At 67.4% G+C, this 57,142-nt stretch carries 55 protein-coding genes and 3 pseudogenes (1 of these 58 cut by a window edge); 41 read left to right on the forward strand and 17 right to left on the reverse strand.

What is annotated here, in order from left to right; translation table 11 throughout:
* From BST40_RS06210 to BST40_RS06225, 4 genes and pseudogenes are all read right to left on the reverse strand, one after another.
* Positions 1–725 (reverse strand): PE family protein (locus BST40_RS06210; protein ID WP_142276711.1); only part of this gene is annotated, 725 nt, incomplete at its 3' end.
* 175 nt (positions 726–900) lie between these two features.
* Entirely contained in the window at positions 901–1,938 is a 1,038-nt protein-coding gene (locus tag BST40_RS06215) for a PAS domain-containing protein (RefSeq protein ID WP_083153812.1), read from the reverse strand.
* Between the two features lie 133 nt (positions 1,939–2,071).
* A pseudogene (locus BST40_RS32460) lies at positions 2,072–2,602 on the reverse strand (PE family protein); the annotation flags it as partial.
* A gap of 94 nt (positions 2,603–2,696) precedes the next feature.
* Positions 2,697–3,494 carry a DUF3109 family protein gene (locus tag BST40_RS06225; protein WP_075546952.1) on the reverse strand — a complete coding sequence of 266 codons (798 nt, stop codon included), beginning with the start codon at positions 3,492–3,494 and terminating at the stop codon, positions 2,697–2,699.
* Positions 3,495–3,635: 141 nt separating this feature from the next.
* Here BST40_RS06225 and BST40_RS06230 point away from each other — a divergent pair, with 141 nt between their 5' ends.
* From BST40_RS06230 to BST40_RS06270, 9 genes are all read left to right on the forward strand, one after another.
* On the forward strand, positions 3,636–4,670 hold the full coding sequence (locus BST40_RS06230) for a Ppx/GppA family phosphatase (RefSeq protein WP_075546951.1): 1,035 nt from the start codon (positions 3,636–3,638) through the stop codon (positions 4,668–4,670).
* Positions 4,667–5,704 carry a hypothetical protein gene (locus BST40_RS06235; protein ID WP_075546950.1) on the forward strand — a complete coding sequence of 346 codons (1,038 nt, stop codon included), beginning with the start codon at positions 4,667–4,669 and terminating at the stop codon, positions 5,702–5,704. The genes BST40_RS06230 and BST40_RS06235 overlap by 4 nt, the downstream gene beginning before the upstream one ends.
* Positions 5,705–5,719: 15 nt before the next feature.
* Positions 5,720–6,562, forward strand: coding sequence for a sugar phosphate isomerase/epimerase family protein (locus tag BST40_RS06240; RefSeq protein ID WP_075546949.1), 843 nt, complete (start codon positions 5,720–5,722; stop codon positions 6,560–6,562).
* A 1-nt stretch (position 6,563) separates the two neighbouring features.
* The gene (locus tag BST40_RS06245; RefSeq protein ID WP_075546948.1) at positions 6,564–7,400 is read left to right on the forward strand and encodes a thioesterase family protein; all 837 of its coding nucleotides are present in this window, start codon (positions 6,564–6,566) and stop codon (positions 7,398–7,400) included.
* 28 nt (positions 7,401–7,428) lie between these two features.
* Positions 7,429–8,301: a pyrroline-5-carboxylate reductase gene (gene proC, locus BST40_RS06250; RefSeq protein WP_176357673.1), complete on the forward strand. Its 873-nt coding sequence runs from the start codon at positions 7,429–7,431 to the stop codon at positions 8,299–8,301.
* A 140-nt stretch (positions 8,302–8,441) separates the two neighbouring features.
* Complete coding sequence (locus tag BST40_RS06255) at positions 8,442–8,699, forward strand: helix-turn-helix domain-containing protein (RefSeq protein ID WP_023370446.1); 258 nt, start codon at positions 8,442–8,444, stop codon at positions 8,697–8,699.
* A 172-nt stretch (positions 8,700–8,871) separates the two neighbouring features.
* On the forward strand, positions 8,872–8,973 hold the full coding sequence (locus BST40_RS06260; RefSeq protein WP_003402602.1) for a 30S ribosomal protein bS22: 102 nt from the start codon (positions 8,872–8,874) through the stop codon (positions 8,971–8,973).
* A 78-nt stretch (positions 8,974–9,051) separates the two neighbouring features.
* Positions 9,052–10,188 (forward strand): SDR family oxidoreductase, encoded by a 1,137-nt coding sequence (locus BST40_RS06265; protein ID WP_075546946.1) that lies wholly within the window; start codon positions 9,052–9,054, stop codon positions 10,186–10,188.
* A gap of 15 nt (positions 10,189–10,203) precedes the next feature.
* A complete protein-coding gene (locus BST40_RS06270) occupies positions 10,204–11,280 on the forward strand; it encodes a lysophospholipid acyltransferase family protein (protein ID WP_075546945.1) in 1,077 nt (358 codons plus the stop codon).
* A 108-nt stretch (positions 11,281–11,388) separates the two neighbouring features.
* Here the strand turns inward: BST40_RS06270 and cmaA2 are convergent, their stop codons facing one another.
* From cmaA2 to BST40_RS06285, 3 genes are read right to left on the reverse strand one after another with little or no spacing between them, the layout of a single operon-like run.
* Positions 11,389–12,297 (reverse strand): cyclopropane mycolic acid synthase CmaA2, encoded by a 909-nt coding sequence (cmaA2, locus tag BST40_RS06275; RefSeq protein WP_075546944.1) that lies wholly within the window; start codon positions 12,295–12,297, stop codon positions 11,389–11,391.
* Between the two features lie 33 nt (positions 12,298–12,330).
* Positions 12,331–12,831: an FAS1-like dehydratase domain-containing protein gene (locus tag BST40_RS06280; RefSeq protein WP_075546943.1), complete on the reverse strand. Its 501-nt coding sequence runs from the start codon at positions 12,829–12,831 to the stop codon at positions 12,331–12,333.
* Positions 12,832–12,876: 45 nt separating this feature from the next.
* Complete coding sequence (locus tag BST40_RS06285) at positions 12,877–13,800, reverse strand: HAD family hydrolase (RefSeq protein ID WP_075546942.1); 924 nt, start codon at positions 13,798–13,800, stop codon at positions 12,877–12,879.
* Between the two features lie 171 nt (positions 13,801–13,971).
* On the opposite strand from BST40_RS06285, the gene BST40_RS06290 reads away from it, so the two are divergent.
* The 12 genes and pseudogenes from BST40_RS06290 (at position 13,972) to BST40_RS06345 (ending at position 27,819) form a co-directional block, all read left to right on the forward strand.
* A complete protein-coding gene (locus tag BST40_RS06290; RefSeq protein ID WP_162877295.1) occupies positions 13,972–14,562 on the forward strand; it encodes a (2Fe-2S)-binding protein in 591 nt (196 codons plus the stop codon).
* Between the two features lie 3 nt (positions 14,563–14,565).
* Positions 14,566–15,543: an FAD binding domain-containing protein gene (locus tag BST40_RS06295; RefSeq protein WP_075546939.1), complete on the forward strand. Its 978-nt coding sequence runs from the start codon at positions 14,566–14,568 to the stop codon at positions 15,541–15,543.
* Positions 15,540–17,717, forward strand: coding sequence for a xanthine dehydrogenase family protein molybdopterin-binding subunit (locus BST40_RS06300; RefSeq protein ID WP_075546938.1), 2,178 nt, complete (start codon positions 15,540–15,542; stop codon positions 17,715–17,717). The genes BST40_RS06295 and BST40_RS06300 overlap by 4 nt, the downstream gene beginning before the upstream one ends.
* A gap of 255 nt (positions 17,718–17,972) precedes the next feature.
* Complete coding sequence (locus tag BST40_RS06305; protein ID WP_241780244.1) at positions 17,973–18,416, forward strand: MmpS family transport accessory protein; 444 nt, start codon at positions 17,973–17,975, stop codon at positions 18,414–18,416.
* Entirely contained in the window at positions 18,413–21,454 is a 3,042-nt protein-coding gene (locus BST40_RS06310; RefSeq protein WP_075546936.1) for an MMPL/RND family transporter, read from the forward strand. Before BST40_RS06305 ends, BST40_RS06310 begins: the two co-directional genes overlap by 4 nt.
* 93 nt (positions 21,455–21,547) lie before the next feature.
* Positions 21,548–21,885: pseudogene (locus BST40_RS06315) on the forward strand (glutaredoxin family protein).
* Between the two features lie 50 nt (positions 21,886–21,935).
* Positions 21,936–23,333: a glutamyl-tRNA reductase gene (locus BST40_RS06320; protein ID WP_075546934.1), complete on the forward strand. Its 1,398-nt coding sequence runs from the start codon at positions 21,936–21,938 to the stop codon at positions 23,331–23,333.
* Positions 23,334–23,346: 13 nt separating this feature from the next.
* Positions 23,347–24,300, forward strand: coding sequence for a hydroxymethylbilane synthase (gene hemC / locus BST40_RS06325; protein WP_075546933.1), 954 nt, complete (start codon positions 23,347–23,349; stop codon positions 24,298–24,300).
* Between the two features lie 16 nt (positions 24,301–24,316).
* The gene (locus tag BST40_RS06330; RefSeq protein WP_089025033.1) at positions 24,317–25,987 is read left to right on the forward strand and encodes a bifunctional uroporphyrinogen-III C-methyltransferase/uroporphyrinogen-III synthase; all 1,671 of its coding nucleotides are present in this window, start codon (positions 24,317–24,319) and stop codon (positions 25,985–25,987) included.
* 19 nt (positions 25,988–26,006) lie between these two features.
* A complete protein-coding gene (gene hemB / locus BST40_RS06335; RefSeq protein ID WP_082275383.1) occupies positions 26,007–26,987 on the forward strand; it encodes a porphobilinogen synthase in 981 nt (326 codons plus the stop codon).
* Between the two features lie 11 nt (positions 26,988–26,998).
* Positions 26,999–27,541: a DUF3093 domain-containing protein gene (locus tag BST40_RS06340; RefSeq protein ID WP_083153817.1), complete on the forward strand. Its 543-nt coding sequence runs from the start codon at positions 26,999–27,001 to the stop codon at positions 27,539–27,541.
* Positions 27,538–27,819, forward strand: a complete 282-nt coding sequence (locus BST40_RS06345) for a hypothetical protein (RefSeq protein WP_075546929.1) — start codon at positions 27,538–27,540, stop codon at positions 27,817–27,819. Before BST40_RS06340 ends, BST40_RS06345 begins: the two co-directional genes overlap by 4 nt.
* On the opposite strand, the gene BST40_RS06350 is transcribed toward BST40_RS06345, so the two are convergent.
* Positions 27,803–28,252 carry an STAS domain-containing protein gene (locus BST40_RS06350; protein WP_075546928.1) on the reverse strand — a complete coding sequence of 150 codons (450 nt, stop codon included), beginning with the start codon at positions 28,250–28,252 and terminating at the stop codon, positions 27,803–27,805. The genes BST40_RS06345 and BST40_RS06350 overlap by 17 nt on opposite strands.
* A 445-nt stretch (positions 28,253–28,697) precedes the next feature.
* Here BST40_RS06350 and BST40_RS06355 point away from each other — a divergent pair, with 445 nt between their 5' ends.
* Positions 28,698–29,915: an acyltransferase family protein gene (locus tag BST40_RS06355; protein ID WP_371686801.1), complete on the forward strand. Its 1,218-nt coding sequence runs from the start codon at positions 28,698–28,700 to the stop codon at positions 29,913–29,915.
* 93 nt (positions 29,916–30,008) lie between these two features.
* Complete coding sequence (locus tag BST40_RS06360) at positions 30,009–30,668, forward strand: Rv0518 family GDSL lipase (protein WP_371686803.1); 660 nt, start codon at positions 30,009–30,011, stop codon at positions 30,666–30,668.
* 263 nt (positions 30,669–30,931) lie between these two features.
* Here the strand turns inward: BST40_RS06360 and BST40_RS06365 are convergent, their stop codons facing one another.
* Both BST40_RS06365 and BST40_RS06370 read right to left on the reverse strand, forming a co-directional pair.
* On the reverse strand, positions 30,932–33,100 hold the full coding sequence (locus BST40_RS06365; protein ID WP_075546927.1) for an acyltransferase family protein: 2,169 nt from the start codon (positions 33,098–33,100) through the stop codon (positions 30,932–30,934).
* Between the two features lie 10 nt (positions 33,101–33,110).
* Positions 33,111–34,022 (reverse strand): alpha/beta hydrolase, encoded by a 912-nt coding sequence (locus tag BST40_RS06370; RefSeq protein WP_075546959.1) that lies wholly within the window; start codon positions 34,020–34,022, stop codon positions 33,111–33,113.
* A 269-nt stretch (positions 34,023–34,291) separates the two neighbouring features.
* Here BST40_RS06370 and BST40_RS06375 point away from each other — a divergent pair, with 269 nt between their 5' ends.
* From BST40_RS06375 to BST40_RS06415, 9 genes are all read left to right on the forward strand, one after another.
* Positions 34,292–35,434 carry an LLM class flavin-dependent oxidoreductase gene (locus tag BST40_RS06375; RefSeq protein ID WP_083153819.1) on the forward strand — a complete coding sequence of 381 codons (1,143 nt, stop codon included), beginning with the start codon at positions 34,292–34,294 and terminating at the stop codon, positions 35,432–35,434.
* A 196-nt stretch (positions 35,435–35,630) separates the two neighbouring features.
* A complete protein-coding gene (locus tag BST40_RS06380; protein WP_075546925.1) occupies positions 35,631–36,374 on the forward strand; it encodes a class I SAM-dependent methyltransferase in 744 nt (247 codons plus the stop codon).
* A gap of 185 nt (positions 36,375–36,559) precedes the next feature.
* Entirely contained in the window at positions 36,560–37,438 is an 879-nt protein-coding gene (locus BST40_RS06385; protein WP_075546924.1) for a universal stress protein, read from the forward strand.
* Between the two features lie 92 nt (positions 37,439–37,530).
* Positions 37,531–40,236: a cation-transporting P-type ATPase gene (locus BST40_RS06390; RefSeq protein WP_075546923.1), complete on the forward strand. Its 2,706-nt coding sequence runs from the start codon at positions 37,531–37,533 to the stop codon at positions 40,234–40,236.
* A gap of 70 nt (positions 40,237–40,306) precedes the next feature.
* On the forward strand, positions 40,307–41,734 hold the full coding sequence (locus tag BST40_RS06395; protein WP_241780243.1) for an amino acid permease: 1,428 nt from the start codon (positions 40,307–40,309) through the stop codon (positions 41,732–41,734).
* Positions 41,735–41,745: 11 nt separating this feature from the next.
* The gene (locus BST40_RS06400) at positions 41,746–42,654 is read left to right on the forward strand and encodes an Rv1678 family membrane protein (protein ID WP_075546957.1); all 909 of its coding nucleotides are present in this window, start codon (positions 41,746–41,748) and stop codon (positions 42,652–42,654) included.
* Entirely contained in the window at positions 42,654–43,775 is a 1,122-nt protein-coding gene (fadE16, locus tag BST40_RS06405; protein WP_075546922.1) for an Rv1679 family acyl-CoA dehydrogenase, read from the forward strand. Before BST40_RS06400 ends, fadE16 begins: the two co-directional genes overlap by 1 nt.
* A 9-nt stretch (positions 43,776–43,784) precedes the next feature.
* Entirely contained in the window at positions 43,785–44,609 is an 825-nt protein-coding gene (locus tag BST40_RS06410) for an Rv1680 family SBP-like protein (protein WP_075546921.1), read from the forward strand.
* Complete coding sequence (locus BST40_RS06415; protein WP_089025034.1) at positions 44,606–45,601, forward strand: Rv1681 family radical SAM protein; 996 nt, start codon at positions 44,606–44,608, stop codon at positions 45,599–45,601. Before BST40_RS06410 ends, BST40_RS06415 begins: the two co-directional genes overlap by 4 nt.
* Before the next feature lie 21 nt (positions 45,602–45,622).
* Here the strand turns inward: BST40_RS06415 and BST40_RS06420 are convergent.
* Positions 45,623–45,955, reverse strand: a pseudogene (locus tag BST40_RS06420) (ketopantoate reductase family protein); the annotation flags it as partial.
* A gap of 104 nt (positions 45,956–46,059) precedes the next feature.
* On the opposite strand from BST40_RS06420, the gene BST40_RS06425 reads away from it, so the two are divergent.
* Positions 46,060–46,353 (forward strand): DUF427 domain-containing protein, encoded by a 294-nt coding sequence (locus tag BST40_RS06425; RefSeq protein WP_075546919.1) that lies wholly within the window; start codon positions 46,060–46,062, stop codon positions 46,351–46,353.
* Here the strand turns inward: BST40_RS06425 and BST40_RS06430 are convergent.
* The 4 genes from BST40_RS06430 to BST40_RS06445 form a co-directional block, all read right to left on the reverse strand.
* Positions 46,350–46,661: a glutaredoxin family protein gene (locus tag BST40_RS06430; protein ID WP_075546918.1), complete on the reverse strand. Its 312-nt coding sequence runs from the start codon at positions 46,659–46,661 to the stop codon at positions 46,350–46,352. The two genes, BST40_RS06425 and BST40_RS06430, sit on opposite strands and share 4 nt — an antisense overlap.
* Before the next feature lie 4 nt (positions 46,662–46,665).
* A complete protein-coding gene (locus tag BST40_RS06435) occupies positions 46,666–47,235 on the reverse strand; it encodes a peroxiredoxin-like family protein (RefSeq protein ID WP_083153831.1) in 570 nt (189 codons plus the stop codon).
* A 59-nt stretch (positions 47,236–47,294) separates the two neighbouring features.
* A complete protein-coding gene (locus tag BST40_RS06440) occupies positions 47,295–47,786 on the reverse strand; it encodes a YflT domain-containing protein (RefSeq protein ID WP_075546917.1) in 492 nt (163 codons plus the stop codon).
* 184 nt (positions 47,787–47,970) lie between these two features.
* Positions 47,971–48,396 carry a copper chaperone PCu(A)C domain-containing protein gene (locus BST40_RS06445; RefSeq protein ID WP_131808288.1) on the reverse strand — a complete coding sequence of 142 codons (426 nt, stop codon included), beginning with the start codon at positions 48,394–48,396 and terminating at the stop codon, positions 47,971–47,973.
* Positions 48,397–48,545: 149 nt separating this feature from the next.
* Between BST40_RS06445 and hemL the strand changes: the two genes are divergently transcribed.
* From hemL to BST40_RS06480, 7 genes are all read left to right on the forward strand, one after another.
* Positions 48,546–49,877, forward strand: coding sequence for a glutamate-1-semialdehyde 2,1-aminomutase (gene hemL / locus BST40_RS06450; protein ID WP_075546916.1), 1,332 nt, complete (start codon positions 48,546–48,548; stop codon positions 49,875–49,877).
* Complete coding sequence (locus BST40_RS06455) at positions 49,877–50,485, forward strand: histidine phosphatase family protein (protein WP_075546915.1); 609 nt, start codon at positions 49,877–49,879, stop codon at positions 50,483–50,485. Before hemL ends, BST40_RS06455 begins: the two co-directional genes overlap by 1 nt.
* Positions 50,486–50,487: 2 nt before the next feature.
* A complete protein-coding gene (locus BST40_RS06460; protein ID WP_083153821.1) occupies positions 50,488–51,090 on the forward strand; it encodes a TlpA disulfide reductase family protein in 603 nt (200 codons plus the stop codon).
* On the forward strand, positions 51,087–51,851 hold the full coding sequence (locus BST40_RS06465) for a cytochrome c biogenesis CcdA family protein (RefSeq protein WP_083153822.1): 765 nt from the start codon (positions 51,087–51,089) through the stop codon (positions 51,849–51,851). Before BST40_RS06460 ends, BST40_RS06465 begins: the two co-directional genes overlap by 4 nt.
* Positions 51,852–51,964: 113 nt before the next feature.
* Positions 51,965–53,533, forward strand: a complete 1,569-nt coding sequence (locus BST40_RS06470; RefSeq protein ID WP_083153833.1) for a cytochrome c biogenesis protein ResB — start codon at positions 51,965–51,967, stop codon at positions 53,531–53,533.
* Positions 53,530–54,504, forward strand: coding sequence for a c-type cytochrome biogenesis protein CcsB (gene ccsB, locus BST40_RS06475; protein ID WP_083153823.1), 975 nt, complete (start codon positions 53,530–53,532; stop codon positions 54,502–54,504). The genes BST40_RS06470 and ccsB overlap by 4 nt, the downstream gene beginning before the upstream one ends.
* 48 nt (positions 54,505–54,552) lie before the next feature.
* The gene (locus BST40_RS06480; protein ID WP_082275381.1) at positions 54,553–55,842 is read left to right on the forward strand and encodes a MinD/ParA family ATP-binding protein; all 1,290 of its coding nucleotides are present in this window, start codon (positions 54,553–54,555) and stop codon (positions 55,840–55,842) included.
* 16 nt (positions 55,843–55,858) lie between these two features.
* Here the strand turns inward: BST40_RS06480 and BST40_RS28900 are convergent, their stop codons facing one another.
* Positions 55,859–56,005, reverse strand: a complete 147-nt coding sequence (locus tag BST40_RS28900; protein WP_089025030.1) for a hypothetical protein — start codon at positions 56,003–56,005, stop codon at positions 55,859–55,861.
* Positions 56,006–56,051: 46 nt separating this feature from the next.
* Here BST40_RS28900 and BST40_RS06485 point away from each other — a divergent pair, with 46 nt between their 5' ends.
* Positions 56,052–56,411: a DUF4229 domain-containing protein gene (locus tag BST40_RS06485; RefSeq protein WP_075546910.1), complete on the forward strand. Its 360-nt coding sequence runs from the start codon at positions 56,052–56,054 to the stop codon at positions 56,409–56,411.
* Positions 56,412–56,419: 8 nt separating this feature from the next.
* Here the strand turns inward: BST40_RS06485 and fabH are convergent, their stop codons facing one another.
* Positions 56,420–57,142, reverse strand: partial view of a beta-ketoacyl-ACP synthase III gene (fabH, locus tag BST40_RS06490; protein ID WP_075546909.1) — the 3' portion only. It continues 294 nt past the right edge of the window; 723 of the gene's 1,017 nt are visible here — the last part of the coding sequence; its start codon lies off the right edge, out of view; it ends in the stop codon at positions 56,420–56,422.

Genomic DNA, 57,142 nt, shown 5'->3' on the forward strand with positions numbered 1-57,142 from the left:
CCGCTACCGCCGGCACCGGCGATGTGGTGAGCGCTCACACCGCCCACGCCGCCCCTGCCACCCGAGCCGAGCAATCCGGCCGCACCTCCCGCTCCGCCGGCGCCGCCGTTGCCGTCCAATGAGCCCCCGCCGGTCCCGCCGTTGCCGCCGTTGCCGAACAACCCGCCGGCTCCGCCGGCTCCGCCCGCCCCTCCGTTGCCACCCGGCAGCCCGAAGCCGCCGACGCCACCGGCGCCGCCGACGCCGAACAGCCCGGCTGCCCCGCCGTTACCGCCGTTCTGGCCGGGCGCGCCGGAGCCACCGGAGCCGCCGTTGCCGATCAACAACCCGCCGGGCCCGCCGTCTTGGCCGGTACCGGGCGCCCCGTTGATACCGTTGCCGAACAGCGGGCGCCCCCACAGCGCCTGGGCAGGCGAGTTGACGATATTCAACAGACTCTGACCGGCATCGGCTTCCGCGCCGGCATATGATGCCGCGGCGGCCGCCAAGGTTTGGGCAAATTGGCTATGGAACTTCGCCGCTTGTGCGCTCAGCACCTGATAGGTCTCGCCGTGCGATCCGAATAATGCGGCGACGGCAACTGACACCTCGTCCTCGGCTGCGGCCAGCAACCCAGTGGTCCGGGCCGCTGCGGCGGCGTTCGCGGCGCACAGCGACGAACCGAGATGCGACATCTCGGCCGCGGCCGCCGCGAGCGTCTCCGGAGCCGCATTCACCAACGACATTCCGTGCCTTCCTTGAAGTTCCGAAACGTAGGGTATCGGGCCCGGACCGCGGCCGGATGGTTTTGACGTCCAGAACGAAAGACGTTGTCCCGTTTGTCAATAAGAAGTCGAACCTGGCTGCCGTTTCGGCGGTCCGGGGCTCGTGCAGGCCGGATCGCCAACACCTTCGTGACGGTCAGGTCGAGTTGCGCACGGCCGTCGGCGATCCGGCGTCGGCGAGTTCGGCGGCGGTGGGCAACCGCAATGAGATCAGTCCGGCGAAGGTTTCCGGCTCCAGTTCTATCCGGTTGACCGTGACGTGCACCGGCACCCAATCGGTGTCGTTGCCGGGAAGCCGCAGCACGCCGCTGGTGGCTCCGTTAGCGAATTCCATTGTCATCGCGGTGATGAGCTCCTGGTCGTCGGGATGCACGCGCGGCTTGTCGGGCTCGTTGGCCCGCCAGTCGTAGAACGGGCACGGCTCGTCGAGCCACTTCAACAGGGTCCAGGTTTTCAGGTCGACCAGCGCCCGGTGGACCCCGGCCTGCGCGAGTCCGTCGAGAATCTTCTGCGCCAGGTCGTCGACCGGCACCAGCGGGCCTTTGAGTTCGGCCCGCCAGTTGATCGCTCGTGCGACCAGGTGGTGCCGGCCGTCCGACCCCGGCTCCAGCGCGCTGCGCGCGGTGAAACCCAACCTGATCGGGTTTCCTTGCCAATCGGTGAGATCCCAAGTGCTGCACAGTGTTTGGCCAGGCTCAGGCTTGACCACCATAGCCAGCACCCGGGTTTCGTTCGGACTGAGTTCGCGCGACGGCAAGTCCTCGGCGAAAGCCCTTCCGTAGGTGACCTCGACGTCGGGATTCTTGCCGCTGTTGAGCAGCGACTCGCGGGTGTCGGTGGCCACCCCCAGGGTCAGGTCCCACTTCAGCGGGCCCGGGATAGGCCGCTCCGGTGGTTCCGCGTCGGCGGGACCGATCCACACCTGCACGCCGTGCACCCGGCCGTCCGACATCACAACGGGTTCGGTGCAGATGACACGATCGCTCTTGGGGGTAATGCTGCTGAGGCTCTGACCGGTCTGCAGCGACTCGGCGATCGCCGTGCGGACGGCCGCGAGATGGGGACTGCGGCGCAGGAACGTGGTGATCGGAACCAGGTTCTTGAGCTGACGCCCCTGGGCGACGACGGCCGGTTCGTCCCCCAGCGTTTCCACGAGCAGCCAGTCGTGGGTCATAGGCGCAGTCTACTGACCGCGCATCCAAGTATCGCGGCGGGTAGCCGCTGATCACCGGAATCTTGTTGCGGCGACGGCAGATACGTGCGCCAAAGATGGGTCGTGGCCAGGCGCCCGGCGCCGTTCAGGGCAGTCCGTTCAGTCCGTCCAGGCCGATCAGTGTTCCGCCGGTGCCGGCCTTGCCGCCGGTGCCGTTACTGCCGACCCCCACGGTGGCGCCGCCATTGCCACCATTGCCGCCGTTTCCGATCAAGATGCCGGCATCGCCACCGTTTTTGCCGCTGCCCGCGGGCGCCGCGGCGCCGTTGCCGATCAGCGGACGACCCAGCAGCGCCAGGGTGGGCGCGTTGATCAGGTCGAGTATCGATTGCAGCGGTCCGGCGTTGGCGGCTTCGGCCGCCGCATACGAGCCGGCGCCCGCGGTCAACGCCTGCACGAACTGCTGATGAAACGCCGTAGCTTGGGCGCTGAGCGCCTGATAGCTCTGCGCATGAGCCCCGAACAGTGCCGTGATGGCGGCCGAGACCTCGTCGGCGGCTGCGGGCAGCAATCCCGTCGTCGGGGCCGCCGCGGCGCTGTTGGCGGCGCGGATCGCCGACTCGATTCCGGCCAGATCGGTGGCCGCTGCCGCTACGACGTTGGGCGCCGCCATCACAAAGGACATGAGCTACTCCAGGGTCCGCATCCTCGGTAGAAGCGCGATCGTATCGCGCTGCGGACGCCGGATAGCGCCGTTGCGGCAAACTCCCGCCCGTCGGCTACCTCGGCGCCGCGCGTGTCGCAGGGTGCACGGCCACCAGCCCTAACCGGCTGCGGCGTTTACATATTTCGGCCAGTTCCGCATACGCCTTCACGCCGAGCAGTTCGGTGAGCTCGTCGGCCAGGCTCTCCCACACCTGTCTGGTTCCGATATGGGCGGCCGGATCGCCGGTGCAATACCAATGCAGGTCGGCCCCGCCGGAACCCCAGCCGCGGCGATCGTATTCGGTGACGGTGGTTTTCAGAATCTCGGTGCCGTCGGGCCGGGTCACCCATTCCTGACTGCGCCGGATCGGCAGCTGCCAGCAGACGTCGGGTTTCATCGTCAGCGGCGGCACACCCAACTTCAGTGCCTTGGTGTGCAGCGCGCAACCGGGGCCGCCCTTGAAGCCCGGCCGGTTCAAGAAGATGCAGGCGTCCTTGTGTTTCCGGGTGCGGTACTGCGGTTGGCCGTCGTGCTCGTCGAGTTCCAGATATCCCTTGCGGCCCAGGCCTTTTTCGCGGAACTGCCAGTCCTCGTCGGTCAGGCTCTCGACGGCGTTGTCGAGCCGGGCACGGTCGTCGTCATCGGATAGGAAGGCTCCGTGCGAACAACACCCGTCGTCCGGCCGGCCCGCCACCGTGCCCTGGCAGGCAGGCGTGCCGAACACACATGTCCAGTGCGACAGCAGCCAGGTGAGATCGGCCGCGATCAGGTGCTCGGGATTGTCGGGATCATAAAATTCCACCCACTCACGGGGGAAATCCAATTCGACCTCTTGCCCCGGGTGCACCGGCCTCAGGCGCGAGTTTGCCACGGTTGCAACGTTAGTCCACCGTTGCGGTGGTCCGGGCGGTCAGCGGCGGGCGCATGCTGCGCGGACTCTCCCGGCAAGCCTGACGGTGCCCCCGCATCGGGTCGCTGAGCGACCCGCGTCGCCGCCCGCTAGTTTGATTTCGTGAGATTGGGCGTGCTGGACGTGGGCAGCAACACGGTCCATCTACTGGTCGTAGATGCTCACCGTGGTGGGCATCCGACGCCGATGAGTTCGACGAAGGCCACGCTGCGGCTGGCCGAAGCCACCGACAGCTCGGGCAAGATCACCAGGCGCGGCGCCGACAAACTGGTGTCGACCATCGACGAGTTCGCCAAGATCGCGGTGAGCTCCGGCTGTGCCGAGTTGATGGCCTTCGCCACCTCCGCCGTGCGCGAAGCCGAGAACTCCGAAGATGTGTTGGCCCGGGTAAGCAAGGAAACCGGTATCGAATTGCAGGTACTGGGCGGGGTCGACGAGTCCCGGCTGACCTTCCTGGCGGTGCGACGATGGTACGGCTGGAGTGCGGGCCGCATCGTCAACCTCGACATCGGCGGCGGTTCGCTGGAGTTGTCCAGCGGCGTGGATGAGGAGCCCGAGGTAGCGCTGTCGCTGCCGCTGGGCGCCGGCCGCTTGACCCGCGAATGGCTGCCCGACGATCCACCCGGCCGGCGGCGGGTGGCGATGCTGCGTGACTGGCTCGATGCCGAGCTGTCGGACGCCAGTGTGGCCGTTCTGGAGGCAGGCAATCCCGACCTCGCGGTCGCCACATCGAAGACGTTTCGTTCGCTGGCACGGCTGACCGGAGCGGCGCCGTCGGCCGCCGGACCGCGGGTGAAACGGATGCTGACGGCCAACGGCCTCAGACAACTCATATCTTTCATCTCTAGGATGACGACCGCTGACCGTGCAGAACTGGAAGGAGTCAGCGCCGAGCGCGCGCCGCAGATCGTAGCGGGGGCTCTGGTCGCGGAGGCAAGCATGCGAGCGCTGTCGATAGATGCGGTGGATATCTGCCCGTGGGCGCTGCGGGAAGGCGTGATCTTGCGCCGACTCGACAGCGAGGCCGACGGCGCCGCCTTCATGGAAACTTCGCCGGTGGCGACATCGGTGCGCGATGCTGGAGGTCAGTTAGTAGATCGGAATGCCGCTCCCCGATCGAGAGGCAACAAACCATGACTGGACCACATTCCGACACGGAGGACACCAAGCAGATCTCGGTCGCCGAACTACTGGCCAGAAACGGCACCATCGGCGCCCCTGCCGTGACCCGGCGGCGACGCCGTCGCCGCGGCGATAGCGATTCGGTCACGGTGGCCGAGCTGACCGGCGAAATCCCGATCATTCGCGAAGACCGCCGCGACAAGGCCGAGACCCCCGCGCCTACTGTCCCGGCCGAACCGCCAAGTCAGCCGACGCCGGGCAAACCGCGCGTCGAGGTTGCCGAGCCGGTCGCGCCGTCGCCTCCCCAACCGCAGCTGGTCACCGCAGAACCGGCAACCGAGGAGCCGGCCAAGGCCAGATACTGGTCCGAGCCCGAACCACGCTGGCCCAGATCCGAGCCGATCGCCCGACGCGCGTCGGGCCCCGAGCGCAGCGAGTACCCGCGACCCCTGCGTCACACCGAAGAAAGCGACATCTCCGAGCAGCAGTCCGGCGCCGAGCACATGAGTCCCGACCCGGTCGGGCACTACGTCGACACATCGGTGGACGCGATCGACGTAGCGGTAGACGAGGCCGAACCGGTCGAAGACGAGACGGCCTATGTGCGTTCCTACCCGCACGATGTGGACGGTGCCGCGGAGCGGACCCTGTTCGGCGGGCAGTCGCTGGCCGACGAGGTGGCCCGGCGGCGGGGCGAGGCGGCCCCGGCGGTGTTCGACGCCGAGCGGCTCGACAGTGACCGTGCCGACGAAACCGGAGGGACCGGCCGCGGTCCGGGCGCGCTGGTGGCCCTGTGGCGCGGCACGGTGGTGGTGCTGCAGTCAATTCTGGCCGTCGTATTCGGCGCCGGTCTGTTCATCGCCTTCGACCAGCTGTGGCGATGGAACAGCATCGTGGCATTGGTGCTCTCGGTCTTGGTGATCCTGGGGCTGGTGGTCGCGGTGCGGGTAGTCCGTAAGACCGAGGACATCGCCAGCACGCTGATCGCGGTTGCGGTCGGCGCGCTGATTACCTGGGGACCGTTGGTGCTATCGCTGCAAACAGGCTAGGCGCGCCGATACACAGTGCGTCCAGCAATCAAAGTCGGCTTGTCGACGGCTTCGGTGTACCCGCTGCGGGCCGAAGCCGCATTCGAGTATGCGGCCCGACTCGGCTACGACGGAGTCGAGCTGATGGTGTGGGGCGAGTCGGTCAGCCAGGATGTCGACGCGGTCAGGAGGCTGTCGCGACGCTACCGCGTCCCGGTGCTGTCCGTGCACGCCCCATGCCTGCTGATCTCGCAACGGGTATGGGGTGCCAACCCGATTCCCAAGCTGGAGCGCAGTGTGCGGACCGCCGAACGACTGGGCGCGCAGACGGTCGTGGTACACCCGCCGTTCCGGTGGCAACGGCGCTACGCCGAGGGGTTCGGTGAGCAGGTCGCCGCGCTGGAAGCGGCCAGCGACGTGATGGTCGCCGTCGAAAACATGTTTCCGTTCCGGGCGGACCGGCTTTTCGGGGCCGGTCAGTCACGGGAACGGATGCGCCGGCGCGGCGGTGGTCCGGGTCCGGCGATTTCGGCGTTCGCGCCGTCCTACGACCCGCTGGACGGCAATCACGCCCATTACACGCTGGACCTCTCGCACACCTCGACCGCGGGCACCGATGCGCTGGATATGGCCCGCCGGATGGGCCGGGGTCTGGTCCATCTGCACCTGTGCGACGGCAGCGGGCTGCCCGCCGATGAACATCTGGTGCCCGGTCACGGCACCCAGCCCACCGCCGAGGTGTGCCAGATGCTCGCCGGTGGTGGCTTCACCGGCCATGTGGTGCTGGAGGTGTCCACCTCGTCGGCGCGTTCGGCCAGCGAGCGCGAAGCCATGCTGGTGGAGTCCCTGCAGTTCGCCCGGACCCATCTGCTGCGGTGACATGAGCGCGATGTTCACCACCGCCATGGCGTTGCGGCAAGTCGACACTGCCGCCGATGACGCGGTATTTCACGGTGAGCTGAACCGGCACTGGACGATCGGTCCCAAGGTGCATGGCGGCGCGATGATGGCGCTGTGCGCCAATGCCGCCCGGATGGCTTATGCAGGGGCGGCACCGCAGCCGGCATTGCAACCGGTCGTCGTATCGGCCAACTTCCTGTGGGCGCCGGATCCGGGGGCGATGCGACTGGTGACGTCGATCCGCAAGCGGGGCCGCCGGATCGGCGTCGTCGACGTCGAGCTGACCCAGAGTGAGCGCACCGCGGTGCACGCCGTTGTCACGCTGGGCGAACCCGAGCACCCGGCGGGGACCCCGCTGCTGTCGGCAAAGCCGGTCGTGGATCTGATGGCACCCGAACCTCCCGACGACGTCGCGCCGATCGGACCGGGCCACCCGCTGGCCGGACTGGTGCACCTGGGCGAGGGCTGCGACGTGCGGCCGCTGTTGTCGACGCTGCGGCCCGATACCGACGGGCGGCCACCGGTCATCCAGATGTGGGCGCGCCCGCGCGGGGTGGCTCCTGATCCGCTGTTCGCGCTCATGTGCGGGGATTTGTCGGCGCCGGTCACCTTTGCCGTAGACCGCACCGGCTGGGCGCCGACCGTCCAGCTCACCGCCTTGGTTCGGGCACTGCCCGCCGACGGCTGGCTGCGGATCATCGCCACCTGCACGGAGATCGGACACGACTGGTTCGACGAGGACCACACCATCGTCGACAGCCTGGGCCGTCTGGTGGTGCAAGCCCGTCAGCTGGCGATGGTCCCGGCCGCTGGCTAGCCGTTCGGGGTCTGCGATGCTGTGCGGCATGGCAAGAATCGCGATCATCGGTGGGGGCAGTATCGGCGAGGCGTTGCTGTCGGGTTTGCTGCGCTCCGGCCGGCAGGTCAAGGACCTGGTGGTGGCCGAACGGATCCCCGAGCGCGCCAAGTACCTGGCCAGCACCTACTCGGTACTGGTCACCTCGGTCAGCGATGCGATCGAACACGCGACCTTTGTGGTCGTCGCGGTCAAACCGGCCGACGTCGAGACGGTGATGGGGGACTTGGTGGCAGCGGCCACAACCGCCGGCAGCGACAGTGTCGAGCAGGTGTTCGTCACGGTAGCCGCGGGTGTCACGACCTCCTACTTCGAATCCAAGCTGCCGGCGGGCACGCCGGTGGTCCGGGCGATGCCCAACGCCGCCGCACTGGTGGGAGCCGGGGTCACCGCGCTGGCCAAGGGGCGGTTCGTCACACCGCAACAGCTGAACGACGTGTCCGCGCTCTTCGATGCCGTCGGCGTGGTGCTGAACGTTCCGGAGCAGCAGTTGGACGCGGTGACCGCGGTGTCGGGCTCCGGGCCGGCGTATTTCTTCCTGCTGGTCGAGGCCTTGGTCGACGCCGGCGTCGCGGTGGGCTTGAGCCGTCAGGTGGCCACCGAACTGACCGCGCAGACCCTGGCCGGGTCGACGGCGATGCTGCTGGAGCGGATGGAGCAAGAGCGTCCGGCCGCCGGCGAGCCGGCGGGGTTGCGGATCGACACCACGGCGCTGCAACTGCGGGCGTCGGTCACCTCCCCCGGGGGGACGACCGCCGCCGCGCTGCGCGAGCTGGAGAAAGGCGGGTTTCGGGGGGTCGTCGACGCAGCCGTCCAAGCCGCCAAAAGCCGCTCTGAGCAGCTAAGAATTACATCGGAATAATTCGGGAATTTTGAACTGATTTCCTCTCACCAGTACCAATAACCCCACTAGTCCCGCTATTCTCCTCTTTGTATGCACGTGTGGGTGCCAGCGGAGGGGAAGCCGCTGGCATTGCGCGTGCCTGACATGATTGGGTTGCGATGACGTCAACGAACGGGCCATCAGCACGGGATTCCGCAGGTAAATCGGTGCGGGACAGCGGCACGGGGGAAGGCCAGCAGGCCGGCACTCAATTCCTCACCGTGGCCGAGGTGGCTTCGCTGATGCGGGTCTCGAAGATGACCGTCTATCGGCTGGTGCACAACGGCGAGTTGCCCGCGGTCCGGGTCGGGCGGTCTTTCCGGGTGCATGCCAAGGCCGTCCACGACATGCTGCAGACCTCCTACTTCGCCGGTTAGCCGACGGCGCCGAGCGGGCTGCCACGGGTCTGCCTCTCCAGGCCCGGCGGCCAGCAATCGGCGCCGGTTTGGTGTTGGGTGCGGCGGGCTGGGTAAAGTGACTGGGTCCTATGTAGTCATTGGTAGTCCCGTGTAAATATTGACAAGCGGGCACGGTCAGGTAGCGGAGTCCATGGGTTCAGTAATCAAGAAGCGGCGCAAGCGCATGTCGAAGAAAAAGCACCGCAAGCTGCTGCGCCGCACCCGGGTACAGCGCAGGAAACTCGGCAAGTAAGGCCCGACCGGCCCCAGTTGACGCGTACCGTCACCGGCTTGTAACGCTGCTGTCTCTCGTCGCCGCTAGGCTGTCGGGGTGAACTCATCGAGCGGCCAGGGGGGCGGCGCCGGAGGAATCGGCGGCCGCAATGACGACACCGTGCACTACCCCAAGGTGGTGCTGGTTACCGGTGCGTGCCGGTTTCTGGGCGGCTACCTGACCGCCCGGCTGGCGCAGAACCCGTTGATCAACTCGGTGATCGCGGTGGATGCGATCGCGCCCAGCAAGGACATGCTGCGTCGCATGGGCCGAGCCGAGTTCGTCCGCGCCGACGTTCGAAATCCCTTCATTGCCAAGGTGATTCGAAACGGCGATGTCGACACCGTGGTGCACGCCGCAGCGGCCTCCTACGCGCCGCGGTCCGGCGGAAGTGCGGCGTTGAAGGAAATCAACGTGATGGGCGCTATGCAGCTGTTCGCGGCTTGCCAGAAGTCGCCTTCGGTTCGCCGCGTCGTGCTGAAGTCCACGTCCGAGGTCTACGGCTCGAGCCCACACGACCCGGTGGTGTTCACCGAGGACAGCACCAGCCGTCGACCCTTCCGCGAGGGTTTCGCCAAGGACAGTCTCGATATCGAGGGGTATGCGCGCGGCCTGGGCCGGCGTCGGCCCGATATCGCGGTGACCATCCTGCGGCTGGCCAACATGATCGGCCCCGCGATGGACACCACGCTGTCGCGCTATCTTGCCGGGCCCTTCGTGCCCACGATGTTCGGCCGCGACGCCCGACTGCAATTGCTGCACGAGCAGGATGCGCTGGGTGCCCTGGAGCGCGCTGCGATGGCCGGCAAAGCCGGCACCTTCAACATCGGTGCCGACGGCATCATCATGCTGTCGCAGGCGATTCGCCGGGCCGGCCGAATTCCATTGCCGGTACCGGGATTTGGGGTGTGGGCGCTTGATTCGCTGAGACGGGCCAACGGATACACCGAGATCAACCGCGAGCAATTCGATTATTTGAGTTACGGCAGGGTGATGGACACCACCAGAATGCGTTCCGAACTTGGCTATCAGCCCAAGTGGACGACGGCCGAGGCCTTCGATGACTACATTCGGGGCCGCGGTCTAACTCCCATTATCGATCCGCATCGGGTACGCTCCTGGGAGGGTCGCGCGATCGCGTTAGCGCAACGGTGGGGAACCCGGAAGCCAATTCCATGGGTGGGGGTCAGGTAGATTTGGGTAGCTATCGTGGCGGGTGAGACCAGAGCGAATGTCATTCCACTGCACAGTAATCGGGGTCGGGTAGCAGCGCGCCGCCGTGCCGGTCAACGCGCCGAGGCGTCCCGTGAGCACCCGTCGTTGCTGTCCGATCCGAGCGGCCGGGCATCGGCCGAACAGATCGCCGCAGTGGTCCGTGAAATCGACGAGCATCGACGTGCCGCGGGTGCGTCGGGCGTTCCCGGGTCGGGCGAAGCGCCCCTCAGCGATCTGGCGCAGCGTGTCGCCGCGGTCGCCCGATTCCTGAGGCAACGACTGACCGGTGATTACAGCGTCGACGAATTCGGATTTGACCCGCATTTCAATGACGCGATCGTTCGGCCTTTGCTGAGGTTTTTCTTCAGGTCATGGTTCCGTGTGGAAGTCAGCGGAATCGAGAACCTTCCCAGCGATGGCGCCGCGCTGTTGGTGGCAAACCATGCCGGAGTCTTGCCGTTCGACGGGTTGATGCTGTCGGTGGCGGTTCACGACGAACATCCCGCCCACCGGGATTTGCGGCTGCTTGCCGCCGACATGGTGTTCGACCTGCCCGTGGTGGGCGAGGCCGCCCGCAAGGCGGGGCACACCATGGCCTGTACCACCGACGCGCACCGACTGCTGGCCTCCGGCGAACTCACGGCGGTGTTCCCCGAAGGTTACAAGGGCCTGGGCAAGCGCTTCGAGGACCGTTACCGCCTGCAGAGATTTGGACGCGGCGGCTTCGTATCAGCGGCCCTGCGTACCCAGGCGCCGATTGTGCCGTGCTCGATCATCGGGTCGGAGGAGATCTACCCGATGCTCACCGATGTCAAATTGCTGGCGCGGCTGTTCGGTTTGCCCTATTTCCCGGTCACTCCGCTGTTCCCGTTGGCCGGCCCCGCCGGACTGGTGCCGCTGCCATCGAAATGGCGCATCGCATTCGGTGAGCCGATCCACACGGCCGACTACGCGACCACCGACGCCGAGGATCCGATGGTCACCTTCGAGTTGACCGATCAGGTGCGTGAGACCATTCAGCAGACGCTGTACCGGCTGTTGGCTGGGCGTCGCAACATTTTCCTAGGCTGACGAACCGGGCGCGGCTTGCGAGGCGCGCGCGAGCGTAACGCCAGGGCGAAAATCCGGGCGGCGGATTCGCCGTGGCGTTACGTTCGCGACTGAAGCACGATGCGGGCGTTACTTCACCAATGTGAACTGGCAAACATCGGTGTAGTGGTCGCGGAACAGGTCCGAGCAACCCCGCAGGTAGTGCATGTAGATGTCGTAAGTCTCCTGCCCCTTCAGGGCGATCGCCTCATCCTTGTGTGCCTCGAGCGCATCGGCCCAGGCGTTCAGCGTCGGAACATAGTTGGAGCCGATGCGGTGGTAGCGCTCGACCTTCCAGCCGGCGTTGGATGAGTAGTGGTCGACCTGCGAGATCCGCGGCAACCGACCGCCCGGGAAGATCTCGGTCAGGATGAACTTGATGAAGCGCAGCAAACTCATCGGCGACGTCAAGCCGAGCTCCTTGGCTTCGTCGGCATCCGGGATGATGATCGTGTGCAGCAGCATCCGGCCGTCGTCGGGCGTCAAGTTGTAGTACTTCTTGAAGAAGGTGTCGTAGCGCTCGAACCCGGCGTCGCCGGCGCCGTCGGCGAAGTGCTCGAACGCGCCGAGTGACACGATCCGATCGACCGGCTCGTCGAATTCCTCCCAGCCCTGGATCCGCACCTCTTTGCGGCGGGGGCTGTCGATCTCTTCGAACTTCGCCACGTCGTGCGCGTACTGGTTCTCACTGAGCGTCAGGCCGATCACGTTGACGTCGTACTCCTGCACGGCGTGGCGCATGGTGGCGCCCCAGCCGCAGCCGATGTCGAGCAGCGTCATGCCCGGCTCGAGGTTCAGCTTGTCCAGGGCAAGTTTGCGTTTGGCGTACTGTGCCTCTTCCAGCGTCATATTGGGGCGCTCTTCGAAGTACGCGCAGCTGTAGGTCATCGACGGGTCAAGCCAGAGCTTGAAGAATTCGTTGGATTTGTCGTAGTGGGAACGGACTGCTTCGACCGGCGGCTTGAGCTGTGTGCCACCCGTTTCACCCTGAGACGTCATTGAACGGACCCTACCTTCTTGCTTCAACCTGTTTCAAATAGCTGCAATTGCCGCCACGGTGGCATCGGCCTCGGCCTCGTGGTGCGCTGCTTCCCCCAACATGGTGACGACGCCGGTAGCGACCGGCTTGCCGTCGGCATCTGTGACTTCACTTCGAATCTCGGCGAGCACTGTGCCGTGTGACTCAATCACAGAGTCTAGGTAAGTATGAAAGAAAAGTTTGTCGCCGGCCAGGATCGGCCGGTGGAACCGGAACTTCTGGTCGCGATGGAAGACCCGGGCGATGTTAATCGGAATGCTGAACTTGGTGAAAATCTCCATCTGTACACGCCGCCCGGCGACCGCCAGGAAGGTCGGCGGCGCCACCAATGCGGGGTAGCCCGCGTCGGCCGCGGCCGCCTCGTCGTAGTGCGCCGGATGCTCGTCGTTGACCGCGGCCGCGAACTCGCGGATCTTCTCCCGGCCGACTTCGAAGTAGTCCGGGGCGCGGTAGTTCTTGCCGATGAGTCCTTCGGCTTCCTGGGGGACTGTCATGCCGCTGTGCTCTCCGCTCGAATGTGTGCTCAGCGGCGCAGCTTATCAGCGTGATTGGCGTCGGGACGCCAGAGCCGCCAACGCGCCGCCGGCCGCGCCCAGCGCCAGGGCCGACGGCACCCCGATTCGGGCGGCCTTGCGCGCGGTCCGGAAATCCCGAATTTCCCATCCCCGTTCGCGGGCCAGGCTGCGCAACCGTGAATCCGGGTTGATGGCGACGGCCGTCCCCACCAGCGACAGCATCGGCACGTCGTTGTAGCTGTCGGAATAGGCGGTGCAGCGTTTGAGGTTGAGACCTTCCCGGATGGCCAGCGAACGCACCGCGTGAGCCTTGCCGGTGCCGTGCAGGATGTCGCCGACCAGCCGGCCGGTGAACACCCCGTCGACGGACTCCGCGACCGTTCCCAGCGCGCCGGTCAGGCCGAGCCGGCGGGCGATCGTCGCCGCGAGCTCATACGGTGTGGCGGTGATCAGCCAGACCTGCTGACCGGCGTCGAGATGCATCTGGGTGAGCTCGCGGGTGCCCGGCCAGATCTTGTCGGCGATGAATTCGTCGTAAATCTCCTCGCCCAGCTTCACCAGTTCGGCCACCGAACGGCCCTCGATGAAGGCCAGCGCCTTGCGCCGCCCGGCGGCGACGTCATCGCTGTTCTCCACGCCGAGCAGCTGGAACTTGGCCTGCGCATAGACGAAGCCCAGGACATCGCGGTAGGTGAAGTAATGGCGGGCGGCCAGCCCCCGGCCGAAGTGCACCGCGGACGAGCCCTGGACCAGGGTGTTATCCACATCGAAGAACGCCGCGGCGGTCAGGTCGATCGGTGGCTGCGGACGATCCTCGGCGGCGGCAGCGGCGGTGGCGCGCAGGCCGTCAAGGGCGCGTTCGGCGCTGGCGTTTGCGGCCACCGACTCCAGGTCGGCGCCGGTGATGCGATTCGAGGTGCCCAGATCACCCAGATCGGTGGAAGCCATCAGCAACCTCTCACAATCGCGGTACCCGGCCGGTGGACGGCGACACTTCGGCCAACATAAACCCTATCCGGCAAACGTGTTGGGGAGGTTTTCCAGCCTGGCGCGAGACGAACACGGGCCGGGATCCGAGTTTAGCAACGATGTTGCGAGCTGCACTTCTACAGTGGATCCGTGGACGACCGACTTGGGTTCCGAGTCAATCGCCGGACGTTCGTAAGCGCCTCCGTCGCCGTGGGCGGTGTCGCCGCCGTCGCTACCGTTGCCGGATCTGAGCGAACCGTCCAGGATGAAATCCACACCGCTGTGGTGCGGGCCGAGATCAACGGCGAGCCTCGAGAAATCGCCGTCGACACCCGCACGTCGCTGCTGGACATGCTGCGCGAGCGGGTGGGACTGCCCGGCACCAAGAAGGCCTGCGACCACGGCGCATGCGGTGCCTGCACGGTGCTGGTCGACGGTCGGCGGATCAACTCCTGCCTGACCCTGGCGGTCATGCACGAGGGTGCACAGATCACCACTATCGAAGGCTTGGCCGGTTCGGGCGGCCGACTCCATCCTCTGCAACAAGCGTTCATCGACGAGGACGCCTTCCAGTGCGGCTACTGCACCGCCGGCCAAATCATGTCCGGCGTCGCTTGTATTGCCGAAGGGCACGCGGGTTCGCCCGAGGAGATACGAGAATGGATGAGCGGCAACATCTGTCGTTGCGGCGCCTACACCAACATCGTGAACGCGGTCGCGGCTGTGGCGCGAGACCGGTAGCACGTGTTCCCGTTCCGCTACCTCAAAGCGACCGACGAGCAGGCGGCGTTGCAGGCAGCCGCGGCCGGCGGCCGCTATATCGCCGGGGGTACCACGCTGGTCGACCTGATGAGGGAGACCGTCGAACGCCCCGATTCGCTGGTCGACATCAACGCGCTTCCGTACCGCTGGATCGAGGTCCAGCCGGAAATGATCCGCGTCGGATCTCTGGTGCGGATGTCCGACCTTGCCGCTCATCCCGTCGTCCGGCAACAAGCCCCGGTGATCAGTCAGGCTCTTGAGCTCAGCGCCTCCGCTCAGCTGCGCAACATGGCGTCTATCGGCGGCAACCTGCTGCAACGCCCGCGGTGTCTGTATTTCCGCGACGTGTCGGCCGCATGCAACCGACGCGCCCCGGGCACCGGCTGCTCGGCGATCGACGGACGTAACCGCAGCCACGCAATCCTCGGTACCAGCCGGCACTGCTGCGCTACCCACCCTTCAGATCTCGCCGTTGCACTGGTCGCGTTGGACGCCGTTGTCGTCAGTCGTGGAGCCTCCGGGCGGCGGCGATTTACGCTGGCGGAGCTCTTCTGCCAGCCGGGTGACACGCCGCACCGCGAGCACAATCTCGAACCGGGCGAGCTGATTGTCGGGATCGAGGTACCTCTCGGGCCGGAGGCCCGCCGGTCCGGATATCTCAAGGTGCGCGATCGCCAGTCATACCAATTTGCGCTGGCCTCGGCGGCCGTGGCACTCGACATCGTCGCCGGCACGATACGCAGCGCGCGGGTCGCCGTTGGCGGCGTCGCCACCGTCCCGTGGCGGTTACCGGCCGTCGAAAGGGAGCTACAGGGGCGCCCGATCGACGCGGGCCTGTTCCGCCGCGCCGCCGAACTATCGGTTGCCGATGCTCAACCGTTGCGGGAGAACGGTTTCAAGGTCGGCCTTCTCCGGCGCACTGTCGAAAGGCAATTGGCCACCGTGGCGGCAATGCCATGACCCACGCATTCACCGCCGCGAAGGTCGTCTCCGGCCAGCCGGTCAGCCGGGTGGACGGGCCGCTGAAGGTGACCGGTAAGGCCAGCTACACCGCCGACAACCAGATTCCCGGATTGCTCTACGCCGCGCTGGTCTGTAGCACCGTCGCATGCGGCGGGATCAAGCGCCTGGACGCCGGTGCCGCGTTACGCCAGCCCGACGTGCTTGCCGTACTGACCGACTTCACTGGGGTGAAACTGCCTTTCGACACCCGGCTGGTGGCCTTTTTCGGACAACCGATCGCCGTGGTGATCGCGACGACGCTCGAGTCGGCGGTCCACGGCTCAGAGCTGGTCGACGTGCGGTATTCGAGTCGGCCGCCGGTTACCGATATTGATGCGGCACATGCGGACCAGCGGCCCGGCCGATTCATCCGCGACTATTCCCGCGGGTTCGCCGATCAGGCGATTCGCCGTACCTCGGTGATGACGGACCTGCGGTTCAGCATCGCGCGCAACGACCACAACCCCATGGAGATGCCTGCGACGATTGCCACCTGGGATCGCGATCGCCTCACGATATGGGACAAAGTGCAAGACATCAGCGCGGCCCAGAAGTTCTACGCCGACGCCTTCGGTCTACCCACCGATCAGGTCCGGCTGATTTCGCCGTTCGTGGGCGGTTCGTTCGGTAGCGCCAGCCGGACCTGGCCGCATCAGGTGCTGACCGCTTTCGCGGCTCGCCGGATGCGACGACCCGTCAAGTTGGTATTGACTCGCCGGCAGATGTACAGCGCAATCGGATACCGGCCCACCAGTCGGCAGCGCATGGCGATCGGGGCAGACGAATCCGGGCGCCTCAGGGCGATGATCCACGAAGGGCATACCGAGACGGCCAGGTACGGCGACTACGAGGACGGGCTCGTCCGTAGTCCGCGGATGCTCTACCGCGTCCCCAACATGCGATCGACGTATCGCGTGGTGCCGTTGGACGTCGGCCTGCCGTGGTTCATGAGGGGCCCCGGCGCGGTCACCGGAGCGTTTGCGCTCGAGTGCGCCATGGACGATCTGGCACACCGCCTGCGCATGGATCCGATCGAATTGCGGATGCGTAACGAACCCGATGTCGACCAGACCTCGGGGATGCCGTTTTCCACCCGGCGGCTCACCGAATGCCTGACCCGGGGCGCGGCGAGGTTCGGATGGAACCGGCGCAATCCGACACCCGCCACCACCCGCGAGGGCGATCTCTTTGTCGGGCTCGGGGTGGCCGCCGCCGGCTATTACACCTATCGCAGCCAATGTTCGGCGTTCGCAAAGGTTTTCGCCGACGGCACCGCCGAAGTGCGATGCGGAACCAGCGACATGGGGCCGGGGACCTACACGTCGATGACCCAGGTCGCCGCGGATGCCCTCGGGATGCCGTTGAGCCGGGTGCGATTCGCGTTGGGTGATAGCAGTTTTCCGCCGGCACCGCCGCACTCGGCCTCCCGAACCATGGCCAGTGTGGGTTCTGCGGTGTACACCGCCGCGAACATGCTGCGCGACAAGTTCATTCGCGCGGCGGTCACCGACCCGCGATCCCCGCTGAGCGGTCTGCGTCCGGCGGACGTGGTGGTCGTCGACGGCCGCATGGTCGCCACGGCCTCCGGGGCCGGATCCGAGCCCGGCGAGTCGTATCAGGACCTGTTGCGCCGCCGCGGTTGGTCCGGTTTGGATTCACAGCAGACCTGGACGCCCGACGACGCCGACCGCCGATACTCCATCTACGGCTACGGAGCCGTATTCGCCGAGGTCGTCGTCGACCGTTTGCTGCCGACCGTGCGGATCCGCCGCATGTATGCGTGCTACGACGCCGGCCGGGTGATCAATCCCAAACTCGCGCACAGTCAGGCGATCGGGGGGATGGTCGGCGGGATCGGGATGGCGTTGCTGGAGCGGACGGAGCTGGATTACCGCGACGGCCGGATTGTCAACGCGAACATGTCGGATTACCTGGTTCCGGTCAACGCCGACGTCCCGGCGCTGGACGCGACCTTTTTGCCGGCCGAGGACACGATTGCCGATCCGATCGGCGTCAAGGGGCTCGGCGAGTTGGTGATCGTCGGGGTACCCGCAGCGATCGCCAATGCCGTGTTCAACGCCACCGGCAGACGCGTCACCGATTTGCCCATCACCCTGGAGAGGCTGCTGTGACCCGTCGGATCCGAGCGCCGCGCGGGGCACCGGTAACGAGGTTTGTCGGAAATCCGAAATGCATTCAGCAGGTCGGCGGTAGCGTCTACGCTGCGAGCGCAGACGAGACATCGGATTACCACGCACGTTGGAGATTTCGGGAGGTTCAGATTCGCGCACTGGGCGCTCTCGACCACGCTCCTTGATCGGGGCGAGCCGGGGGCGACGCACCCGATGCCGCAGTCTATGGTGTGGGCCCGGTGGCGGAGCACGAAGGTGAGGATGAGTCCGGTTACCAGCGTTGTGAAACGAATGTGGCTGCTGCTGGCCGTCTCAGCCGTGGCGATTGTGGCAGCGCTGGGTATCTATCGTCTCCACCGCGTCTTCGGCGCTCACGAGCATCCCGCCGTGATGGCCAAGGCTGATATCGGTGTCCCGCTGTTCAACCCGAAGCAAGTGGTCTACGAAGTTTTCGGCCCCGCCTCGACCGCAAGGATCGCCTACCTGGACCCCGACGCCCGCGTGCTGCAGCTGCCGGACGTGCCGCTGCCGTGGTCGCAGACGGTCACCACGACGCTGCCCGCGGTCAGTGTGAACCTGATGGCGCAGAGCAACGCCGACACCATCGGCTGCCGGATCATCGTGAACGGCGCCGTCAAGGACGAAAGGTCGGTCACCAGACCCAAAGCCTTGACCTTTTGCCAGGTGACATCGGCATGAGCGAACGGGATGGCGCGGCGGCGCCAAAGCGCCCGCTTCTGCCGCGGCTGATCCGCCGTTTTGCGGTGCTGATCCTGTTGTTATGGCTGGGGTTCACCGCGATCGTCAATCTCGCCGTTCCGCAGCTGGAAGCGGTGGGAAAGGCCCACTCGGTATCGATGAGCCCCAGCGATGCGCCGTCGATCGAGGCGATAAGACGCGTCGGCCAGGTATTCAAGGAGTTCGACTCCGATAATGCCGTGACCATTGTGCTGGAAGGCGATAAGCCACTCGGCGACGCGGCGCACCAATTTTACGGCGAGCTGATGAAAAGGCTTTCAGCTGATACCAAGCACGTCGCACACATTCAGGACTTCTGGGGTGATCCGTTGACCGCCGGCGGATCACAGAGCGCGGACGACAAAGCCGCATATGTCGTGGTGTATCTCGTCGGTGACAACGAAACCGAAGCATACGCGTCGGTGCACGCCGTCCGGCATATCGTGGACACCACACGGCCGCCGCAGGGTGTCAAGGCCTACGTCACCGGTCCGTCGGCACTGAACGCTGACCAGGCCGAGGCCGGGGACAAAAGCATCGCCAAGGTCACCGCGATCACCAGCCTGGTGATCGCGGTGATGCTGCTTTTCATTTACCGCTCCGTGGTCACCGCGTTTCTGGTCTTGATCATGGTCGGGATTGACCTCGGGGCAATCCGGGGAACCATTGCCTTTCTCGCCGACCACAACGTGTTCAGTCTCTCCACTTTCGCGACAAATCTGCTGGTCCTGTTGGCCATTGCGGCCACCACGGACTACGCGATATTCATGCTCGGTCGTTACCACGAAGCGCGCAACGCCGGCGAGGATCGCGAGACTGCCTTCTACACGATGTTCCATGGGACCGCCCACGTGATCTTGGGCTCCGGATTGACCATTGCCGGCGCCATGTATTGCCTCAGCTTCGCCCGGCTTCCGTATTTCAATACGCTCGGCCCGCCCTGCGCGATAGGCATGCTCGTCGCGGTCTTCGCAGCCCTCACGTTGGGCCCCGCGGTGCTCGCCATCGGCAGCTTCTTCAAGCTTTTCGACCCCAAGCGGAGATTGAACACCCGCCGCTGGCGGCGCGTGGGGACGGCAATCGTCCGCTGGCCGGGGCCGGTGCTGGCCGCGACGTGCGTGATCGCCTTTATCGGCCTGCTGGCGCTGCCCAGTTACAAGACGACCTACGACCTGCGCAAGTTCATGCCGGCCAGCATGCCGTCCAACGTCGGGGATGCGGCGGCGGGCCGGCATTTTTCGCGGGCCCGGTTGAACCCCGAGGTGCTGATGGTCGAGACCGACCACGATATGCGTAATCCGGTGGACATGCTGGTGTTGGACAAGATCGCCAAAAACATTTACCACAGTCGCGGTATCGAACAAGTCAAGTCGATTACCCGGCCGTTGGGAACAACTATCAAGCACACGTCGATACCGTTCATCATCAGCATGCAGGGTGTCTCGAACACCGAAAACATGCAGTTCATGAAGGCGCGTATGGACGACATGCTGATACAGGTACAGGCGATGGATGTCTCCATCGCCACGATGCACACGATGTACGAACTCATGGGCGAAGTCATTGACAATACCGTCGACATGGACCACCTCACCCACGACCTGTCGAATATCACCAACACATTGCGGGATCACATCGCGGATTTCGAGGACTTCTTCCGGCCGATTCGCAGCTACTTTTACTGGGACAAACACTGCTACGACATCCCGGTCTGCTGGTCGATCAGATCAATATTCGACATGATCGACAACGTCGATCAAATGAGCGAGAAACTCGAATATCTGGTCACGGACATGGATATTCTGGTGAAACTCCTGCCGCAGATGCGCGCCCAGATTCCACCGATGATCAACACGATGACGATCATGCGGGACATGCTGGTTGTCTGGCACGGGACATTGCAGTCGTTCTATGACCAGTCCGATACGGGCAGCAAGGATCCCGGCGCGATGGGCCGGGTCTTCGACGCCGCGCAAATCGATGATTCCTTCTATCTGCCGCAGTCGGCGTTCAAGAATCCCGACTTCCAGCGCGGCCTGAAGATGTTCTTATCGCCGGACGGCAAAGCGGCCCGCTTCATCATTGCTCTGGAGGGCGATCCCGCGACATCGGCGGGTATCGCCCGGGTCGAGCAGATCAAGGATGAGGCGCGCGAGGCCATCAAAGGCACTCCGTTGCAGGGCGCCGCCATCTATCTGGGCGGTACCGCGGCGACGTTCCGCGACATTCAGGAGGCCGCCACCTTCGACCTGCTGATCGCCGGAGTGGCCGCGATCAGTTTGATCGTCATCATCATGATGCTCATCACCCGAAGTGTCGTCGCCGCGGCCGTCATCGTCGGGACGGTGTTGGTATCCATGGGGTCGTCGTTCGGCCTGTCGGTGCTGGTATGGGAGGACATCCTCGGCATCGAGTTGTACTGGCTGGTATTGGCGATGTCGGTGATCCTGCTGCTGGCCGTGGGATCGGATTACAACCTGTTGCTGATCTCGCGGCTCAAAGAAGAAATCGGGGCGGGGCTCAATACCGGGATCATCCGCGCGATGGCTGGCACCGGCGGAGTGGTGACGGCCGCAGGCATGGTGTTCGCCGTGACCATGTCGCTCTTCGTGTTCAGCGATCTGCGGATCATCGGTCAGATCGGCACCACCATCGGGTTGGGCCTGTTGTTCGACACGTTGATCGTCCGCTCGTTCATGACACCGTCCATTGCCGCGTTGTTGGGACGCTGGTTCTGGTGGCCGCAGCGGGTCCGCCCGCGCCCGGCGAGTCGGATGCTGCGGGCCTACGGGCCTCGCCGGCTGGTCCGCGCCCTACTGCTGCCGCCCAACGGCACCTCGGCAGCCGGGGACCGGCGCGCCGGTTTCGGTCCCGGCGGAGCCCGATCAGCGATGCCCCACGAGGCGGCGTCCCGGCCTCTCGACGACGCCGACGATTCGGGCGGCGCCGGCCAACACCACTGGCAAGCCCGGGACACCGACCCCGAACCCGCGCCCTAACGAACCCCGCGCCCGGTAAGGCGCGCTTCGCCGAGCACTCGAGAACCCGACGAGCCCGCGTCCCGCGGCACCGGGAATGCCACACTGGTGCCCATGACGCCGTCAGCACCGCGGTCCGGGCGCCGCCAGGTGGAGCTGCTGACCCGCGACGGCTGCGCGATCTGCCTGCGGGTACACGCGCAGCTGGCCGAGCTGTCCCGAGAGCTGGGGTTCGAGTTGGTCAGCACCGACGTCGACGCCGCTGCCGCGGCCGGGAAGACCGGCCTGCGGGCCGAGTTCGGCGACCGGCTGCCGGTGATCTTGCTGGATGGTCGCGAACATAGTTACTGGGAAGTCGACGAAGCCCGGCTCCGCGCTGACCTGGCCGGCTGAGAAGGCGCTGGCAGGTCGCTCAATTATTTGGTAGCCCACCTGACAACCGTCTACCGTAGAAAGCAGTTCACTTCTCAAGGCGCAAGGGAGCGGGCCAGGTGGTGCTGCCGTGAGCATCCTGCTCTTCGGGGTTTCGCACCGCAGCGCGCCGGTTTCCGTCTTGGAACAACTCAGCATCGACGAGTCCGAGCAAGTCAAGATCGTCGACAAGATTTTGCAATCAGCGCTGGTCACCGAGGCCATGGTGCTGTCGACGTGCAACCGCGTCGAGGTGTATGCGGTGGTGGAGGCGTTCCACGGCGGCCTGTCGGTGATCGGCCAGGTACTGTCCGAGCACTCCGGCATGTCGATGGGTGACCTGACCAAACACGCCTACGTCCGCTACAGCGAGGCCGCGGTCGAGCACCTGTTCGCGGTGGCCAGCGGCCTGGATTCGGCCGTGATCGGCGAGCAGCAGGTGTTGGGCCAGGTCCGCCGCTCGTATGCCGCCGCCGAGGCCAACCGCACTGTGGGCCGGGTGTTGCACGAACTGGCCCAGCGGGCGCTGTCGGTGGGCAAGCGGGTGCACTCCGAAACCGGAATCGATGCTGCCGGTGCTTCGGTGGTGTCGGTCGCCCTGGACATCGCCGAACGACACCTGGGCGGGCTGGAGGCCAAGACCGCAGTGGTGGTCGGCGCCGGGGCGATGGGTGCGCTGTCGGCCGCCCACCTGACTCGGGCCGGTATCGGGCGGATCCGGGTGCTCAACCGCTCGGTGCCGCGGGCGCAGCGGCTGGCGGGCAAGGTCCGCGGAGCGGGCGTACCGGCCGAGGTGATGAGACTCGATCGCCTGGCCGAGGCGCTGTCCGACGCCGACGTGGTGGTCTGCTGCACCGGAGCGGTGAGTCCGGTGGTTTCGCTGGCCGACGTGCACCATGCGCTGGCTCACGCCCGCCGAGACGAAGAGACCCAACCGTTGGTCATCTGCGATCTGGGGATGCCCCGCGACGTCGATCCGGCGGTGGCCGGCCTGCCGGGCGTCTGGGTCGTCGACGTGGACCGCGTCCAACACGAGCCGTCGGCCCACGCCACGGCGGCCGACGTCGACGCCGCCCGCCACATCGTCGCCGCCGAAGTTGCCGCCTACCTGGTGGGGCAGCGGATGGCGGAGGTAACGCCGACGGTCACGGCGTTGCGCCAGCGGGCCGCCGAGGTGGTGGAGGCGGAGTTGCTGCGCCTGGAGAACCGGCTACCCGACTTGGAGCGCGCCGAGCGTGACGAGGTGGCCCGCACCGTGCGGCGGGTGGTGGACAAATTGCTGCACGCGCCCACGGTGCGGATCAAGCAACTGGCCAGCGCTCCCGGCGGCGACAGCTACGCCGAGGCGCTGCGCGAGCTTTTCGAACTCGATCAGACGGCTGTCGATGCCGTCGCAACCGCAGCCGAATTGCCAGCGGTGTCCAGCGGATTCGACGCGGGCAGGCACCCCGGTGACCTGCCGCACGACCGGAACCCGTTTGGCGAGTAGCTGATTGTCACACGTGATCCGGATAGGTACCCGGGGCAGTCTGCTGGCCACCACCCAGGCCGCGACGGTCAGAGACGCGCTCATCGCCAACGGCCACCCGGCCGAGTTGGTGACCATCAGCACCGCCGGCGACCGGTCGTCAGCGCCGATCGAGACGCTCGGCGTGGGCGTCTTCACCACCGCGTTGCGTGAGGCCATCGAAGACGGTCGCGTCGACGCGGCCGTGCACTCGCACAAGGATTTGCCCACCGCCGAAGATCGGCGGTTCACAATCGCGGCGATACCGCGGCGCAACGATCCCCGCGATGCGGTGGTGGCCCGCGACGGGCTGGTGCTGGGGGAGTTGCCGGCCGGATCGCTGGTCGGCACCTCCTCCCCGCGGCGGGCCGCACAGCTTAGAGCATTGGGTCTCGGTTTGGAAATCCGCCCCCTAAGAGGCAACCTAGATACCAGGTTGAACAGGGTAAGCAGTGGTGATCTTGACGCCATCGTGGTGGCCCGGGCAGGTCTGGCCCGGCTGGGCCGCCTCGATGATGTCACCGAGACGTTGGAGCCCGTGCAGATGTTGCCAGCGCCGGCGCAAGGCGCGCTCGCCGTCGAATGCCGGGCAGCTGACCACCGGTTGGCGGCGGTGCTGGCGGAGCTGGACGATGCCGACACGCGAGCGGCGGTCACCGCGGAACGAGCCCTGCTGGCCGAACTGGAGGCCGGTTGCTCGGCACCGGTGGGCGCGATCGCCGAGGTGGTCGAGTCCATCGATGAGGAGGGGCGGGTCTTCGAAGAGCTGTCGCTGCGCGGCTGCGTGGCGGCGCTGGACGGATCCGACGTGATCCGCGCGTCCGGCGTCGGCACCTCCGGTCGGGCACGGGAGCTCGGCCTCTCGGTCGCCGCGGAGCTGTTCGAACTGGGTGCCCGAGAACTGATGTGGGGAGCGCGGCACGACCCGCGCCAGGAAAAATTTGAGTGACGTGGGAGCGACAATGATGACGCGAGGGCGTAAGCCGACTCCGGGCCGCATCACTTTCGTGGGTTCTGGTCCCGGCGACCCGGGTCTGCTGACCACACGGGCTGCCGCGGTGTTGGCCAACGCCGCCCTGGTGTTCACCGACCCCGATGTACCCGAACCGGTGCTGGCGCTGATCGGCAAGGACCTGCCACCGGTATCCGGGCCGGCGCCGGCGGCCGCCCATGCGGGGGAGAACGTCGGCGTGGCTGCGGGAGAGTCCGCTCCGAGCGCCCCGGCGGTGGTCTCGAGCGGCCCCGACATCCGCCCGGCGCTGGGCGAACCCGCCGATGTGGCCAAGATGCTGACCACCGAGGCCCGTTCGGGTGCCGACGTGGTGCGGCTGGTGGCCGGCGACCCTTTGTCGGTGGACGCGGTCATCACCGAGGTGAACGCCGTGGCGCGCACCCACCTGCACTTCGAGGTCGTGCCCGGGCTGGCCGCCACCAGCGCGGTCCCGACCTATGCCGGGCTGCCGCTGGGGTCGTCGCACACGGTGGCCGACGTGCGCGGCGAACTCGATGACACCGATTGGGATGCGCTGGCCGCTGCCCCGGGACCGCTGATCCTGCAGGCGACCGCGTCGCATCTGGCCGACGCCGCGCGCACCCTGCTCGACCACGAGCTGGCCGACACGACGCCATGCGTGGTCACCGCACATGGCACCACCTGCCAGCAGCGCTCCGTCGAAACCACGCTGCAGGGACTGACCGATCCGGCCATCCTGGGCGGCGCCGACCCCGCTGGCCCGTTCGCCGGCCCGCTGGTGGTGACCATCGGCAAGACCGTGAGCAACCGGGGCAGGCTGAACTGGTGGGAGAGCCGGGCGCTGTACGGCTGGACGGTGCTGGTGCCCCGCACCAAGGACCAGGCCGGCGAGATGAGCGAGCGGTTGACGTCCTACGGGGCGCTGCCGGTCGAGGTGCCGACCATTGCCGTCGAACCGCCGCGCAGCCCCGCGCAGATGGAACGCGCCGTCAAGGGCCTGGTCGACGGCCGGTTCCAATGGGTGGTGTTCACCTCGACCAACGCGGTGCGGGCCGTCTGGGAGAAATTCGGCGAATTCGGACTGGACGCGCGGGCGTTCTCCGGGGTCAAGATCGCTTGTGTCGGCGAATCGACCGCCGACCGGGTTCGGGCCTTCGGGATCAGCCCCGAGCTGGTGCCGTCCGGTGAGCAGTCGTCGATGGGTCTGCTCGACGAATTCCCGCCATATGACAGCATTTTCGACCCGGTCAACCGGGTCCTGCTGCCGCGCGCCGACATCGCCACCGAAACGCTGGCCGAGGGACTGCGCGAACGTGGCTGGGAAATCGAGGACGTCACCGCCTACCGGACCGTGCGGGCCGCGCCGCCGCCGGCGGCCACCCGCGAAATGATCAAGACGGGCGGTTTCGACGCGGTGTGCTTCACCTCGAGCTCAACCGTGCGCAACCTGGTCGGCATTGCCGGCAAGCCGCACGCACGCACCATCATCGCCTGCATCGGCCCCAAAACCGCCGAGACCGCCGCAGAATTCGGGCTTCGGGTGGATGTCCAGCCGGAGACCGCCGCGGTGGGTCCGCTGGTCGACGCCCTGGCCGAACATGCCGCCCGATTGCGCGCCGAGGGCGCGCTGCCGCCGCCGCGCAAGAAGAGCCGCAGGCGCTAGTGGCCGCGGGTCGCCGCGCATGAGCTCCCCGCGGCAGCGGCCACGCCGGCTCCGCTCAACCCCCGCGATGCGTCGTTTGGTGGCGCAAACCTCCTTGGAGCCAAGGCATTTGGTGCTACCGATGTTCGTCGCCGACGGTATATCGGAATCGCAGCCGATCCGTTCTATGCCGGGCGTGGTGCAGCACACCCGTGATTCGCTGCGCGGCGCCGCCGCCGACGCGGTCGCCGCCGGAGTGGGCGGGCTGATGCTGTTCGGTGTGCCCCGGGACGCGTCGAAAGACGCTATCGGTTCGGCCGGCACCGACCCGGACGGCATCCTCAACGTCGCGCTTCGGGACCTGGCCAAGGACCTGGGCGACGCGACGGTGTTGATGGCCGACACCTGCCTGGACGAGTTCACCGACCACGGGCATTGCGGTGTCCTCGACGAGCGCGGCCGGGTCGACAACGACGCCACCGTGGACCGCTACGTGGAACTGGCGGTGGCCCAAGCACGGGCAGGGGCCCACGTGGTCGGTCCGAGCGGGATGATGGACGGCCAGGTGGGCGCGATCCGCGACGGCCTGGACGCCGCCGGCTACACCGACGTGGTGATCCTGGCCTACGCCGCCAAGTTCGCCTCGGCCTTCTACGGACCCTTCCGGGAGGCGGTGAGCTGCAGCCTGTCCGGCGACCGGCGGACCTACCAGCAGGAACCGGGCAATGCACGCGAGGCGCTGCGGGAAATCCAGCTGGATCTGGACGAGGGTGCCGACATCGTGATGGTCAAACCGGCGATGGGATACCTGGACATCGTGTCCGCGGCGGCCGCCAATTCACCGGTGCCGGTGGCCGCCTACCAGGTCTCGGGGGAGTACGCGATGATTCGCGCGGCCGCGGCTCACAACTGGATCGACGAACGTGCCGCCGCGCTGGAATCGCTGACCAGCATCCGGCGCGCCGGGGCCGATATCGTGCTCAGCTACTGGGCCGCCGAAGCGGCGGGTTGGCTTTCGTGACGGAGGCTTCCATGACATCAGCGGGGGACACCAAATCCAAGCCGTTGTTCTACGAACCCGGCGCCAGCTGGTACTGGCTGTTGGCCGGTCCGATCGCGGCGGTGTCGATGATGTTGATCGAAATGTCCGGCGGCGGCGGGGTTGGGCTGGTGACGCCGGCGATTTTCCTGGTGATGGTGTCGGTGTTCGTGGCGGTGCAAGTGAAGGCGGCGCGCATCCACACCTCCGTGGAACTCACCGAAGACGCGTTGCGACAGGGCACCGAGACCATCCTGGTGTCCGAGATCGTGAAGGTGTTTCCCGAGCCGGAGAATTCGGAGGCATCGGGCAAGCCGTTGGCCACGTGGCAGTCGGCGCGGGCGCTCGGCGAACTGGTCGGGGTGCCGCGGGGCCGGGTGGGCATCGGTCTGAAGCTCACCGGGGGCCGCACCGCCCAAGCCTGGGCGCGACGACATCGTCACCTGCGGGCTGCGCTGACTCCACTGGTCACCGAGCGCGTCGAGCCCGTCCAGGTGGACGTCGACGATGACGACGACACGGGGTCGGCGCGGTGACGGCCCGTCACCGGGCGGTGGCCGAGCTGGCCGTGTCCGTGGTCGCGGCGGTGGCCACCGCGGCAAGCTGGCTGCATACCCGGTCGACAGTGGTGGTGGGGCCGGTTGCCGACGGGCAACCGGTCACCGTGTCCGTGGTCTATCACCCGCAGCTGCTGGTGCTGACGTTGTTGCTGGCGACGGTCGCCGGAATTTTCGCGGTGGTGGGGGCGGCCCGGTTGCGGCGAAGTGCCCGGCCATCGGCGGGCGCTGAGCGGACTGCTAAGCCGTCTTCCTGATCAGCGGCAGGACCAGCTGACGGCGGCTGACGATGGCGTCGGCCAAGTCGCGAAGCGCCTCGTGGACGGAGCCGGTGAGCGGAAACGGTGCGTCGTCGGGGTCGTCACCGAGCAGCTGGCGGACGGCCGGGCTCGCGACCAGTGACCACTGCACACCGGCGGCTTGGCAGTTCTCGTCAAGCGTCTGCAACAGTGAGAGGCCGGCCGCGGAGAAGTAACTGACGCCGCTCAGGTCGAGGACCACCGGGTGATCCTCGAGGATGAACCGCCCAAGGTACTTGCTGACCTCATCGATATTGACGGCGTCGATGTCTCCGCGGATGGTCAGCACCGTGGCCAGGTGACGACAATGCGCCCGAATCTGCGCGCCGGCGCAGTCGTAGGTCCAGTTTCCCCGTCGACCCGTCGGATCAGCGACGTCGGCGATAGTCATGAGCGGCCTCACTCCCCGTGGCAGTCTGGCCACCAACGCTAACCCGCAAACATAAGGAGACCGAAAGCCGCGTTTAACTCTTTGCTAAGAGCGATTTTCGCGGAAGTTGCCGAGCCTCCAGCAACGTCGGTCGCACCGGGGCGGCGGTTTTTTACGGCAATCTCCCAGGATGCGCCGGTGCCGTCGGGAGCGTCTCGCTGTTAGGCTGCGATGGCTGCCCATCGCCCAGTCGGCGGGCCAGAGAACAGGCGGGTCGCCCGCTCAGCCGAAGCAGCAGGCGCACGCCCGACGACAATGCGCGCCACGTAGCGAGGTGGGGCACCGGCACCACCGCCCGTCGGGGAGCTTGCGGGGCGGAGTCGGGCATTGGATGACGAAACAGCAGAGTCCAGACGGAAAGAGCGTCGTGCGCACCGGAGATATCACCGCAGACATCAGGGGTGAGATCCGCGGGGAGATCAAGTCGCTGACCGGACTTCGCATCATCGCCGCGGTATGGGTCGTGCTGTTTCACTTCCGGCCGATGCTGGGCGATGCATCGCCGGATTTCCGTGACGCGCTCGCGCCGGTGCTCAACTGCGGTGCCCAGGGCGTCGACCTGTTCTTCATTCTCAGTGGCTTTGTGCTGACCTGGAACTACCTCGACCGGATGGGCAGGTCCTGGTCGACCCGCGCCACCGTGCATTTCCTGTGGTTGCGGCTGGCCCGGGTGTGGCCGGTCTACCTGGTCACCTTGCACCTGGCCGCACTGCTGGTGATCTTGAGCCTGCACGTCGGGCATGTGCCGCTGCCGGAAGTGAGAGATCTCACCGCTATCAGCTACCTCCGGCAGATCCTGTTGGTGCAGTTGTGGTTTCAGCCGTTCTTCGACGGGTCCAGTTGGGACGGCCCGGCCTGGTCGATCAGCGCCGAATGGCTGGCCTACCTGCTGTTCGGTGTGCTCATCCTGGTGATCTTGCGAATGGAACGCGTTACCCGCGCCCGCAGCCTGATGCTGCTGGCTTTCGCCGCGTCGTTGCCGCCGGTGCTGCTGCTGCTGGCCAGCGGCCAGTTCTACACGCCGTGGAGTTGGCTGCCGCGCATCGTCACACAGTTCATCGCGGGGGCGCTGGCCTGTGCCGCGGTGCGCCGGTTGCGGCTGTCCGATCGTGCCCGCCGGGTGGCCGGATACCTTTCCCTGCTGCTGATCGCGGTCATGGTGGCCGTCATGTACTGGTTGGACGCGCATCCCATCACCGGAGTCGTAGACAGCGGCGGCGTGGTCGACGTGCTGTTCGTTCCGCTGGTGATCACGCTGGCGGTCGGCCTGGGCAGCCTACCGGGACTGCTGTCGACGCGGCTGATGGTTTACGGCGGGCAAATCTCATTTTGCCTGTACATGGTGCATGAGCTGGTGCACACCGGGTGGGGCTGGGCCGTTCTCCAATTCGATCTGACGCCGCAGGACAACCCGTGGAAATGGAACATCATCGGCCTGCTGGCGATCGCCGTGGGCGCCTCGATCCTGCTGTATCACTTCGTCGAGGAGCCCGCGCGCCGCTGGATGCGCAAGATGGTAGATGTAAGAGCAGTGCACCGGAAAAGCGAATCCGCTGAGTCGACGAGCGCCACGCTTCATCCGATCGACGGTGCGCGGGAAGCGGTTTCGGCCCGCGCGGGGTGACGGTTGCAGCGCGTCGACGGCAAGTTCGCCGAGATTCCTCGTACGATGACGGCGCCGTATCCCAGCGGAGGTTTGGTAGTGAGTCGGGTGGCCATGTTCATCATTGGTCTGACTCTGGTGGCCGCCGCGACCCCGGCAGCCCCCGGCTACCGCCCGTTGACCATGGATTTCCGGCTCACCCACCTCGCGGTGATCGGCGACTCCTATACCGCCGGCACCGACGAGGGAGGCTTGGGCGCCACGTCGTGGACGGCGCGCGCCTGGCAGGCGCTGGCTCGTGCCGGAGAGCGGATTGCCCCCGATGTGGCGGCCGAGGGCCGAGCCGGTTACGGGGTGCCCGGTGACCATGGCAGCGTCTTCGAGGATCTGACCGCTAGGGCGGTCAAGCCCGACGATGTGCTGGTGGTGTTCTTCGGGTCCCGCAACGACGCGGGTGTCGAGCCGCAATTGCTGGCCGAAAAGGCCGGCGCGACTTTCGATCTGGCCCGCCGCTTGGCGCCGTCGGCGAGGTTGCTGGTGATCGGGCCGCCGTGGCCCGCCGCCGAGGTCCCCGACTCGGTGCTGCAGATTCGCGACGTGCTCAACGCTGCGGCGCACGCCGCGGGAGCAGCATTCGTCGATCCAATCGGCGACGGCTGGTTCGTGGACAGGCCCGAGTTGATCGGCGCGGACGGCGTGCACCCCACCGACGCCGGGCATCAATATCTGGCGGACAAGATCGCACCGCTCATTCGCGCGCAGTTACCGCGATGAGCGGGCTGATTTTCGTCCAAATCTTCAGCCGCACAAGGTGGTAGGGGTCGCCACTCAGTCTTCCGCGTGCCTTTCGTAGTCCCAACGCTCAAGGCGCGCTTGCAATTGCACGAGACCGAGTCCGGCGACTGGCGTAAGCGCCGTCACAAATATCACCATCAACGGACTCATCTCGAAACCTCCAAGACTCCTTCAGTGATAACACGTTCTGCGTGGTTATGTGGTTCATTCGCAAAGAAATTCATCCGTGTCGTAATCCAACGTCACCCTTCGGCCAGGGCGCGATCGGCCAGCGCCCCGATAACCGGTGTCAGCAGCTGCGAGTACTCGGTTGTCACGTGGTTGTCGTCGCGGAACACCAGGGTGTTGCCCACGATCACCGGGCATCGCTCGGTGCTGCAAAATAGATCGGTCAGATCCGCATAGTGGCCGCCGGCGGCTGCGGTGGCCGCCTGCTCGGCGGCGATACCGTCGCCATTGGCGGCCACCGACCGAAGGGGCGCGCAGCCGCGTGCGTCGTCCAAGTGGGCGGAAAGGCACGTCGGCACCGAAGAATGCGGATCGGCGACCGGGCCCAGCACCAGCACCGCCGAACCGTTGCTGCGCAGCTGGGCCACCGTCCGGAACAGCGCATCGATCCACGCCGGGTCGTAGGACGCGAAGCTGAAGTCCGCGTGGTAGCGGCGGCTCATGCCCAGCACCACCAGGCGCGGCCGCTCGGCCCGCAGCCGGTCGAGTATCTCGGCGCGCCACTGTTCGCACTCGGTGTACCTGCGGCCCAGGTACGGGCTGACGATCGGCAGGTCCAGCAGCGGGCAGGTCACTTTGCCCAACGTCTCCAGCCGCCAGTGCCGCTGCGTGGCGGCCTGTTGCAGAGCCGGGTCCCACATGGCGGCATGCGAGTCGCCGACCAGCGCGATGGTCGTCGCCGACGCGGTGTCGGCCGAAGCGCACTCGCGCTGGCCGACGTCACGCCAGGACCGCAGGCAGCCGTTGACGAAGACGGGGGCCTTGTCGCCTGGCGCCGCAGCCAGCGGCGGGTTCAGATTCGTCGGCACCGCCCGCAGGTCCGCGGCGGCAGCGACGGCGTCGCGCACCTGGGCGAAGAGACTCCGGATCGCCGCCTCCCGCGGGCTCGGGGCGTTGGCGCTCGCGGCCGCCGAGGGTAACGCGGCGATCTTGGCCTCGGGGGCGGCGGCTCCGTGGCCGGCCGGTGCCGGTATCGCGGTCAGCAATACCGCGGACGCGCACGCCGCGACGGCGCTGGTCGCACCGGCCAGTGCCAGGCTCGCCCTGGCGGATCGGCGGAACGCCGCGGCGAACCGGCCGGGATTTTCGACCAGATGCAGCGTGATCACCGCAAGCCCGGCCGAGACGATGGTGGCCGCCAGCCTGGCCGGCAGTCCGGCGGAATCGCCGAGCAGCGGCGGCATCAGGAGCAGCACCGGCCAATGCCAGAGGTACCACGAGTACGACACCCGCCCGATCGCGCGCATGGCCGGACGGCACAGCACGCGACCGACTCCCATCGCGCCGGTGACGCAACCGCTGCCGATCACCAGCGCGGTGCCCAGCACCGGCAGCAGCGCCGCGGTGCCGGGGTAGGGAGTACCCGGGCCCAGCTGGGTGCAGGTCAGCAGGATCAGCGCCAGACCGCCCCAGCCGACGACTGCCGCGGGCGCCAGCGGCAGCCGTCGCCAATGACCGATCGAGAGGGCCACCAACCCGCCGGCGGCTAGTTCCCAGGCGCGGGTGGGCAGCGAGAAGAACGCCCACGACGGCGACGTGCGGGTCCAGACCGCCGCCGCCGCCAGCGACGCCGCCGCCACCAAACCCAGGGCGACGGCATACGGCATGGCCCGCGACCCGGTGCCGCGACCGACTCGTCGGACCAGCCATCCGGTGCCGATGATCAGCGCCGGCCACACCAGGTAGAACTGTTCCTCGACGCCCAGTGACCAGTAATGCTGGAAGGGCGACGGGGGCTGGTCGGCGGACAGGTAATCGGTGCCTTGCCCGGCGAACCGGTAGTTGCCGACATACAACGCGCTGGCAATGCCGTCGACGAAGACCCGCCGCGCTTGCAGGGGCGGCAGCAGTGCGGCGGCGCCGATCGCGGTGGCCACGCCGACGGTAGCCGCGGCGGGCAGCAGCCGGCGCGCCCGCGCACCGTAGAAGCGGCCCAGCCGGACGGTACCGGTGGTGGTCACCTCGCGCCACAGCAAGCCGGTGATGAGGAAGCCGGAGATGACGAAGAAGACGTCCACGCCGATGTAGCCGCCGACGATGCCCGGTATGCCGGCGTGATAGAGCACGACGGCGACCACCGCGACCGCCCGCAAGCCCTCGATGTCCGGGCGGAAAGCGATCCCTCGATTGGGCCGCCCAGCTGAACGGAGCGGGCCGGCGGGGTCTTTCGGGGGAGCTGTCATCTGGCCGGCTTCAGGACGCCATCCAGGCCAGCTCGGCGGGCAGTTGTCCGCGCCAATAGTCCGTGTCATGCCCGCCGGCGGAGAAGCTGCCCGCCGGGGCCGTCTTCAATTGGCTGACGAACTGCCGCGTGGCGAAGTAGAACCGATCGCCGATGCCGCAGTCCACCCGCAGCGGAATCTGGTTCAGCGCCGGGAGGCCTAGGACACTGTGGGCCACCCAGTCGTCGTAGCTGTCGAACGCGCCGGGTGCGCTGCCGGTGAACGAGGTGTACAAGGCCGGGCTGATCGCGCAGATTCCAGCCGTCCGGGCCGGGCCCAGCCGAGCACCCAGCAGCAGCGCGCCGTATCCACCCATGGACCATCCCAGGAATCCCACCCGGGTGGTGTCCATCCCCATCGAGGCCAGCAGCGGCAGCAGCTCGTCGAGCACCATCGCGCCGGAGTCGGTGCCGGATGCCCTGCGGTGCCAGTAGGTGTTGCCGCCGTCGACACCGACCACCGCGAACGGCGGCTTACCCGCCTTGACCAGCTGGGCCAACCCCTCCTCGACGCCGAGCTCGAGCATCATGCCGGCGTTGCCGTCCTTTCCGTGCAGGGCGATGACCGGCCGCAACAACCTGGTCTGGCCCGGCGGCAGGGCGATCACCCAGTTCGTCTGGATACCGCCGCGGGCAGCCGAGATGAATGAGCCGGACAGCTTGGTCGGCAAGCTGCTGCCGGCCGCCGGGGGCTCGAACGGGGCCGGCGCCTGCGGTGGCGCCGCCTGGGGTTTGAGCGGATCCAGCAAGGCGCTCAGAGCCCACACACCAGCGGCTCCCGCGCTGGCTCCGGCGCCCATCCGCAGCACCGCGCGACGGGTCAGGTCAGCCACGGGGCCATAATGCCGCCCCGACAGGGTTTTTCCCGGCGAGCCACGCCGCATCGGTAGCCCAATCGTGACGCCGGGCCGCGGCCGCGTGGATTCCAGGGCTCCGCACGCGGCAAATGCACACTCTTGCACCACCGGTCGCTCGGATTGGGGAGGTTTTCGCCCTTGGCCGGCGGTCGTGTGGCCTCAATCATGGACAGCACGCGGTAGGGCATCGGAGCTGACCAGGGCAGCTCACGGCCGGCTCAACGTCAGCGACCCGCGCGCGGCCATCGTCGTTGGCGAGCTCGGCCGTTGGCCTTGGTATTAGAAAGAGGACCCGGATGAGCCTGGCTTTTCATTGGTTTCTGCCGACGTACGGCGATTCACGCAATCTGGTTGCGGGTGGGCACGGTACCGCGATGCGTGGCGACCGGCCCGCGACGCTGAAGTATCTGCACCAGATCTGCGCGGCCGCCGAAACCAACGGTTTCGAGGCGGTGCTCACCCCCACCGGGTTGTGGTGCGAGGACGCCTGGCTGACGACGGCGATGCTGGTCGAGCGCACCGAGACGCTGAAGTTTCTGGTCGCCTTGCGTCCCGGCCTGACCAGTCCCACCCTGGCCGCCCAGATGGCTGGCACCTTCCAACGCCAGTCCGGCGGCCGGCTGCTGCTCAACGTCGTCACCGGCGGCGAACCGCACGAGCAGCGCGCCTACGGGGACTTCTTGGACAAACAGTCGCGGTATGCCCGCACCGCCGAGTTCCTGCACGTGGTGCGACAACTGTGGAGTTCGAGTGAGCCGGTGACCTTCACCGGCGACCACATCGGTGTCGAAGGAGCGGCGCTGAACAACCGGCCCGACCCGGTTCCCGCGGTGTTCTTCGGCGGATCATCGGGCCCCGCCGGGCCGGTAGCGGCGAAGTATTCCGATGTGTACCTCACCTGGGGCGAGCCGGTGGCGGCGGTCGGGCAGAAGCTGGACTGGGTCGGCGGGCTGGCGGCCGAGCACGGCCGAACTCTGCGGTACGGCTTACGGATTCACGTGATCAGCCGGGACACCTCCGCGCAGGCCTGGGCCGAGGCCGATCGGCTGCTCGAAGGTATCGACCCGGCGGATGTCGCCAGGATGCAGGCCAACCTGGCGCGCAGCGAGTCGGAGGGACAGCGCCGCATGGTCGAGCTGCGCGGCGGCAGCAACGACCGACTGGTGATCGCGCCCAACCTGTGGGCCGGGGTCGGCCTGGTGCGCGGTGGGGCGGGCACCGCGCTGGTCGGATCCCACGACGAGGTCGCCGACCGGCTGGCCGAGTATGCGCAGTTGGGCATCACCCACTTCGTCCTGTCGGGATATCCGCACCTGGAAGAGGCCTACTGGTTCGGTGACGGCGTGCTGCCGCTGCTCGAGCGCAGGGGTCTGTGGGCGCGGCCCAACGGTCAGTCGCCACCGGCCCCGGTGCCGTTGGCGGTTGTCTCGGCGCATTAGCCCGTCACCGATTACCTTGCCCGCCAGGATATTTAGCGGGCCAGCCGGCACGCGGGCAGCGCGCTGACCCGCGACCGCGCCACCTTGTTGTAGACGATTGCGTTCCTTACGCAGCTCGGCTATGGTGGGAACTTAGTGAACGCAATCGTATACAACGTGGAGTGCGTTCCCCCATCGACAAGGAAGCGAGAATCCCATGACAACCGAGGTGAACGTTGCCGGTTTCGAGCCGTTGTACGGCGATCCGGAACTGACCGACGGCTTGATCCCGTGGGACATCGGCGGCCCGCCGCCGGTCATCGAGCAGCTGGTCGCCTTTGGCGGCATCCGCGGCGAGGTCCTCGACCCGGGCACGGGTCCCGGCTACCATGCGATTCACTATGCGTCCCAAGGGTTTTCGGTGACCGGGATTGACGGGTCAGCTTCGGCCATCGAGCGGGCCAGGCGCAACGCGGAACACGCGGGCGTCACAGTCGACTTCCGGGTGGCCGATGCCACCCGCCTGGACGGTTTCGAGCGCCGGTTCGACACCGTGGTGGACAGCGCCTTCTATCACGTCTTCTTAGGCGACGAAGCCACCCAGACGCGCTACGCGCAGGCGCTGCACCGGGCCACCAAACCCGGAGCACGGCTCTACATGTTCGAGTTCAGCCCGCACAACGTCAACGGCATCCAGTGGGCCGGCATACCGGCGGACAACTTCGACCGGGTGCTCGGCGCAGGCGGATGGCGGGTGGATTACCTGGGCGCCACCAGCTACCAGGCGCGCTTCCTGCCGCAGACCTTCGACGCGATGACCAAAGTGGTCTCGGAGAGTCAGGACGAGATGCTCGCGCGCATGCGACCGCTCATGCGGCAGCTGAACGTGCTGCAGCCGCTGCTGCAGGACCACCGGGTACACCTTCCGGTGTGGGCCGTGGTGGCCACCCGCCTGGACTGAGGCGGCCACGTTGGTCGCCAAACCCTCATGAGCCCAACGGCTTTCGTGTCGCCGCCGGCCACGACAAGATGCGCCGACGGCCGCTGCGCGACCGGCGTGTGACCGGCGACCACACGATTAGGGACCAACGCCTCCTGACACCGGCGCCGACGTTTGCCTAACGTCCATGGTGAGGAGGTGCACCGGTGCCGGTGGATGCAATTGTGGGATACGACGGTTCGCCGGGGGCGAGTGCCGCGATAGCTGCCGGTGCGTTGTTGTTTCCCGGGGCGCACGGGTGGATTACCTATCTGTGGGTTCCGCCGTTCGCGAGTGACAAGGTGCGCCGGCGGCTGCGCCCCATGGCTCGTGACGCGAACGAGCTGGCCGAAATGGTCGAGCGCGAGGGTGAGTGCGAGGCCCAGCGAATCGTCGGGATGGGGGTGACGCTGGCGCGCGCCGCCGGGTGGCATGCCGAGCCGCTGCTGAAGCGGACCTGGGGTCCGGAGGGGCTGCGAATAGCGCAAGCGGTCGACGATGTGCAGGCGGACCTGGTGGTTGTCGGGGCCCGCGGGCTCGGAGGGACCCAAGCGGTGCTGGGCAGCGTGTCCGACATGGTGCTGCATTACTGCCCCAAGCCGGTGGTCGTGGTGCCGCATCCGATGCTGTCAGCCGAGTACGAAGCGCTGGCCAACGGGCCGATCCTCGTCGGCTGGGACGGGTCGAGCGGCGCCGCTACGGCGTTGGCGACGGCCCAGCGGCTGTGCCCGCAGCGAGATGTGTTGCTGATATCAGTCGGCGATGGCCCAGCGCCCGCACCGCCGGTCGATTCCTCGGGAGCGGCAGCCGCAGACGTTCTCCGGTTGACCGTCAACCGAGGTCACGGTCTCCGCGCTCGTGCCGTCTCGGAAGCACTGGTGGCGGCCGCCGACGACCACGATGCGGCTCTGGTGGTGGTCGGCTCCCGGGGACGTTCCGGCGCGCGAGACGTGGTGCTGGGCAGCGTAGCCGTGGGAACCGTGCACCACTCCCATCGACCGGTGATGGTCGTCCCGGGCGGGTGGGAGGTCGTCGCCGGATCATGATCGGCCGGCCCGGGCCGCGCGGTTCGCCGGCCCCCGTCGGCAATGTGAAAAGGGTCGCAAGGGGTCGCAAGGGGTCGCAAGGGGTGAAGTGAGTGCCGGAATCCACGGCTCATCACGGTCTGGCAGCGCACGAAGTGGTGCTGCTATTGGAGACCGATCCGCACCGCGGGCTGTCCGGCGGCGAAGCGGCGGAGCGACTAGAACGCTTTGGACCCAACACTTTGCCGGTGGCTGCGCGGGGCGGCTTGTTGGTGCGCATTCTGCGGCAGTTTCACCATCCGCTCATCTACGTCCTGCTCGCAGCCGGGCTGATTACCGCGGGACTGAGGGAATACGTCGATTCCGCGGTGATCTTCGGCGTGGTTGTCGTCAACGCCATCGTGGGTTTCATCCAAGAATCCAAGGCCGAGGCCGCGCTGGAGGGGTTGCGGTCGATGGTGCGCACCCACGCCAAGGTGGTTCGGGGCGGCCATGAGCACACCGTGGCGTCGGAGGACCTGGTTCCCGGGGACCTGGTGCTGTTGGAAAGCGGCGACAAAGTGCCGGCCGACCTGCGGCTGGTAAGGGTAACCGAACTGCACGTCAACGAGTCAGCGCTCACCGGAGAGTCGGTGCCGGTCCATAAGGACGCGGTCGCGCTGCCGGAGGCCACTCCGGTCGCGGATCGCCGCAATATGGTCTACTCCGGCACCCTGGTGACCGCCGGCCACGGCGCCGGCATCGCCGTCGCGACCGGCGCCGAAACGGAACTGGGTGAAATTCATCGGCTGGTCGGTGCCGCGGAAACCCTGATGACGCCGCTGACCGCGAAGCTCGCTTGGTTCAGCAAGGTCCTGACCATCGCCATCCTCGCACTGGCGGCGGCCACCTTCGCCACAGGATTGCTGCGCCGCCAGGATGCCGTTGAAACCTTCACCGCCGCGATCGCCCTCGCGGTCGGGGCCATCCCCGAAGGCCTGCCGGCCGCCGTCACCATCACCCTGGCTATCGGTGTGGCCCGAATGGCCAAGCGCCGCGCGGTGATTCGTCGGCTGCCGGCGGTGGAGACGCTGGGCAGCACCACCGTCATCTGCAGCGACAAGACCGGAACGCTGACCGAGAACCAGATGACCGTCCAGATGATCTGGACCCCCGACGGCATGGTCGAGGTGACCGGAACGGGCTATGCGCCCGACGGTGTCCTGCAGGATCGCGAAGGCGCCCTTGTGTCGATGGATGAACATGCGGCACTGCGCTGGTCACTGATCGCCGGTGCGCGCTGCAACGACGCGGCACTCAGCCACGACGATGGGCACTGGAGTGTTATCGGTGACCCGACCGAGGGCGCGATGCTGGTTGTTGCGGCCAAGGCTGGTCTCAATGTGGAGCGCGTCGGCGCCGGCATGCCGCGGGTGGCGGCCATCCCGTTCAGCTCCGAGCGCCAATACATGGCCACCCTGCATCGTCACGGCGCTGATCACGTGGTGCTGGCCAAGGGCGCCGTGGAGCGGATGCTCGAGTTGTGCGGCACGCAGCTGGGTGCCGACGGGGCGTTGCGTCCGCTGGACCGCGCGAGGGCGTTGCGGGCCGCTGACCTACTCAGCGCCCGGGGTCTACGGGTACTGGCCACCGCCGTCCGCGCCGGAGGCGACCCCGGCGAGTTCGACGACGATGCGCTGCCGGGCACGCTGGCGTTCACCGGACTGCAGGCAATGCTTGACCCGCCGCGGGCCGCCGCCTCCTCCGCCGTGGCGGCCTGTCACACCGCCGGTATCGCGGTCAAGATGATCACCGGCGACCATGCCGGTACGGCCACCGCGATCGCGGCCAAGGTCGGATTGCTCGACGACGAGAAACCGACGGCAGGCGCGGTGCTCACCGGTGCCGAGTTGGCTGCGCTGAGTAGCGACGAGTATCCCGACGCCGTGGACCGGGCCGCGCTGTTCGCCAGGGTCTCGCCGGAGCAGAAGCTGCGGCTGGTGCAGGCGTTGCAGGCTCGGGGTCACGTGGTCGCCATGACCGGCGACGGCGTCAACGACGCACCGGCCTTGCGGCAGGCCAATATCGGCGTCGCGATGGGCCTCGGCGGCACCGAGGTCGCCAAGGACGCCGCCGACATGGTGTTGACCGACGACGATTTCGCCACCATCGAGGCCGCGGTAGAAGAGGGCCGCGGGGTCTTCGACAACCTGACGAAGTTCATCACCTGGACGCTGCCCACCAACATCGGGGAGGGACTGGTGATCCTGGTGGCGATCGCAGCCGGGGCCGCGCTGCCGATACTGCCGACCCAGATTCTGTGGATCAACATGACCACCGCCGTCGCGCTCGGCCTGATGCTCGCCTTCGAGCCCAAGGAAGCCGGCATCATGACTCGTCCGCCGCGCGATCCTGACCAGCCGCTGCTGACCCGCGAGCTGGTGGCGCGGATTCTGCTGGTCGCCACCATGCTGGTCGCCACTGCCTGGTGGCTTTTCGAATGGGAAATCGGCAAAGGCGCCAGCGTCGAAGTAGCCCGGACCGCGGCGCTGAACCTCTTTGTGGTGGTTGAGGCCTTTTACCTGTTCAGCTGTCGGTCGTTGACCCACTCGGCCTTCCGGATCGGCATTTTCTCCAACCGCTGGATCATCGTGGGCGTGACCGTGCAGGCCGTTGCCCAACTTGCGATCACCTATCTACCCGCGATGAACACGGTGTTCGGTACGGCACCGATCGGGGCGCCCGCCTGGATGCGGATCTTCGGGGTCGCCACGGTTGTCACCCTCGTCGTGGCCGTCGACAAGCTGTTGCGCAGGCGCCGCGGCGCGAACCGTTCATGAGAACACGATCGCTCCCGGGGTGCCGTGCCAACTGGCGGTGGTCGCTGGCAACTACTGCTAGCGTCCGGTAATGCGGCGGATGCAGAACCGAGCGCATCACCTGGCTCGCACGGATATCGAGTGCGGGCCGGCCCGTCCGGATTCGAGTACGACTTCCCAACTGCGCCAAGCACTGTCGCAGCGTCAGCTCAACATGATCGCTATCGGCGGGGTGATCGGCGCCGGCTTGTTCGTCGGCTCCGGGGTGGTGATCCAGGCGACCGGGCCCGCGGCGTTCCTGACCTACGCCATGTGCGGGGTGCTGATCGTGCTGGTGATGCGAATGCTCGGGGAGATGGCCACCGCGAACCCGTCGACCGGGTCGTTCGCCGACTACGCGGACACCGCCCTGGGGAGCTGGGCCGGGTTTTCCGTGGGCTGGCTGTATTGGTACTTCTGGGTGATCGTCGTCGGTTTCGAGGCGGTGGCCGGCGGCAAAGTCCTCAACTACTGGTTTCCCGCGCCACTGTGGCTGTTGTCGCTATGCCTGATGGTGCTGATGACCGCGACCAACCTGGTCTCGGTGTCGTCCTTCGGCGAGTTCGAATTCTGGTTCGCCGGAATCAAAGTCGCGACCATCGTGATCTTTCTCGGGGTCGGCGCCGCGTTCGTGCTCGGCTTCCTGCCGGGGCACGCCATGAATTTCACCAACCTCAGCGCGCATGGCGGGTTTTTCCCCAAGGGTGTCGGCGCCGTATTCGCGGCCATCGTGGTGGTGATCTTCTCCATGGTCGGCGCCGAGGTCGTCACCATCGCCGCCGCCGAAAGCCGGGATCCGCAGCATGCGATACAGCGCGCCACCAACTCGGTGGTGGCGCGGATCGCGATCTTCTTCGTCGGCTCGGTTTTCCTGGTGGTCGTCATCTTGCCTTGGGACTCAGTGGAACTCGGCACCTCGCCGTACGTCGCGGCGCTCAAGCACCTCGGTCTTCCGGGCGCGGACCGGATCATGAATGCGGTGGTGCTTACCGCGGTGTTGTCCTGCCTCAACTCCGGCCTGTATACCGCGTCGCGGATGTTGTTCGTGCTTGCCGACCGGCGCGAGGCGCCGGCACTTCTGGTCAGGGTCAGCCGGCGCGGCGTACCGCACATCGCCATTCTGTGTTCGTCGGCGGTGGGGTTCGGTTGTGTCGTCATGGCGTGGCTCGCGCCCGGCACGGTGTTCCTCTTCCTGCTCAACTCCTCAGGTGCGGTGATCTTGTTTGTCTACCTGCTCGTCGCGGTGTCCCAAATTGTGCTGCGCCGCCGCACACCCGCCGAGAAGCTGAGGGTGAAGATGTGGTTCTTCCCGGCGCTGTCGATTCTCACGGTCGCCGGAATCATCGCCGTACTGGTGCAAATGGCGTTCGACCGCACCGCGCGCACCGAGCTGTGGCTCAGCCTGCTGTCCTGGTTGGTGGTGGTCGCGGTGCACTTCGTCGCCAGAGTGGCGACGCGCAGACCCTTGCGCCGCATGTGATACTGCAACGCATGAGGTCGGCCGGGGTGCGTCGCGGAACGGAACTGTTGTTTTCACCCGGGGCGCCGCCGGAGACCGGTGGCCTGATAGCTCTGGCCGGTCTGCGGCTGCTGGCCGGGTTGATCTGGCTCTACAACGTGGTCTGGAAACTGCCACCGGATTTTGGCCAGCGCAGCAACAGCGGTTTGTACCACTTCACCCATCTGGCGATCGAACATCCGGTGTTCGCACCGTTCAGTTGGGCCGTCGAACACCTGGTGCTGCCGTACTTCACCGCCTTCGGTTGGGCGGTGCTGGTCGCCGAGTCCGCACTCGCGGTATTGCTGCTGACCGGGACGGCGGTGCGGCTGGCCGCCCTGATCGGCATCGGACAGTCACTGGCCATCGGCCTCTCGGTCGCCGAGTCGCCCGGGGAATGGCCGTGGGCGTACGCGATGCTGCTCGGCATCCACGTCGTCTTGCTCTTCGTGACGTCGGCCCGGTACGCCGCCGTCGACGCGGTGCGCGCCGCGACCACGCCATCAGCGGTCAGTTTGAGAGCGCAGCGGTTGCTGGCTGGTTGGGCAACCGTGCTGCTACTGATCGGGCTGATCGCCGTGTGGCGCGGTCTTGCCGGCAGTTGGCCCGCCTACGTCGGCATCCGACCATTGGAATTCTCGCTCGGCCAATACAACCTGCGTGGAGCCGTGGTACTGATCGCGGTCGCATTGGCGATGCTGGCAGCGGCCAGGGTCGGCCAGCGCTTGATCGCGATCGCGGCCGCCGCGGTGGCAGCGCTGGCCGCGGCCTCGATCTACGTCCAAGTAGCCGGGAATTCGGTGTGGCTCGGTGGAACCAACACCACCGCAGTAATTTTTGTCTGTGCGGCGGTGGTGAGTCTGGCAACCGGGCCGAGAATCGGCCGGACGAAAGGGGCGTGATGACCGCGTCGGGCGTTGTGCCGCAAGTCGTTGCCGTCGCCGCAGCACACGCCGATCGAGTGGACGCCGACTGTTCCTTTCCGGTGGAGTCGGTGGATGCCCTGCGGGCCAGCGGACTCCTCGGTCTGGTGCTACCGGCCGATGTCGGTGGAATGGCCGCCAGCCCAAAGGAATTCACCCAGGTAGTGGCGCAGCTGTCGGCCGCCTGCGGATCGACCGCCATGATCTATCTGATGCATGTGGCGGCGGCCGTCGCGGTCGCCGCAGCGCCCCCGCCGGGCCTGCCGGATCTGTTGGCGGACATGGCTTCCGGGAAAATACTGGGCACGTTGGCGTTCAGCGAGAAGGGTTCTCGGTCGCACTTCTGGGCGCCGGTGTCCACCTCGACCGCCGACGGGGACGACGTCGTCGTGCGGGCCGACAAAAGCTGGGTGACATCGGCGGGGTTCGCCGACGTCTACGTCGTCTCCACCGGTTCGGTCAGCGGCGTCGCCGGAGACGTCGATCTCTACGCTGTTCCGGCGGACACCTCGGGCCTGCGGGTGACCGGGACCTTCACCGGGATGGGTTTGCGCGGCAATGCCTCGGCGCCGATGTCGGTGGACATTCGCGTGCCCGCCTCCTATGGCGTGGGCCCGCCGGGCGGCGGGTTCGGCATGATGATGCAAACAGTGTTGCCGTGGTTCAACCTCGGAAATGCGGCCGTGTCACTGGGTTTGGCAACCGCCGCTACCAGCGCCGCGGTCAGGCACGTCAGCAGCGCCCGGCTGGAACACCTCGGCGGGAGTCTGGCCGAGCTGCCGACGATCCGCGCCCAGATCGCCCGGATGGGCACCGGGCTGGCGGCGCAGGAGGCGTATCTGGCGCAGGTGGCCGATCGGGTGAGTTCTCCCGACGACACCACACTGACGCATGTGCTGGGAGTCAAAGCGTCGGTCAACGACGCCGCGCTGACCATCACCGAGTCGGCGATGCGGGTGTGTGGCGGTGCGGCGTTCTCCAAGCATCTGCCCATCGAACGGGCGTTCCGCGACGCTCGGGCCGGGGCGGTGATGGCACCGACCGCCGACGCACTGTACGACTTCTACGGCCGGGCCGTCACCGGGCTGCCGCTGTTCTAGGGGAGGGATATGTCAGCCGAACCGCTGGTTGTCGGGGCTGTGGCATACACGCCGAATGTGGTCCCGATCTGGGAGGGCATCCGAAGCTACTTTCGGGACGCCGAAAGCCCGGACACCGAGATGGATTTCGTGCTCTACTCCAACTACGGGCGGTTGGTCGACTCGCTGATCGCCGGCCACATCGACATCGCCTGGAACACCAACCTGGCCTATGTGCGCACCGTGTTGCAAACGGGTGGGCACTGCACCGCGCTGGCGCAGCGGGACACCGACGTCGACTACACCACCGTGTTCGTGGCGCGCGCCGGCAGTGGACTGCACGGCGCGGGCGACATTGCCGGAACACGTGTTGCACTCGGGTCCGCCGACTCCGCGCATGCGGCGATCCTGCCGCTGTATTACCTGCGTCGCGCCGGCATCGCGGAGGCGGACCTGCACGTCACCCGATTCAACACCGACATCGGCAAACACGGCGACACCGGCCGCAGCGAGCTGGACGCGGTGGACGCCGTGTTGGCCGGGGAGGCGGACGTGGCGGCAATCGGCAGCTCGACGTGGGCGGCGATGGGTGCCGCGGAGCTGATGGGGGAATCGCTGGCCGAAGTCTGGCGCACCGACGGCTACTGCCACTGCATGTTCACCGCGTTGGACACCTTGGCCGCCGAGCGGTACCAACCATGGCTGGACCGGTTGCTGGCGATGAACTGGGATAACCCCGAGCATCGAAAGATATTGGAACTCGAGGGGTTACGACGCTGGGTGCCGCCGCACCTGGACGGATACCAGCCGTTGTTCGAAGCTGTCGAGGAGCAGGGTATCGACCCGCGATGGTGATCCTGGACTTGATGCGCCAGGTGAGCGGGCTTGCGCAGGGCGCCACCGTCGAAGTTGCCGTCAGCAGTCACCGCGACCGAGAACTCGCCGAAAAGTGGTGCGCCCGAACCGGAAACACTCTAGTGCGGGCCGACCTGGACGAGGTTGGAGTCGGTACCGTGGTGGTGCGGCGCGGTCATCCACCGGATCCCGCCGAGGTGCTGGGCGTCGACCGGCTGCCCGGGGTCCGGCTGTGGCTCTATACCAACTTTCATTGCAATCTGTCCTGTGACTACTGCTGTGTCTCGTCGTCGCCGCAGGCCCCGCACCGCGAACTCGGGGCCGAGCGAATCGGCCGCATTGTCGGTGAAGCCGCGCGCTGGGGGGTGCGGGAATTGTTCCTCACCGGCGGTGAGCCGTTCCTGCTGCCCGACATCGACACGATCATCTCGGCCTGTGCCCAGACGCTGCCCACCACCGTCCTCACCAACGGGATGGTGTTCAAGGGCCGGGCGCGCCGGGCGCTGGAATCCCTGCCCCGGGATGGGCTCGCCCTGCAGATCAGCCTGGACTCGGCGACGCCGGACCTGCACGACTCGCACCGGGGTCGCGGGTCGTGGGAAAAGGCGGTCGCCGGAATCCGTTTCGCGTTATCGCTGGGTTTCCGGGTACGCGTGGCCGCGACGGTCGCCGCCCCCGCTCCCGGCGAACTGGCGGCATTTCACGAGTTCCTCAATGCGCTCGGTATCGCCGGCGAGGATCAGCTGGTGCGGCCGATCGCCTTGGAAGGTGTTGCGTCCGAGGGGTTGTCGCTGCGCCGCGAATCGCTGGTTCCGGAGGTGACCGTCACCGCCGACGGCGTGTACTGGCATCCGGTCGCCGCCACCGACGAGCGGGCCCTGGTGTCGCGGACCATCGAACCGCTGACCCCGGCACTGGACGCGGTAAGCCGGCTGTTCGCCGAGCAGTGGGCGCAGGCCGCCGAGGCGGCCGCGTTGTTCCCGTGCGCGTAGCGCGGGACGCTACGTAGCGAATCAGTCGTCGCCCCATCGCCTTTCCACCGACCGGCCACCGCCGTCAAGGTCGCATTCACCGGCGCCGCCACCCCGACGCGGGCGCCGTACCGTGGAACCGCACCGTTGCTGACGTCGATCTCGCTGATCCGGCGCGCTTGATGGTCCAGCAGTGCCGACGGCTTCGCGTCGGGCATCACGGCGTCGAAGGCCCGATACCCGATGCCCGATACCCGATGCCCACGCCACCTCCCACGCCTTGGTCACGGCCGCGCGGCTGGCCGGGCCCACCGGCCCACATCCGCTGAATGGGGTTGGTGATATGGCGGTTGAGCGAGCCGTTGCCGACATTGCATGCCACTGTCCAACTCATTTCCGGGGCTACATCTGAAGTCGGGCAATCGGCGGCGCCGGATCCGGAAACCGTGCACTATCGAAGCCGACAGGGAGGTGGGCCAATGATTCGCGCCGTGTGGAACGGGACCGTGCTCGCAGAAGTGCCGCAGACCGTCACAGTGGAGGGCAATCACTACTTCCCGCCGGATTCAATTCATCGCGAGTATCTGATCGACAGCTCCACCACGTCGGTATGCCCGTGGAAGGGGGTGGCCAACTACTACACCGTCGTGGTGGATGGCCAGACCAATCCCGATGCCGCCTGGTATTACCCGGACCCCAGCCCGGCTGCCAGCGACATCAAGAACCACGTGGCGTTCTGGCGGGGCGTGACCATCGAGGGCCAGCCGAGCTAACGGTTTGAACCCCGGAAGATGGTCCGCCAACGCGAGGACGCGACCGCCTGGTCGAGAAGCTCCGGAGCCCGGCTGCGGACCGCGTCGATGACCTGGCCGGCCGTCGGGTTGACCATGGCGATATCGCCCACGACGACGGTGGGCACGGTCTCGTTGCCGTCGGCGATCGAGCGGACCGCCGCTGCCGCGTCCGGATCAGTCCAGATGTTCACCTCCCGGGTGGGCAGCCGGCGCCGCCGTAGCGCCCTACGCAGCCGCCAACAGAACGGGCAGCCCGGACGCCAGTAGACCACCACTTCGCCGGCCATGCCGTTACCCCAGCGACCGATCGATACTCAGCAGCTCGTCGACCGACCACTGGTCATCGGCGTGACGCCCGTAATGCACCGCGACGAGGCGGCCATCGGGATCGATGAGAAAGTCCGCGGGCAGCCCCAAATGCGTTGTGCCATCAGTAGATCCAACGCCGGCGTAGGCCGGATCGCGGCGGTGCCGCAGCGCGGCCCAGTAGCCGCGGACGGCTGCTGACCAGGCGCGCCAACTGGCCAGGGAGCGCCAGCTCCGCTCCACCCCGAACCGGCAGTAGTGCACCTTGTCGGGGTCGGCGACCACGGCGAATGGCAGCACGCTCTGATATCCGCGCAGCGCGTCGGCCGGCGAATGAAAGAACACCACTTCGGTGATACCGGCGTTGGTGAGCTGCTGGTGGCGGTCGGCGAAGCTGTGCAGATGCAGACTGCAGATCGGGCATCCGGCAAACCGGCGAAACTGCAGATGGGTACGCCCCCCGGGCGCCGGCACCGCCACGGGCTGACCGGTGATGGTTTCCAGCTGTTGTGCGGGAATCGTCGCGCCCATCGACAGTCTGCCGGGGTTTCTCATCGGGTTCTCACTGGGGTAGTACACCTTGTTCGCTCTGCCATGCCAACTTCACGCCGGCGTCAGCGAGCCGCGCTGTGCGCTGCCGGCAGAAAACGGGCGGCGTGGTCGGCGTACTCGGCGGTGACATAGACGTGGTAGCGGCGCGCCAGCAGGGTGTGCTCGCTGGTGAAGTCCCGCTTTCCACCCGTCGACGCGTGTGCGGCGAAGCCGAAGATAGCGCCCCAGAGTGCGCCGAAGGCAATCGGCAACAGGAGCACCCATACCCAAAGCCATAACGGGCTGACGGCAAAGAGCAAGAACAGCAGGCCGATCAGTGCGCCGATCCAGGCGCCGCTGGCCGCACCCGCGAGCGCGGCCTTGCCCTTGGTCAGGCGGCCGGTGACTTGTTCCACGGTGCGCAGGCCGTCGCCGACGATGCGAACGTGCTCGACGGGGAATCCGCCGTCGGACATGCGATCGACCAGCTCCTGAGCCGCGTCGTAACTGTCAAACGATGCGACCAGCCGTTGTCCGGTGCTCGTTGTCGTGCGTTCCCCGGCGGGGTCGGTCATGAGTCTCATCCCTCTCGATATCAGTTTCGTTGCCTCGATTGTCTGTCGTCACAGGGATACCCCGTGCCGGGTGGCCGTATGCACGCTGCCCCCAACCCAGCTCAAAGCGCTTGGCTGCCAGGGCTTTTCATCTTCGGGCTACTGCTGGCTGGGACACGCCTCGATGGGCACCCGCATGGTCAGGTCACCGTAGTTGTCGAATACGGTCGAATACCAGGGTCACCTCCACCGACGTACCCGGTCTGGCGGATTCCCGCAGACCGTCCACGCTGACGGCGAATGGTTGGCCGGAAGCGCCTACCTGTTCGATCGATTGGCCGGCAGCGATCGATGACTGCGGGGGAATTTCTAGCGGCGCGGCCGGAGAGATATGGACGGCCTCGGCCGCGTCGGTGGCGATCGCGAGCAGGCGTTCCGATTCGGTGCTGCGATTGTTGGTGGCCGTGAAAGCGAGCGCCGCGGCATCCCCCACCTGAATCGCACCCGACCCCGGTTGAAAGCGGGGCACGATGTGGGCGTTCTGCACTGTCGTGTCCTTGGTGTGGGAGTTCGAGCCGCGGTTCGACGAGTCGATGACCGGGTTATCACTGCCACAGCCGCCGGCCAGCACCAGGCCCACGGATGCCGCGCCCAGTCTGGTCGGGTTGCATACGCCCATGGGGGATGCTTTCCCCGCCGTCGGCATGCTTACACCCGCGACGGGTAGAACTCTTACACCCTGTAGTTGAGCGGGCCGCAGCGGCTGGGACACTAGTCGTCATGGGCAGCACGGACCAGGCGACCGCGCGGACGCACGTCTCCGCGCGGCTGTTCGCCGACGCCTGCACGGTCATCCCCGGCGGGGTGAACTCCCCGGTGCGCGCGTTCACGGCCGTCGGCGGCACCCCGCGGTTCATCACCGAAGCGCACGGCTGCCGGCTCACCGACGCCGACGGCAACCGCTACGTCGACCTGGTCTGCTCGTGGGGCCCGATGATCCTCGGTCATGCCCACCCGGCCGTCGTCGACGCCGTCGCCCGGGCCGCCGCGAACGGCTTGTCGTTCGGGGCGCCCACGCCGGCCGAGACCGAGCTGGCCACCGAGATCATCGAGCGGGTGGCGCCCGTCGAGCGGATCCGGCTGGTCAATTCCGGCACCGAGGCCACCATGAGCGCGGTCCGGCTGGCGCGCGGGTACACCGGCCGGGCCAAGATCATCAAGTTCGCCGGCTGCTACCACGGCCACGTGGACGCACTGCTGGCCGACGCGGGCTCGGGCGTGGCCACCCTCGGCCTGCCGTCCTCGCCGGGGGTCACCGGCGCCGCCGCGGCCGACACCATCGTGTTGGCCTACAACGACGTCGACGCCGTCCGGGAGACCTTTGCGCGTTACGGCGAGCAGATCGCTGCGGTGATCACCGAGGCCAGCCCGGGCAATATGGGCGTCGTCCCGCCCAGGCCCGGCTACAACGCCGCGCTGCGCTCGATCACCGCCGAACACGGCGCGCTGCTGATCGTCGACGAGGTGATGACGGGGTTTCGGGTCAGCCGAAGCGGCTGGTACGGCCTGGATCCGGTGGCCGCCGACCTGTTCACCTTCGGCAAGGTGATGAGCGGCGGGCTGCCCGCCGCCGCGTTCGGCGGCCGGGCCGAGGTGATGCAGCGGCTGGCGCCGCTGGGGCCGGTGTATCAAGCCGGGACACTGTCGGGCAACCCGGTGGCGATGGCCGCCGGGCTGGCCACGCTGCGGGCGGCCGACGACGCGGTGTACGCCGCGCTGGACGCCAATGCCGACCGATTGGCAGCGCTGCTGACCGAGGCGCTGACGAATGCCGGGGTGCCGCACCGGATTCCGCGGGCCGGCAACATGCTCAGCGTGTTCTTCACCGACCGGCCGGTCACCGACTTCGCGTCGGCACGAGCCAGCCAGACGTGGCGTTATGCCCCGTTCTTCCACGCCCTGCTGGACGCGGGCGTCTACCCGCCGTGCAGTGCGTTCGAGGCGTGGTTCGTCTCGGCCGCCCTCGACGACGCCGCGTTCGGGCGGATCGCCGACGCGCTGCCTGTTGCGGCCCGCCGGGCCGCCCACGCCGCCCGAGAGGATAAAGCCTGATGGCCGAAGAAACCCGGGTGCACGTGGTGCGCCATGGCGAGGTGCACAACCCCAGCGGGGTGCTCTACGGCCGGTTGCCCGGCTATCACCTGTCGGATGCCGGCCGAGCGCAGGCGGTCGCGGTCGCCGACTTCCTGGCCGGCCGCGACGTCGTCGCGGTGATCGCCTCGCCGCTACAACGCGCTCAGGAGACCGCCGCGCCTATCGCCGCCCGCCACGAGCTGGCGGTGGACACCGACCATGATCTGATCGAATCGGCGAACTTCTTCGAGGGCCGCCGCGTCGGCCTCGGTGACGGCGCATGGCGCGACCTGCGGGTGTGGTGGCAGCTGCGCAACCCGTTCACGCCCTCGTGGGGTGAGCCGTACACCCAGATCGCGCAACGGATGTCGACCGCGGTAGACAAGGCGCGGGCGCGCGCCGCCGGCCACGAGGTGGTGTGTGTCAGCCACCAGCTGCCGGTGTGGACGCTGCGGCTGCACGTGACCGGTAGGCGGCTGTGGCACGACCCGCGGCGCCGCGAGTGCTCGCTGGCGTCGGTGACCTCCCTGGTCTATGACGGCGACCGCCTGGTCGACGTGGTGTACTCCGAACCGGCAGGCTGCTGAGCATGCGCCGGCTCGCTCTTGCTCTGGTGGTGACAGCCGTGCTGACCGGCTGTTCCGGGCGCGATGCCGTCGCTCAGGGCGGCACCTTCGAATTCGTCTCCCCGGGCGGCAAGACCGACATCTACTACGACCCGCCGGCCAGCCGCGGCCGCCCGGGACCGCTGTCCGGGCCGGACCTGCGCGACCCGGCGCGCACGCTGAACCTCGACGATTTCGCCGGGCAGGTCGTCGTCGTCAACGTCTGGGGCCAGTGGTGCGGGCCCTGCCGGGCCGAGGTGAGCCAACTGCAGCGGGTATACGACGCCACCCACGGCTCCGGGGTGTCCTTCCTGGGCATCGACGTGCGCGACAACAGTCGCGACGCCGCACTGGATTTCGTCGACGACCGCCACGTCACCTTCCCGTCCATCTACGACCCGGCGATGCGCACCCTGATCGCATTCGGCGGCAAATACCCCACCACCGTCATTCCGTCCACGCTGGTGCTCGATCGCCAGCACCGGGTCGCGGCGGTGTTCCTGCGCGAGCTGCTGGCCGAGGATCTGCAGCCGGTGGTGCAGCGGGTAGCGGCCGAGGAACCGGCGAACCCGCCGGGCCGGCAATGACCGGTTTCACCGAGATCGCCGCCGCCGGGCCGCTGCTGCTGGCGCTGGGCGTGTGCGTGCTGGCCGGGCTGGTGTCGTTCGCCTCGCCCTGTGTGGTGCCCCTGGTGCCCGGCTACCTTTCCTATCTGGCGGGCGTGGTGGGCGTCAACGAGGAGCCACGGCCGCAGCCCGCGGCCCGGTGGCGGGTCGCCGGGTCGGCGGCGCTGTTCGTCGCCGGGTTCACCACCGTGTTCGTCCTGGGCACGGTCGCGGTGCTGGGCATGACGACCACGCTGATCAGCAACGAGGTGCTGCTGCAGCGGGTGGGCGGGGTGTTGACCGTGGTGATGGGGTTGGTGTTCGTGGGCCTGATCCCGGCATTGCAGCGTCAGGTCAAGTTCAGCCCGCGGCTGTTGACGACGGTGGCCGGGGCACCGCTGCTCGGCGCGGTGTTCGCGCTCGGGTGGACGCCGTGTCTGGGGCCGACGCTGACCGGGGTGATCACGGTGGCTTCGGCCACCGACGGCGCCAGCGTGGCGCGCGGGATCGTCCTGGTGATCGCCTACTGCCTGGGGTTGGGCATCCCGTTCGTGCTGCTGGCGTTCGGTTCGGCGGGGGCGGTCGCGGGCCTGGGCTGGCTGCGCCGGCATACCAGGGCCATCCAGGTCTTCGGCGGCGTGCTGCTGATCGCCGTCGGCCTGGCGCTGGTCACCGGCGTGTGGAACGACGTGGTCTCCTGGCTGCGCGACGCGGTGGTGTCCGATGTGAGGTTGCCGATTTGACGGAGCGAGCAGCGGCGCGAGGAGACGCAGAATCGCACCAAACCAAGCGGTTTGGTGCGATTCTGCGTCTGCTCGCGGCCAAAGCGCGCAACACCTGGCGCTCGTTGACGTCGATGGGCACCGCGCTGGTGCTGCTGTTTCTGCTCGCGCTCGGGGCCATACCGGGAGCGCTGCTGCCGCAGCGCAGCCTCAACGCCGGCAAGGTCGACGACTACCTGCGCACCCACCCCCTCATCGGCCCGTGGCTGAACGAGCTGCAGGCCTTCGACGTGTTCTCCAGCTTCTGGTTCACCGCCATCTACGTGTTGCTGTTCGTGTCTCTGGTGGGTTGCCTCACTCCGCGGATGATCGAGCACGCCCGCAGCCTGCGGGCCGCCCCGGTCGCCGCGCCGCGCAACCTGGCCCGGCTGCCCAAGCGCGCCAGCTCCCAGGCGGTCGGGGACCCCGAAACCGTGGCCCAGACGATCGCGGCGAGGCTGCGCGGCTGGCGCCGGATCGTCCGGCACACCGACGGCACCTACGAGGTCGCCGCCGAGAAGGGCTACCTGCGAGAATTCGGCAACATCGTCTTCCATTTCTCGCTGTTGGGCTTGCTGGTCGCGGTGGCCGTCGGAAAGCTCTTCGGCTACGAGGGCAACGTCATCGTCATCGCCGACGGCGGTCCCGGCTTCTGCTCGGCCTCCCCGGCGGCGTTCGACTCGTTCCGCGCCGGCAACACCGTCGACGGCACGTCGCTGCACCCGATCTGCATCCGGGTCAACGACTTCGCAGCCCACTACCTGCCGTCCGGGCAGGCCACCTCGTTTGCCGCCGACATCGACTACCAGGCGGACCCGGGCAGCCGCGACCCGTCGGCCAACACCTGGCGGCCCTACCGGCTGGAGGTCAACCATCCGCTGCGGGTAGGCGGGGACCGGGTGTATCTGCAGGGCCACGGCTACGCGCCCAGCTTCACCGTGACCTTCCCCGACGGCCAGAGCCGCACGTCGACCGTGCAATGGCGACCCGACAACCCGCAGACCCTGCTGTCGTCGGGGGTGGTGCGCATCGACCCGCCGGCCGGCAGCTATCCCACCGCCGAAGAACGCCGTCGGCACCAAATCGCGATCCAGGGCCTGCTGGCACCGACCGAGCAGCTGGACGGCACCCTGTTGTCGTCGCGTTTCCCGGCGCTGGACGCCCCCGCGGTGGCCATCGACATCTACTGCGGCGACACCGGCCTGGACACCGGGCGACCGCAGTCGCTGTTCACCCTGGATCCCCGGCTGCTCGAACAGGGCCGGCTCACCAAGGAAAAGCGGGTCAACCTGCGCGCCGGCGAACAGGTGCGCCTGGATCAAGACGGCACCACCGTCCGCTTCGACGGCGCCGTGCCCTTCGTCAACCTGCAGGTCTCCCACGACCCCGGCCAAACCTGGGTGCTGGTGTTCGCCGTCACGATGATGGCCGGGCTGCTGGTATCGCTGCTGGTGCGCCGCCGCCGGGTCTGGGTCCGGATTACGCCGGCCGCCGATACCCCCGGTACGGTGAACGTCGAGCTGGGCGGCCTGGCACGGACCGACAACTCCGGCTGGGGTGATGAGTTCGAGCGGTTGACCGAGCGATTGCTGGCCGGGTTCGGCGCATCGGCGGCGCCGATGCCCGCAGCATCCCGAAGGAGCCCTCAGGTGCACGTCAGATGAACACCGCGCATATCAACATCGGCCTGGCCCGCTACTCCGACTGGGCATTCACCTCAGCCGTGGTGGCCCTGGTGGTGGCGCTGCTGCTGCTGGCCTTCGAGCTGGCCTACGTCCGCGGCCGCAAACTCGAACCGGTCGCGGTGGCCGCCGGATCGGTCGCCGTCGACAGCACCATTCCGGGCATCGTGGCCGACGGTCCGCGGCGGCCGTTCGACGAACGCGTCGGGCGAGCCGGGCTGGCGGTGCTCTACCTCGGCATCGGGTTGCTGGGCGCCTGCATCGTGCTGCGGGGCCTGGCCACCATGCGGGTGCCGTGGGGAAACATGTACGAGTTCATCAACCTCACCTGCATGTCCGGGCTGGTCGCCGGCGCGGTGGTGCTGCGTCGCCCGCAGAACCGGCCGCTGTGGGTCTTCCTGTTGCTCCCGGTTCTGATCCTGCTGACGGTGTCCGGGCGCTGGCTGTACGCCAATGCCGCCCCGGTGATGCCGGCACTGCAGTCGTACTGGTTGCCCATTCACGTCTCGGTGGTCAGCCTCGGTTCAGGGGTGTTTCTGGTCGCCGGCATCGCCAGCATCCTGTTCCTGCTGCGAACCTCGCGGCTGGGTGAGCCGGCAACCGAAGGGGCGTTGGCTCGCCTCGTGCAGCGCTTCCCCGATGCCCAAACGCTGGACCGGATCGCCTACCGGACCACGATCTTCGCCTTCCCGGTGTTCGGTTTCGGAGTGATCTTCGGGGCCATCTGGGCCGAGGAGGCCTGGGGCCGCTACTGGGGCTGGGACCCCAAGGAAACGGTGTCCTTCGTCGCGTGGGTAATCTACGCGGCCTACCTCCATGCCAGGTCAACCGCGGGTTGGCGGGACCGGAAGGCGGCCTGGGTCAACGTCGCCGGGTTCGTGGCCATGGTCTTCAACCTGTTCTTCGTTAACCTGGTTACCGTGGGTTTGCACTCCTATGCTGGTGTGGGGTGATCAGGCGGCGGGTACAAGGACCGAGTAACGCGACGAGGGGACGTACACGTGTCTGACCATCCGACGGAGGGCGTGGGGGCGCCACTGGGGCAGGAACGCCAAGACCCGGATCGCCCGACGACACAGCTGTCGGCCGGCGAGACGGGCGGCGACTCCAGCGAGGCGCCGACCCGGGCGTTTGCCGGATTCCGCACCGAGCGACGCTTCTCCGAATCGGAGACGCATGCCGTGCCCCCGCCGCCGACCCGCGCCGAACCGCGCGCGTGGGCGGCTACCACGCCGGCCAAGGGGTTGCCGACCATCACCGATGCGCAGCCCTACGGGTATTTCGGCGGGCAGCCGGCCGACACCTCGGTGGAGACCGCGCAGCGACCGGCGGGCACGCCGCCGACGCGTTATCCGGAATTGTCCACCAGCACGCTGTTGCGGCAGGTCAAACCGCCGCCGTCGGAGGGCTGGCGCCGCTGGCTCTACATGGTGTCCGGCAAGCTGATCAACCTGGGGGAAAGCCCACGGGTCAACCGGTACAACGACCTGGTGGTTGCGGTGAACAGGCCGCTACGCGGTTGCTATCGGATCGCGCTGCTCTCACTGAAGGGCGGTGTCGGCAAGACCACCATCACCGCCACCCTGGGCGGCACCTTCGCCTCGATCCGCGGGGACCGGGTGGTGGCGGTGGACGCCAACCCGGACCGCGGAACGCTGAGCCAGAAGGTGCCGGTGGAGACGCCGGCCACGGTGCGTCATCTGCTGCGCGACGCCGACGGCATCGAGCGCTACAGCGATGTCCGCAGCTACACCTCGGTGGGGCCCAGCAGGCTGGAAGTGCTGGCCTCGGAAACCGATCCGGCGGTGTCGGAGGCGTTCAGCGCCGACGATTATGCTCGCACCCTCGAGATCCTCGAGCGGTTCTACGGCCTGGTGCTTACCGACTGCGGCACCGGGCTGCTGCATTCGGCGATGTCGGCGATATTGGCCAAGGCCGACGTGCTGATCGTGGTCAGCTCGGCATCCATCGATGGCGCCCGCAGCGCCTCGGCAACGCTGGACTGGCTGGATGCACACGGCTACGAAGAGCTGGTACGCGGATCGATCGCGGTGATCAACGCCGTCCGGCCGCGGTCCGGCAAGGTCGACATGCAGAAGGTGGTCGATCACTTCTCACGGCGCTGCCGCGCCGTGCGGCTGGTGCCGTTCGACCCGCATCTGGAAGAGGGCGCCGAGATCCGCTTCGAACGGTTGAAGCGGGAGACTCGCGAGGCGCTGATGGAGTTGGCCGCCGTTGTCGCCGACGGGTTCCCCAACGATCAGCGGCGAACCAACCCGGCGTTCATCTAGGTCGACCGGGCCCCGGTCAGCCCTGTCCCAACCGGCGCAAGAACTCTGGGTCGTCGTCGGGTCCGATCACGCGAGTCTTGGGCCGGCTTGTCTGCGACCGCGCCGCACGCCAGCCGATGTAGATCAGCGTCCCCAATACCAGGACGACGAGCAGGTAAAGCACTCGACACCTCCTGAGAGCGAATATACCCGCGCCGTAGGCTCAGGCTGTGTCAGCAGCGCCTCACGGCAACAGCGCCGAGAAAACCACCGAGCACCGCGGCGTCATCGACGTGGCGCTCTACGCTACGGCCCGGTTGCTGCTCGCGGCCGCGGTCACCGCGGCGATCTACGGGGCGGCGCGGCTGGCCGGGATCAACGAATTCCCGGTTGTCGTCGCCGCGCTGTTCGGGCTGACCATTGCGATGCCGTTGGGTATGTGGATATTCACTCCGTTGCGCCGGCGAGCCACCGTCGCCCTGGCGGTTGCGGGGGAGCGCAGGCGCGCGGAACGCGAACGGCTGCGGGCCCGGCTGCGAGGTGAGGATCCCGACGATCCGAACTCCGACCAGGGTGCCGGCGAAAGCTGAAATCCCGCCTATCCGTTCGGCGCCTTGGGCATTCGGACCACTTGCGCGGCATAGCTGAGGCCGGCGCCGTAACCGATCAACAACGCCAGGTCGCCCGGCTTGGCGGTCCCGGTCGCCAGCAGTTCGGCCATCGCCAGCGGAATGGACGCCGCCGAGGTGTTCCCGGTGTGCTCGATGTCGTTGGCCACCACCGCATCCGGCCGCAGTTGCAGGGTCTTGGCGAGCAGTTCGTTGATCCGGCTGTTGGCTTGATGCGGGATGAACACGTCGATCTCGTCGGGTGAGACCCCCGCTGCGTCCAGCGCCCGCTGACCGACTTTGCCCATCTCGAAAGCCGCCCACCGAAAGACGGCGGTACCTTCCAGGCGCAGGAACGGTCGCGGTCCGATCGGGTTCTCCGCGTGGGTGATCCAGTCGATGTCCTGCCGTATCGCGGTGGCTTGGTCGCCGTCACTGCCCCAGACGGTCGGTCCGATGCCTTGCGTCGGCGTCTGCCCGACCACCACCGCGGCGGCGCCGTCGGCGAAGATGAAGCAGTTGCTCCGGTCGTACATGTCAACCGTGGGTGACAGTTTCTCGGTGCCGATCACCAGCACCGTGCCGGCGCTACCGCCCCGGATCATGTCGGCCGCGACCCCGACCGCGTATCCGAATCCGGCGCATCCGGCCGAGATGTCGAATGCCGGAACGTCTTGGGCGCCCAACGCCGCGGCGACGATCGGGGCACACGC

Origin of the sequence: Mycobacterium persicum (assembly GCF_002086675.1) — a bacterium.
Classification (GTDB): domain Bacteria; phylum Actinomycetota; class Actinomycetes; order Mycobacteriales; family Mycobacteriaceae; genus Mycobacterium; species Mycobacterium persicum.

Coding starts and splice junctions, on each gene's coding strand:
- BST40_RS06235 (WP_075546950.1), top strand. CDS start 4,667: ATGACTGGACCACATTCCGACACGGAGGACACCAAGCAGATCTCGGTC.
- BST40_RS06310 (WP_075546936.1), top strand. CDS start 18,413: ATGAGCGAACGGGATGGCGCGGCGGCGCCAAAGCGCCCGCTTCTGCCG.
- BST40_RS06470 (WP_083153833.1), top strand. CDS start 51,965: ATGGGCACCGCGCTGGTGCTGCTGTTTCTGCTCGCGCTCGGGGCCATA.
- BST40_RS06300 (WP_075546938.1), top strand. CDS start 15,540: ATGACCCACGCATTCACCGCCGCGAAGGTCGTCTCCGGCCAGCCGGTC.
- BST40_RS06255 (WP_023370446.1), top strand. CDS start 8,442: ATGACGTCAACGAACGGGCCATCAGCACGGGATTCCGCAGGTAAATCG.
- BST40_RS06260 (WP_003402602.1), top strand. CDS start 8,872: ATGGGTTCAGTAATCAAGAAGCGGCGCAAGCGCATGTCGAAGAAAAAG.
- BST40_RS06425 (WP_075546919.1), top strand. CDS start 46,060: ATGATTCGCGCCGTGTGGAACGGGACCGTGCTCGCAGAAGTGCCGCAG.
- BST40_RS06370 (WP_075546959.1), bottom strand. CDS start 34,022: ATGCGGCGTGGCTCGCCGGGAAAAACCCTGTCGGGGCGGCATTATGGC.
- fadE16 (WP_075546922.1), top strand. CDS start 42,654: ATGACCGCGTCGGGCGTTGTGCCGCAAGTCGTTGCCGTCGCCGCAGCA.
- BST40_RS06460 (WP_083153821.1), top strand. CDS start 50,488: ATGCGCCGGCTCGCTCTTGCTCTGGTGGTGACAGCCGTGCTGACCGGC.
- BST40_RS06430 (WP_075546918.1), bottom strand. CDS start 46,661: ATGGCCGGCGAAGTGGTGGTCTACTGGCGTCCGGGCTGCCCGTTCTGT.
- BST40_RS06375 (WP_083153819.1), top strand. CDS start 34,292: ATGAGCCTGGCTTTTCATTGGTTTCTGCCGACGTACGGCGATTCACGC.
- BST40_RS06280 (WP_075546943.1), bottom strand. CDS start 12,831: ATGACAGTCCCCCAGGAAGCCGAAGGACTCATCGGCAAGAACTACCGC.
- BST40_RS06365 (WP_075546927.1), bottom strand. CDS start 33,100: ATGACAGCTCCCCCGAAAGACCCCGCCGGCCCGCTCCGTTCAGCTGGG.
- BST40_RS06350 (WP_075546928.1), bottom strand. CDS start 28,252: ATGACTATCGCCGACGTCGCTGATCCGACGGGTCGACGGGGAAACTGG.
- BST40_RS06465 (WP_083153822.1), top strand. CDS start 51,087: ATGACCGGTTTCACCGAGATCGCCGCCGCCGGGCCGCTGCTGCTGGCG.
- ccsB (WP_083153823.1), top strand. CDS start 53,530: ATGAACACCGCGCATATCAACATCGGCCTGGCCCGCTACTCCGACTGG.
- BST40_RS06380 (WP_075546925.1), top strand. CDS start 35,631: ATGACAACCGAGGTGAACGTTGCCGGTTTCGAGCCGTTGTACGGCGAT.
- BST40_RS06455 (WP_075546915.1), top strand. CDS start 49,877: ATGGCCGAAGAAACCCGGGTGCACGTGGTGCGCCATGGCGAGGTGCAC.
- BST40_RS06400 (WP_075546957.1), top strand. CDS start 41,746: ATGAGGTCGGCCGGGGTGCGTCGCGGAACGGAACTGTTGTTTTCACCC.
- BST40_RS06395 (WP_241780243.1), top strand. CDS start 40,307: ATGCGGCGGATGCAGAACCGAGCGCATCACCTGGCTCGCACGGATATC.
- BST40_RS06435 (WP_083153831.1), bottom strand. CDS start 47,235: ATGAGAAACCCCGGCAGACTGTCGATGGGCGCGACGATTCCCGCACAA.
- BST40_RS06440 (WP_075546917.1), bottom strand. CDS start 47,786: ATGACCGACCCCGCCGGGGAACGCACGACAACGAGCACCGGACAACGG.
- BST40_RS06245 (WP_075546948.1), top strand. CDS start 6,564: ATGAGCGCGATGTTCACCACCGCCATGGCGTTGCGGCAAGTCGACACT.
- BST40_RS06215 (WP_083153812.1), bottom strand. CDS start 1,938: ATGACCCACGACTGGCTGCTCGTGGAAACGCTGGGGGACGAACCGGCC.
- hemL (WP_075546916.1), top strand. CDS start 48,546: ATGGGCAGCACGGACCAGGCGACCGCGCGGACGCACGTCTCCGCGCGG.
- cmaA2 (WP_075546944.1), bottom strand. CDS start 12,297: ATGACGTCTCAGGGTGAAACGGGTGGCACACAGCTCAAGCCGCCGGTC.
- hemB (WP_082275383.1), top strand. CDS start 26,007: ATGAGCTCCCCGCGGCAGCGGCCACGCCGGCTCCGCTCAACCCCCGCG.
- BST40_RS06330 (WP_089025033.1), top strand. CDS start 24,317: ATGACGCGAGGGCGTAAGCCGACTCCGGGCCGCATCACTTTCGTGGGT.
- proC (WP_176357673.1), top strand. CDS start 7,429: ATGGCAAGAATCGCGATCATCGGTGGGGGCAGTATCGGCGAGGCGTTG.
- BST40_RS06285 (WP_075546942.1), bottom strand. CDS start 13,800: ATGGCTTCCACCGATCTGGGTGATCTGGGCACCTCGAATCGCATCACC.
- BST40_RS06360 (WP_371686803.1), top strand. CDS start 30,009: ATGTTCATCATTGGTCTGACTCTGGTGGCCGCCGCGACCCCGGCAGCC.
- BST40_RS06340 (WP_083153817.1), top strand. CDS start 26,999: ATGACATCAGCGGGGGACACCAAATCCAAGCCGTTGTTCTACGAACCC.
- BST40_RS06410 (WP_075546921.1), top strand. CDS start 43,785: ATGTCAGCCGAACCGCTGGTTGTCGGGGCTGTGGCATACACGCCGAAT.